Annotated in this window: 49 protein-coding genes; 36 read left to right on the top strand and 13 right to left on the bottom strand. The window is 71.2% G+C overall.

Features of this window, described 5'->3' with window-relative positions:
- Positions 1-3: 3 nt before the first annotated feature.
- On the bottom strand, positions 4-999 hold the full coding sequence (corA, locus tag ABVB68_RS23145) for a magnesium/cobalt transporter CorA (RefSeq protein WP_353603021.1): 996 nt from the start codon (positions 997-999) through the stop codon (positions 4-6).
- Between the two features lie 61 nt (positions 1,000-1,060).
- Here corA and ABVB68_RS23140 point away from each other — a divergent pair, with 61 nt between their 5' ends.
- The 4 genes from ABVB68_RS23140 to mshC all read left to right on the top strand — a co-directional run bounded on the left by ABVB68_RS23140 (position 1,061) and on the right by mshC (position 4,561).
- On the top strand, positions 1,061-1,747 hold the full coding sequence (locus tag ABVB68_RS23140; protein ID WP_353603020.1) for a histidine phosphatase family protein: 687 nt from the start codon (positions 1,061-1,063) through the stop codon (positions 1,745-1,747).
- 91 nt (positions 1,748-1,838) lie between these two features.
- Positions 1,839-2,429: a DUF3090 domain-containing protein gene (locus ABVB68_RS23135; protein ID WP_353603019.1), complete on the top strand. Its 591-nt coding sequence runs from the start codon at positions 1,839-1,841 to the stop codon at positions 2,427-2,429.
- Positions 2,393-3,220: an SCO1664 family protein gene (locus ABVB68_RS23130; protein WP_353603018.1), complete on the top strand. Its 828-nt coding sequence runs from the start codon at positions 2,393-2,395 to the stop codon at positions 3,218-3,220. The genes ABVB68_RS23135 and ABVB68_RS23130 overlap by 37 nt, the downstream gene beginning before the upstream one ends.
- Before the next feature lie 111 nt (positions 3,221-3,331).
- On the top strand, positions 3,332-4,561 hold the full coding sequence (gene mshC, locus ABVB68_RS23125; protein ID WP_353603017.1) for a cysteine--1-D-myo-inosityl 2-amino-2-deoxy-alpha-D-glucopyranoside ligase: 1,230 nt from the start codon (positions 3,332-3,334) through the stop codon (positions 4,559-4,561).
- A 74-nt stretch (positions 4,562-4,635) separates the two neighbouring features.
- Here mshC and ABVB68_RS23120 read toward each other — a convergent pair whose 3' ends face one another.
- The 5 genes from ABVB68_RS23120 to ABVB68_RS23100 form a co-directional block, all read right to left on the bottom strand.
- Positions 4,636-5,643, bottom strand: a complete 1,008-nt coding sequence (locus tag ABVB68_RS23120) for a PAC2 family protein (RefSeq protein WP_353603016.1) — start codon at positions 5,641-5,643, stop codon at positions 4,636-4,638.
- A gap of 340 nt (positions 5,644-5,983) precedes the next feature.
- Entirely contained in the window at positions 5,984-7,600 is a 1,617-nt protein-coding gene (locus tag ABVB68_RS23115; RefSeq protein WP_353603015.1) for a glycerol-3-phosphate dehydrogenase/oxidase, read from the bottom strand.
- A gap of 50 nt (positions 7,601-7,650) precedes the next feature.
- Complete coding sequence (glpK, locus tag ABVB68_RS23110) at positions 7,651-9,189, bottom strand: glycerol kinase GlpK (protein WP_353603014.1); 1,539 nt, start codon at positions 9,187-9,189, stop codon at positions 7,651-7,653.
- A gap of 70 nt (positions 9,190-9,259) precedes the next feature.
- The gene (locus ABVB68_RS23105; protein WP_353603013.1) at positions 9,260-10,054 is read right to left on the bottom strand and encodes an MIP/aquaporin family protein; all 795 of its coding nucleotides are present in this window, start codon (positions 10,052-10,054) and stop codon (positions 9,260-9,262) included.
- A 352-nt stretch (positions 10,055-10,406) separates the two neighbouring features.
- On the bottom strand, positions 10,407-11,171 hold the full coding sequence (locus ABVB68_RS23100; protein WP_353603012.1) for an IclR family transcriptional regulator: 765 nt from the start codon (positions 11,169-11,171) through the stop codon (positions 10,407-10,409).
- A gap of 329 nt (positions 11,172-11,500) precedes the next feature.
- On the opposite strand from ABVB68_RS23100, the gene metH reads away from it, so the two are divergent.
- The 3 genes from metH (at position 11,501) to ABVB68_RS23085 (ending at position 18,171) form a co-directional block, all read left to right on the top strand.
- A complete protein-coding gene (metH, locus tag ABVB68_RS23095) occupies positions 11,501-15,016 on the top strand; it encodes a methionine synthase (protein ID WP_353603011.1) in 3,516 nt (1,171 codons plus the stop codon).
- A gap of 414 nt (positions 15,017-15,430) precedes the next feature.
- A complete protein-coding gene (locus tag ABVB68_RS23090) occupies positions 15,431-16,132 on the top strand; it encodes an HAD family hydrolase (protein WP_353603010.1) in 702 nt (233 codons plus the stop codon).
- A 434-nt stretch (positions 16,133-16,566) separates the two neighbouring features.
- Positions 16,567-18,171, top strand: coding sequence for an ABC transporter substrate-binding protein (locus tag ABVB68_RS23085; protein ID WP_353603009.1), 1,605 nt, complete (start codon positions 16,567-16,569; stop codon positions 18,169-18,171).
- 179 nt (positions 18,172-18,350) lie between these two features.
- Here ABVB68_RS23085 and ABVB68_RS23080 read toward each other — a convergent pair whose 3' ends face one another.
- A complete protein-coding gene (locus tag ABVB68_RS23080) occupies positions 18,351-19,022 on the bottom strand; it encodes a response regulator (RefSeq protein WP_353603008.1) in 672 nt (223 codons plus the stop codon).
- A gap of 96 nt (positions 19,023-19,118) precedes the next feature.
- A complete protein-coding gene (locus tag ABVB68_RS23075) occupies positions 19,119-20,261 on the bottom strand; it encodes a RecB family exonuclease (protein ID WP_353603007.1) in 1,143 nt (380 codons plus the stop codon).
- 179 nt (positions 20,262-20,440) lie between these two features.
- Here ABVB68_RS23075 and ABVB68_RS23070 point away from each other — a divergent pair, with 179 nt between their 5' ends.
- From ABVB68_RS23070 to ABVB68_RS23060, 3 genes are all read left to right on the top strand, one after another.
- Positions 20,441-21,994 (top strand): site-2 protease family protein, encoded by a 1,554-nt coding sequence (locus tag ABVB68_RS23070; protein ID WP_353603006.1) that lies wholly within the window; start codon positions 20,441-20,443, stop codon positions 21,992-21,994.
- Positions 21,995-22,032: 38 nt separating this feature from the next.
- Entirely contained in the window at positions 22,033-22,935 is a 903-nt protein-coding gene (locus tag ABVB68_RS23065; protein WP_353603005.1) for a tRNA (adenine-N1)-methyltransferase, read from the top strand.
- A gap of 313 nt (positions 22,936-23,248) precedes the next feature.
- Positions 23,249-23,824: a hypothetical protein gene (locus tag ABVB68_RS23060; protein ID WP_353603004.1), complete on the top strand. Its 576-nt coding sequence runs from the start codon at positions 23,249-23,251 to the stop codon at positions 23,822-23,824.
- Between the two features lie 6 nt (positions 23,825-23,830).
- On the opposite strand, the gene ABVB68_RS23055 is transcribed toward ABVB68_RS23060, so the two are convergent.
- Entirely contained in the window at positions 23,831-24,133 is a 303-nt protein-coding gene (locus ABVB68_RS23055) for a ferredoxin (RefSeq protein WP_353603003.1), read from the bottom strand.
- 528 nt (positions 24,134-24,661) lie between these two features.
- On the opposite strand from ABVB68_RS23055, the gene arc reads away from it, so the two are divergent.
- The 6 genes from arc (at position 24,662) to prcA (ending at position 30,819) form a co-directional block, all read left to right on the top strand.
- Complete coding sequence (gene arc, locus ABVB68_RS23050; protein ID WP_353603002.1) at positions 24,662-26,428, top strand: proteasome ATPase; 1,767 nt, start codon at positions 24,662-24,664, stop codon at positions 26,426-26,428.
- Between the two features lie 233 nt (positions 26,429-26,661).
- The gene (gene dop / locus ABVB68_RS23045; RefSeq protein WP_353603001.1) at positions 26,662-28,173 is read left to right on the top strand and encodes a depupylase/deamidase Dop; all 1,512 of its coding nucleotides are present in this window, start codon (positions 26,662-26,664) and stop codon (positions 28,171-28,173) included.
- A gap of 185 nt (positions 28,174-28,358) precedes the next feature.
- Positions 28,359-28,577 (top strand): ubiquitin-like protein Pup, encoded by a 219-nt coding sequence (locus ABVB68_RS23040; protein ID WP_161336727.1) that lies wholly within the window; start codon positions 28,359-28,361, stop codon positions 28,575-28,577.
- A 75-nt stretch (positions 28,578-28,652) separates the two neighbouring features.
- Positions 28,653-29,210 (top strand): endonuclease VII domain-containing protein, encoded by a 558-nt coding sequence (locus tag ABVB68_RS23035; protein ID WP_353603000.1) that lies wholly within the window; start codon positions 28,653-28,655, stop codon positions 29,208-29,210.
- Entirely contained in the window at positions 29,162-30,007 is an 846-nt protein-coding gene (gene prcB / locus ABVB68_RS23030) for a proteasome subunit beta (protein WP_353602999.1), read from the top strand. The genes ABVB68_RS23035 and prcB overlap by 49 nt, the downstream gene beginning before the upstream one ends.
- Positions 30,008-30,066: 59 nt before the next feature.
- Positions 30,067-30,819, top strand: a complete 753-nt coding sequence (gene prcA, locus ABVB68_RS23025) for a proteasome subunit alpha (RefSeq protein WP_353602998.1) — start codon at positions 30,067-30,069, stop codon at positions 30,817-30,819.
- A gap of 215 nt (positions 30,820-31,034) precedes the next feature.
- On the opposite strand, the gene ABVB68_RS23020 is transcribed toward prcA, so the two are convergent.
- Positions 31,035-32,051 carry a LacI family DNA-binding transcriptional regulator gene (locus tag ABVB68_RS23020; RefSeq protein WP_353602997.1) on the bottom strand — a complete coding sequence of 339 codons (1,017 nt, stop codon included), beginning with the start codon at positions 32,049-32,051 and terminating at the stop codon, positions 31,035-31,037.
- A 315-nt stretch (positions 32,052-32,366) separates the two neighbouring features.
- Here ABVB68_RS23020 and ABVB68_RS23015 point away from each other — a divergent pair, with 315 nt between their 5' ends.
- From ABVB68_RS23015 to ABVB68_RS22940, 16 genes are all read left to right on the top strand, one after another.
- A complete protein-coding gene (locus tag ABVB68_RS23015) occupies positions 32,367-33,626 on the top strand; it encodes an MFS transporter (protein ID WP_353602996.1) in 1,260 nt (419 codons plus the stop codon).
- A 9-nt stretch (positions 33,627-33,635) separates the two neighbouring features.
- Positions 33,636-34,997 carry a Pup--protein ligase gene (pafA, locus tag ABVB68_RS23010; RefSeq protein WP_353602995.1) on the top strand — a complete coding sequence of 454 codons (1,362 nt, stop codon included), beginning with the start codon at positions 33,636-33,638 and terminating at the stop codon, positions 34,995-34,997.
- 142 nt (positions 34,998-35,139) lie between these two features.
- A complete protein-coding gene (locus ABVB68_RS23005; RefSeq protein WP_353602994.1) occupies positions 35,140-36,138 on the top strand; it encodes an FKBP-type peptidyl-prolyl cis-trans isomerase in 999 nt (332 codons plus the stop codon).
- 87 nt (positions 36,139-36,225) lie between these two features.
- Positions 36,226-36,606 (top strand): FKBP-type peptidyl-prolyl cis-trans isomerase, encoded by a 381-nt coding sequence (locus ABVB68_RS23000; protein WP_353602993.1) that lies wholly within the window; start codon positions 36,226-36,228, stop codon positions 36,604-36,606.
- Between the two features lie 160 nt (positions 36,607-36,766).
- Positions 36,767-37,720 carry a helix-turn-helix transcriptional regulator gene (locus ABVB68_RS22995; protein WP_353602992.1) on the top strand — a complete coding sequence of 318 codons (954 nt, stop codon included), beginning with the start codon at positions 36,767-36,769 and terminating at the stop codon, positions 37,718-37,720.
- 14 nt (positions 37,721-37,734) lie between these two features.
- Complete coding sequence (locus ABVB68_RS22990) at positions 37,735-38,772, top strand: helix-turn-helix transcriptional regulator (RefSeq protein WP_353602991.1); 1,038 nt, start codon at positions 37,735-37,737, stop codon at positions 38,770-38,772.
- 56 nt (positions 38,773-38,828) lie between these two features.
- Positions 38,829-39,122 (top strand): hypothetical protein, encoded by a 294-nt coding sequence (locus tag ABVB68_RS22985; RefSeq protein ID WP_353602990.1) that lies wholly within the window; start codon positions 38,829-38,831, stop codon positions 39,120-39,122.
- Between the two features lie 42 nt (positions 39,123-39,164).
- Positions 39,165-39,359, top strand: coding sequence for a hypothetical protein (locus tag ABVB68_RS22980; protein ID WP_353602989.1), 195 nt, complete (start codon positions 39,165-39,167; stop codon positions 39,357-39,359).
- A gap of 249 nt (positions 39,360-39,608) precedes the next feature.
- Positions 39,609-39,890 carry a Sec-independent protein translocase subunit TatA gene (tatA, locus tag ABVB68_RS22975; RefSeq protein ID WP_353602988.1) on the top strand — a complete coding sequence of 94 codons (282 nt, stop codon included), beginning with the start codon at positions 39,609-39,611 and terminating at the stop codon, positions 39,888-39,890.
- Positions 39,891-39,937: 47 nt separating this feature from the next.
- Positions 39,938-40,882, top strand: a complete 945-nt coding sequence (gene tatC, locus ABVB68_RS22970) for a twin-arginine translocase subunit TatC (protein WP_353602987.1) — start codon at positions 39,938-39,940, stop codon at positions 40,880-40,882.
- Positions 40,883-40,988: 106 nt separating this feature from the next.
- On the top strand, positions 40,989-43,841 hold the full coding sequence (locus ABVB68_RS22965; protein WP_353602986.1) for a DEAD/DEAH box helicase: 2,853 nt from the start codon (positions 40,989-40,991) through the stop codon (positions 43,839-43,841).
- Positions 43,842-44,827: 986 nt separating this feature from the next.
- The gene (locus ABVB68_RS22960) at positions 44,828-46,486 is read left to right on the top strand and encodes an ATP-binding protein (protein WP_353602985.1); all 1,659 of its coding nucleotides are present in this window, start codon (positions 44,828-44,830) and stop codon (positions 46,484-46,486) included.
- Complete coding sequence (locus tag ABVB68_RS22955; RefSeq protein ID WP_073899668.1) at positions 46,483-46,887, top strand: roadblock/LC7 domain-containing protein; 405 nt, start codon at positions 46,483-46,485, stop codon at positions 46,885-46,887. Before ABVB68_RS22960 ends, ABVB68_RS22955 begins: the two co-directional genes overlap by 4 nt.
- The gene (locus ABVB68_RS22950) at positions 46,884-47,300 is read left to right on the top strand and encodes a DUF742 domain-containing protein (RefSeq protein WP_353602984.1); all 417 of its coding nucleotides are present in this window, start codon (positions 46,884-46,886) and stop codon (positions 47,298-47,300) included. Before ABVB68_RS22955 ends, ABVB68_RS22950 begins: the two co-directional genes overlap by 4 nt.
- Positions 47,281-47,901, top strand: coding sequence for a GTP-binding protein (locus ABVB68_RS22945; RefSeq protein WP_353602983.1), 621 nt, complete (start codon positions 47,281-47,283; stop codon positions 47,899-47,901). The genes ABVB68_RS22950 and ABVB68_RS22945 overlap by 20 nt, the downstream gene beginning before the upstream one ends.
- 45 nt (positions 47,902-47,946) lie before the next feature.
- On the top strand, positions 47,947-49,425 hold the full coding sequence (locus tag ABVB68_RS22940) for a cytochrome P450 (protein WP_353602982.1): 1,479 nt from the start codon (positions 47,947-47,949) through the stop codon (positions 49,423-49,425).
- Here the strand turns inward: ABVB68_RS22940 and ABVB68_RS22935 are convergent.
- Positions 49,355-50,383 carry an RluA family pseudouridine synthase gene (locus tag ABVB68_RS22935; protein WP_353602981.1) on the bottom strand — a complete coding sequence of 343 codons (1,029 nt, stop codon included), beginning with the start codon at positions 50,381-50,383 and terminating at the stop codon, positions 49,355-49,357. The genes ABVB68_RS22940 and ABVB68_RS22935 overlap by 71 nt on opposite strands.
- A 65-nt stretch (positions 50,384-50,448) precedes the next feature.
- On the opposite strand from ABVB68_RS22935, the gene ABVB68_RS22930 reads away from it, so the two are divergent.
- Both ABVB68_RS22930 and ABVB68_RS22925 read left to right on the top strand, forming a co-directional pair.
- Positions 50,449-51,030, top strand: coding sequence for a GNAT family N-acetyltransferase (locus ABVB68_RS22930; RefSeq protein WP_353602980.1), 582 nt, complete (start codon positions 50,449-50,451; stop codon positions 51,028-51,030).
- Positions 51,031-51,241: 211 nt separating this feature from the next.
- The gene (locus ABVB68_RS22925) at positions 51,242-52,180 is read left to right on the top strand and encodes a 5'-nucleotidase (protein ID WP_353602979.1); all 939 of its coding nucleotides are present in this window, start codon (positions 51,242-51,244) and stop codon (positions 52,178-52,180) included.
- 203 nt (positions 52,181-52,383) lie between these two features.
- Here ABVB68_RS22925 and ABVB68_RS22920 read toward each other — a convergent pair whose 3' ends face one another.
- The gene (locus ABVB68_RS22920; protein ID WP_353602978.1) at positions 52,384-53,229 is read right to left on the bottom strand and encodes a siderophore-interacting protein; all 846 of its coding nucleotides are present in this window, start codon (positions 53,227-53,229) and stop codon (positions 52,384-52,386) included.
- A 105-nt stretch (positions 53,230-53,334) separates the two neighbouring features.
- Positions 53,335-54,261: a 5'-3' exonuclease gene (locus ABVB68_RS22915; RefSeq protein WP_353602977.1), complete on the bottom strand. Its 927-nt coding sequence runs from the start codon at positions 54,259-54,261 to the stop codon at positions 53,335-53,337.
- A gap of 449 nt (positions 54,262-54,710) precedes the next feature.
- Here ABVB68_RS22915 and ABVB68_RS22910 point away from each other — a divergent pair, with 449 nt between their 5' ends.
- Both ABVB68_RS22910 and ABVB68_RS22905 read left to right on the top strand, forming a co-directional pair.
- Complete coding sequence (locus ABVB68_RS22910; RefSeq protein WP_353602976.1) at positions 54,711-55,787, top strand: quaternary amine ABC transporter ATP-binding protein; 1,077 nt, start codon at positions 54,711-54,713, stop codon at positions 55,785-55,787.
- The gene (locus ABVB68_RS22905) at positions 55,780-57,594 is read left to right on the top strand and encodes an ABC transporter permease/substrate binding protein (RefSeq protein WP_353602975.1); all 1,815 of its coding nucleotides are present in this window, start codon (positions 55,780-55,782) and stop codon (positions 57,592-57,594) included. Before ABVB68_RS22910 ends, ABVB68_RS22905 begins: the two co-directional genes overlap by 8 nt.
- The last annotated feature ends 77 nt before the right edge of the window (positions 57,595-57,671 follow it).

Genomic DNA, 57,671 nt, shown 5'->3' with positions numbered 1-57,671 from the left:
GGCTCACAGCCAGCCGCGCCGCTTGAACTGGCGATGCAGCAGCACCTCCAGAACGGCCATCAGCGCGATCACCGCCGGATACGACCACACCCAGTGCAGCTCGGGCATGTGGTCGAAGTTCATGCCGTAGATCCCCGCGATCATCGTGGGAACGGCGGCCATCGCCGCCCACGCGGAGATCTTCCGCATGTCGTCGTTCTGCCGCACGCTCGTCTGCGCCAGGTGCGCCGACAGGATGTCCGACACCAGCCGGTCCAGACCGTCCACGGACTCGTTCACGCGCGTGAGGTGGTCGTTCACATCCCGGAAGAACGGCCGCGCCTTGTCGGGCACGAACGGCACGTCACCGCCCGTCTGGCCGACGCCGGCCAGCCGCGTCATCGGCACGGCCAGCGGCCCGGTGGCCCGGCGGAACGTCAGGACCTGCCGCTTGAAGGCGTAGATCCGGGACGCGGTGTTGCGCGAGCCGCCGGTCTCCGGCTGGAAGACCTCCGCCTCCAGCTCGTCCAGGTCGGTCTGCAGCTCCGTCGCCACCTCCAGATAGTGGTCCACGACGGCGTCGGAGACCGCGTACATCACCGCCGTCGGGCCCTTGTCCAGCAGCTCGGGCTCCTGCTCCAGCCGCTGCCGCACCGACGCCAGCTGCGCACCCTCCCCGTGCCGGACGGTCACCACGAACGAGTCACCGACGAAGATCATGATCTCGCCGGTGGACACCGTGTCGCTCTCCGGTTCGTACACGACCGGCTTGAGGACCAGGAACAGTGAGTCGTCGTACACCTCCAGCTTGGGCCGCTGATGCGCCTTGAGCGCGTCCTCGACGGCCAGCGGATGCAGCCCGAACTCCCGGGTGACCAGGTCGAACTCGCGCTCCGACGGCTCGTGCAGCCCGATCCAGACGAATCCGCCCGCCGCCCGGGCCTCGTCGAGCGCGTCGGACAGGTCCTCAGGGCCCTCACTGCGGTGCCCGTGCCGGTATATCGCGCAGTCCACGATCACGCTGCGTATTCTCCCTTCGCCCGCCCACCGCCGCACGGCGGTGAGCACCTACCCTTGCCGCATGCCCACGCTGATCCTCGTAAGGCACGGACGTTCCACCGCCAACACCTCGGGCGTGCTCGCCGGCTGGAGTCCGGACGTCGCCCTGGACGAACGCGGCGCCGCACAGGCCGCCGCGCTGCCGGACCGGCTCGCGGACCTGCCGATCTCCGAGGCGGTCGTCAGCCCGCTCCAGCGCTGCCAGGAGACCGTCCGGCCGCTGCTCGGCGCCCGCCCGGACCTGCGCGTGCACACCGACGAACGGATCGGGGAGTGCCACTACGGCGACTGGACCGGCCGCAAGCTCGCCGAGCTGAAGGACGAGCCGCTGATGGAGGTCGTCCAGGCCCACCCCTCGGCCGCCGCGTTCCCCGGCGGCGAGTCCCTGCGGGCCATGCAGACCCGCGCGGCCGAGGCCGTACGCGAGTGGAACGCGCGCGTGGAGCGCGATCACGGCTCCGACGCCGTCTACCTCATGTGTTCCCACGGTGACATCATCAAGTCCCTCGTCGCCGACGCCCTGGGACTCCATCTCGACCTCTTCCAGCGGATCTCCGTGGATCCGTGTTCCATCACCGCGATCCGCTACACCCGCCTCAGGCCGTACCTCGTTCGCCTCGGCGACACCGGGAACCTCGCTTCCCTCGCCCCGCACGAGGAACCCGCGGAGGGCGACGCACCGGTCGGGGGTGGTGCGGGCGCACCGTGATCGTCGGCCGCAGTAGGGTGAAGCGATCCACACGGTCGCCGATCCGCACGGCCCGCACCGCAGAAACTCTCGAATCCACTGGAGACAGGACGTGTCCCGTCAGGTGTTCCTCTACGACCAGCCGGACCGCTTCGTGGCCGGCACGGTCGGACTGCCCGGGCGCCGTACGTTCTTCCTCCAGGCCACCGCAGGCCCCCGGGTGACCAGCGTGGCCCTGGAGAAGACCCAGGTCGCCGCACTCGCCGAGCGCATGGACGAACTGCTCGACGAGGTCGTACGGCGTAGCGGCGGCAGCGCCGCCGTCCCCGCCGTGGCGCCGTCGGAGATCACCGACTCCGCCCCGCTCGAGGCCCCCGTCGAGGAGGAGTTCCGCGTCGGCACCATGGCCCTGGCCTGGGACGGCGAGGACCAGCGCATGATCGTCGAGGCGCAGGCCCTGGTCGAGCTGGACGCCGACACCGAGGAGGACCTCGCCGAGGCCGAGGAGCGGCTGCTCCAGGACGAGGAGAACGGTCCCCCGATGCTGCGGGTCCGGCTGACCGGCGCGCAGGCCAGGTCCTTCGCCAAGCGCGCTCTCGACGTCGTCAACGCCGGGCGGCCGCCGTGCCCGCTGTGCAGCCTCCCGCTCGATCCGGAAGGACACGTATGTCCGCGTCAGAACGGATACCGTCGGGGAGCGTGACCGCCGCCGACGCGGACCCCGCCGAACTGCTCGCGCGGGGCGAGCTGACCGTGCGCGGCCGCATCCGCGAGGCATCCAACGCGGCGCTGTTCTGCACGGTCGCCCTCGACGGCCGGGAAGCCTCCTGCGTGTACAAACCCGTGGCCGGGGAGCGCCCCCTGTGGGACTTCCCCGACGGCCACCTCGCCGGCCGCGAGGTGGCCGCCTACGAGGTCTCCGAGGCCACCGGCTGGGGGCTCGTCCCGCCCACCGTGCTGCGCGACGGACCGTACGGCGAGGGCATGTGCCAGCTCTGGATCGACGTGGACGCCGAGGCCGAGCTGCTCGCCCTCGTCGACGGCGAGGAACCGGAGCCGGGCTGGAAGGCGATCGGCCTCGCCGAGGTCGGCGAGGGCCGCACGGCGCTGCTCGTGCACGCCGACGACGAACGGCTGCGCCGGCTCGCCGTCCTCGACGCGGTGATCAACAACGCCGACCGCAAGGGCGGCCACCTGCTGCCCACCACCGATGGCAGGCTCTACGGCATCGACCACGGCGTCACCTTCAACGCCGAGAACAAGCTGCGCACCCTGCTGTGGGGCTGGGCCGGGGAACCGCTCACCGCGGAGGCCGCCGGGGTCCTCAAGGCGCTGCGGGACGCCCTGGGCGGACCGCTCGGCGAACGGCTGGCCGGGCTCATCACCGCGGCCGAGATCGACGCCACGCGCGCGCGGGTCGACGCGCTGCTCGACTCCGGCCGGCACCCCGAGCCGAGCGGCGAGTGGCCCGCCATCCCCTGGCCGCCGGTGTGAGCGCGCGCCGGGACACAAGCACACGGCGGCCGGATCCGCAAGAACACCCAACCGGCCATCCGGACCGATCCCGTTCGTATCCGCAGCTCGTGGCCGGTTAGGCTCATGTACATGCATGCCTGGCCCGCTTCCGAGGTCCCCGCCCTGCCTGGTCAGGGCCGCGACCTGAGGATCCACGACACCGCGACCGGCGGCCTCGTCACCCTCGACCCCGGTCCCGTCGCCCGTATCTACGTCTGCGGCATCACGCCGTACGACGCGACCCACATGGGTCACGCGGCGACCTACAACGCGTTCGACCTCGTTCAGCGCGTGTGGCTCGACACCAAGCGGCAGGTCCACTACGTCCAGAACGTCACCGACGTCGACGATCCGCTGCTGGAGCGCGCGGAGCGGGACGGCGTCGACTGGGTCGCCCTCGCCGAGAAGGAGACGGCCCTCTTCCGCGAGGACATGACCGCCCTGCGGATGCTCCCGCCCCAGCACTACATAGGCGCCGTCGAGGCGATACCCGGCATCGTCCCGCTCGTGGAGCGGCTGCGCGAACTCGGCGCCGCCTACGAACTGGAGGGCGACGTCTACTTCTCCGTCGAGTCCGACCCGAACTTCGGCAAGGTGTCGAACCTCGACGCGGCCGCCATGCGGCTGCTGTCCGCCGAACGCGGCGGCGACCCGGACCGCCCGGGCAAGAAGAACCCGCTGGACCCCATGCTCTGGATGGCCGCCCGCGAGGGCGAGCCCAGCTGGGACGGCCGCACCCTCGGCCGGGGCCGGCCCGGCTGGCACATCGAGTGCGTGGCCATCGCCCTCGACCACCTCGGCATGGGCTTCGACGTGCAGGGCGGCGGCTCCGACCTGGCCTTCCCGCACCACGAGATGGGTGCCTCGCACGCCCAGGTGCTCACCGGCGAGTTCCCCATGGCCAAGGCCTACGTGCACGCCGGCATGGTCGCCCTGGACGGCGAGAAGATGTCCAAGTCCAAGGGCAACCTGGTCTTCGTCTCGGCGCTGCGCCGCGACGGCGTGGACCCCGCCGCGATCCGCCTGGCCCTGCTGGCCCACCACTACCGCGCCGACTGGGAGTGGACCGACCAGGTCCTGCGGGACGCCGTCGACCGCCTCGGCCGCTGGCGCGCGGCCGTCTCCCGGCCCGACGGCCCGTCCGCCGACGCGGTCGTGGAGGAGATCCGCGAGGCCCTGGCGAACGACCTGGACGCACCCGCCGCCCTCGCCGCCGTCGACCGCTGGGCGGCCCGCCAGGAGCAGGACGGCGGCACCGACACCGGCGCCACCGGCCAGGTCACGCGAGCGGTGGACGCCCTGCTGGGCGTAGCGCTCTGAGCGCCCCCTGAGGGGCGCCGGCACCACCGTGAAGGGGCGTCTCCCGTGCGGGAGACGCCCCTTCCTCCGTACCGTCAGACCTCCGAGCCGTCCTCGCCGTCGCCCTCGGAACCGTCCGAGGCGTCCGGCTTGGGGGGCTTCGGCGGCCGGCTCCGCCCACCGGGCCCGCCGGGCGCGTCCCGCAGGTACGGGCCGCTGTCCCCGCCGTCCGCCGTCGCGTGCCCGCCGGGAGTCGGCGGGCCGACGTCCCGGCGCCGCAGATACCGCTCGAACTCACGGGCGATGGCCTCGCCCGACGCCTCCGGCAGCTCGGCGGTGTCCCGCGCCTCCTCCAGCGTCTGCACGTACTCGGCGACCTCGCTGTCCTCGGCGGCCAGCTGATCCACGCCCACCTGCCAGGCGCGCGCGTCCTCGGGCAGCTCGCCCTGCGGCACGCGCAGATCCAGCAGATCCTCCAGCCGGTTCAGCAGCGCCAGGGTGGCCTTGGGATTGGGCGGTTGGGAGACGTAGTGCGGGACGGCCGCCCACAGCGACACCGCGGGGACGCCGGCGTGCGCGCACGCCTCCTGGAGAACGCCGACGATGCCGGTCGGGCCCTCGTACTTGGTCTCCTCCAGATCCATGCGCTGGGCCAGATCCGGATCGGACGTCACCCCGCTGACCGGCACCGGACGCGTGTGCGGGGTGTCACCGAGCAGGGCGCCCAGGATGACCACCAGCTCCACGCCCAGCTCGTGCGCGAAGCCGAGCAGCTCGTTGCAGAACGAGCGCCAGCGCATGGACGGTTCGATACCGCGCACCAGCACCAGGTCACGCGGCTTGTCGCCGCCGACCCGGACCACCGAGAGCCGGGTGGTCGGCCACGTGATCTTGCGCACGCCGCCGTCGATGAACACCGTGGGGCGGTTCACCTGGAAGTCGTAGTAGTCCTCGGCGTCCAGCGCCGCGAACACCTCGCCCTTCCACTCGCGCTCCAGATGCGCGACCGCCGCGGAGGCGGCGTCACCGGCATCGTTCCAGCCCTCGAACGCGGCCACCATGACTGGGTCGATCAGCTCGGGAACCCCCTCCAGCTCGATCACCCAGTGCCTCCTTCCGACGTGCCCTCGCTTGACTCACCAACCTTACGGCGTCCGGCGGGGGCGCCCGCAGCCCCCTTGCGCGGGGCAGTGAACGGATCACTGCCCCGATCACCACCGCCGAACACCCCGCGTCCGACTCGGGCGCGCGGCCCGGACCCCGCCCGGCAGGCGGGAGGAGCGGCTCCCCGGCGCAGGGCCCCGGGCACGCGGAAGGGGCGGCTCCTCGGCGGGAGCCGCCCCTTCCGTGCGGATGTCGCGCGGTCGCGGACCACGGGAGCCCGCCGCCCCGGCGGTGCCGGCTCCGGACCCGGTCAGGGAGGGCGGGAGCCGGCCGCCGGGACTACTTCCTGTCGAGCAGGTCCTGGACCTTGGCGCGGACCTCGTCCGTGGCCAGCCCCCGGATGGTCAGCGTGGTGCGGCGGCGCAGCACGTCGTCCGACGTCTCGGCCCACTCGTGGTCGCGGGCCCAGACGACCTGCGCCCAGATCTCCGGGGCGTCGGGGTGGACGCGCTCGGCCAGCGCCGGGTCCTCGTTCGCCAGCCGGGCGATGTCGAAGGCCAGCGAGCCGTAGTGGGTGGCGAGGTGCCTGGCGGTGTCCGCGGACATGCGCGGGCCGGGCGCCGGGTTGTCCACCAGCAGCCGGTGGGCGACCGCGCGCGGGTTGGCCACACCCGGCAGCGGCAGCTTCTTCGGCAGCGAGGAGATCGGCTCGAAGTCGTCACCGAGCGGGTGACCCGGCAGCGCCTCCAGCTTCTGCATCACCGTACGGCCGATGTGCCGGAAGGTCGTCCACTTGCCGCCCGCGACCGACAGCATGCCGCCCTTGCCCTCGGTGACGACGGTCTCGCGCTTGGCCTTGGCGGTGTCGCCGGGGCCGCCCGGCAGCACCCGCAGACCGGCGAAGGCGTAGGTGATCAGCTCGCGCCGCAGCTGCTGGTCCCGGACCGAGAACGCGGCCTCGTCCAGGATCTGCGCTATGTCCTTGTCGTTGACGGACACGTCCGCCGGGTCGCCCTCGTACTCCTCGTCGGTGGTGCCCAGCAGCAGCATGTCCTCCCACGGCAGGGCGAAGGTGATGCGGTACTTGTCGATCGGGGTGGCCAGCGCCGCCTTCCACGGGGAGGTGCGCTTCAGCACCAGGTGCGCCCCCTTGGACAGCCGGATCGACGGCGCCGCGCCCGGGTCCTCCATCCGGCGCAGGTGGTCCACCCAGGGACCGGTCGCGTTCAGCACGAGACGGGCGTTGACGCCGAACTCGTCGCCGGACGTCCGGTCCTTCAGGTCGGCACCCGTCACCCGGCCCCCGGTGAAGCGCAGGCCGGTGACCTCGGCGTGGTTGAGCACGACCGCGCCCGACTCGACGGCCGCGCGGACCGTCATCAGCGCCATGCGCGCGTCGTTCATCTGGTCGTCGCCGTACACGGCCACGGCCTTGAGGTTCTCGGTGCGCAGCTCGGGAACGTCCTGCGCCGCCTTGGCGGGGGAGAGCAGGTGACCGACGCCGTCACCGAACGCGGAGAGCGCGGAGTAGGCGAAGACGCCCGCGCCGAGCTTCGCCGCGCCGTGCGGCCCGCCCTTGTACACGGGGAGGTAGAAGGTGAGCGGGTTCGCCAGGTGGGGGGCCACCTGACGGGAGACCGCACGACGCTCGAAGTGGTTCTCCGCCACCAGCTTCACCGCGCCGGTCTGCAGGTAGCGCAGACCGCCGTGGAGCAGCTTGGAGGAGGCGGAGGAGGTGGCGCCGGCGAAGTCGCCGGCGTCGACCAGCGCCACCCTGAGCCCGGCCTGCGCGGCGTGCCAGGCGGTGGAGATGCCCAGGATGCCGCCGCCGATCACAAGAAGGTCGTACGACGCCTTGGAGAGCTGCTCCCTGGTCTCGGCCCGGCTCGGGTTCGAGCCGGAGGCCGGGTGCGTCCCCAGGGCAGGCACGGACTGCAGGGTGGACTGACTGGTCATGTCGGGTACTTACTCCTCGTCAGAGCTGTCTGAGCCGGCTGTCGCGCCGCTCAGCTCTCGTCGTCGAGCCAGCCCATGGACCGCTCGACGGCCTTGAGCCAGTTCTTGTACTCACGGTCGCGGGTCTCCGCGTCCATGCGGGGGGTCCACTCGGCGGCCCGGCGCCAGTTGGCGCGCAGGTCGTCGGTGCTGTTCCAGAAGCCGACGGCGAGACCGGCGGCGTAGGCGGCGCCGAGGCAGGTGGTCTCGGCGACCATCGGGCGCACCACGGGTGCGTCGAGGACGTCGGCGAGCGTCTGCATCAGCAGGTTGTTGGCGGTCATGCCGCCGTCGACCTTCAGCGTCACCAGCTCGTCGCCGGAGTCCTTGACCATGGCGTCGGCGATCTCCCGGGTCTGCCAGGCCGTGGCCTCCAGGACGGCGCGCGCGAGGTGCGCCTTGGTCACGTACCGGGTGAGACCGGCGATCACACCGCGGGCGTCGGAACGCCAGTGCGGGGCGAACAGGCCGGAGAAGGCCGGCACGAAGTAGGCGCCGCCGTTGTCCTCGACCGAGAGGGCGAGCGTCTCGATCTCGGCGGCGGTGGAGATCAGGCCCATCTGGTCGCGCATCCACTGCACCAGCGAGCCGGTGACCGCGATCGAGCCCTCCAGCGCGTACACCGTCGGCTGGTCGCCGATCTTGTAGCCGACGGTGGTCAGCAGACCGGCGTAGGAGTTGATGATCTTGGAGCCGGTGTTCATCACCATGAAGGTGCCGGTGCCGTAGGTCGACTTGGTCTCGCCCTCGGAGAAGCAGGTCTGGCCGAACAGGGCCGCCTGCTGGTCGCCGAGCGCGGAGGCGACGGGGACGCCGCCGAGCAGTTCGCCGAGCTTGCCGCCGGTGACCTCGCCGTAGACCTCGGCGGAGGAGCGGATCTCGGGGAGGATCTGCAGCGGCACGCCGATGGACTCGGCGATCTTCGGGTCCCACGCCATGGTGTGCAGGTTCATCAGCATGGTGCGGGAGGCGTTGGTGACGTCGGTGACGTGCTTGCCGCCGTTGACGCCGCCGGTCAGGTTCCAGATGACCCAGCTGTCCATGGTGCCGAACAGGATGTCGCCGGCCGCGGCGCGCTCCTGCAGGCCGTCGACGTTCTCCAGCAGCCAGCGGGCCTTGGGCCCGGCGAAGTAGGAGGCGAGCGGCAGACCGGTCTCGCGGCGGAAGCGGTCCTGGCCGACGTTGCGGCCCAGCTCGCGGCAGAGGGCGTCGGTGCGGGTGTCCTGCCAGACGATGGCGTTGTGGACGGGCTCACCGGTGTTCTTGTCCCACAGCACGGTGGTCTCGCGCTGGTTGGTGATGCCGATGGCCTTGATGTCGTCGCGGGTGATGCCGGCCTTCTCGATGGCTCCGGCGACGACTTCCTGGACGTTGGTCCAGATCTCGTTGGCGTTGTGCTCGACCCAGCCCGGCTTCGGGAAGATCTGCTCGTGCTCCTTCTGGTCGACGGAGACGATCCGGCCGTCCCGGTCGAAGACGATGCAGCGCGAGGAGGTCGTGCCCTGGTCGATCGCCGCGATGAACGGGCCTGTGGTGTGGGCGTCGGTCACTTTGTGCTCCTGAAAGATCCGTGGTGAGAGGGCGGTACGTACGGCGCGTGCGCGAAAGCCGCGGTGCTTCTCAGGCGAATGCGACGTTGTAGATGCCTGCAGCGATGGCGCCGCCGACCAGCGGGCCGACCACCGGGATCCAGGCGTAGCTCCAGTCGGAACCGCCCTTGTTGGGCAGGGGCAGCAGGGCGTGCACGATGCGCGGGCCGAGGTCACGGGCCGGGTTGATCGCGTAGCCCGTCGGGCCGCCGAGCGAGAGGCCGATGGACACCACCACGAGCGAGGTGATCAGGCCGCCCAGGATGCCCAGGCCGTTGCCCGAGTCGTTGAGGCCCTGCGTGAGGACCGCGAGGATCAGCACCACGGTGCCGATGATCTCCGTGGCCAGGTTCTGCACCACGTTCCGGATCTCCGGACCGGTGGAGAAGATGCCGAGGACCGGTCCGGCGCCCTTCTCCTGGGCCTCGACGGCCTTGGCCGTGGTGGCCTGCGCGCCGGGGCCGCCGACGATCTCCTTGTCGGTCAGGTGCGCGTGGAACTGGCCGTAGTAGGCCACCCAGACCAGGGCCGCACCGATCATCGCGCCCAGCAGCTGGCCGGCGAAGTAGATCGGAACGTTGGTCCAGGAACCGTCCTTGATGGCCAGAGCGACCGTGACGGCGGGGTTGAGGTGGGCACCGGAGAGAGGTGCGGATATATAGACCGCCGTCATGACGGCGAAGCCCCACCCGAAGGCGATGGCGAGCCAGCCGGCGTTTCGGGCCTTGGAGGCCTTGAGCGTCACGGCGGCGCAGACGCCGCCGCCGAGCAGGATGAGTATGGCGGTACCGATGGTCTCGCCGATGAAGATGTCGGAGCTGGACACCCGCGACTCCTTTGTCCTTCGTCCAGGGGTAGCCGAACCCCGGGTCCCTCCGGGGGTCTGGCGCCCTCAGGGGGTGAGAGCGATGAGCTGGCCCTTGGCGTTGTCACACTCTAACGCGTATTGCCGGTAGGTGTTCGACAATGCCGACCGATGGACGGGAGTCTTGCTTCGGCGTTACGCGTGCGTCAAGAGTTCTGTTATCGAATGCAGGATCGTTATTGATCGCCGCCGACTATCGATCTTCACCGTTCTTCATCACCTGACGTACCTTCTCGCCCTGTATGTCCATTTCAGGGTAGGGCGAGGACCGGAACGCCGCCCGGCGTCCCGGTCCTGCCTCTCGGGCCTGTCCTCAGAAGCGGCCGGCGCCCAGATCCCTGGACACCGCCCGGGCGCAGTCGCGCACCGCGGCGATCAGCTCGGGGCGCAGCTCGCCCTCCCGGCACAGCCGTTCCACGGCCCCGGTGATGCCCACCGCGCCCACCGGCATCCGGCGCCGGTCGTGGATGGGCGCGGCGATCGACGCCACCCCCTGCCAGGTCTCCTCCACGTCGGCCGCGTAACCACGCGCGCGCGTGACGTCCAGGAGGTGCTCGAAGTCGACCCCGTCGCACACCGTGCGATCCGTGAAGGGCTTCCGTTCGGTCTCCAGCGCCTCGCTGTGCGCCACCGGGTCGTACGCCGAGAGCACCTTGCCGAGCGCGGTGGAGTGCAGCGGCTGCATGGCCCCGATCTCCAGCACCTGCCGGCTGTCGTCCGGCCGGAAGACGTGGTGCACGATCAGCACGCCCTGCTGGTGCAGGACACCCAGGTGCACGCTCTCCCCGCTGGAGCGGGCCAGGTCGTCGGTCCACACCAGGGCCCGCGCCCGCAGCTCGTGCACGTCCAGGTAGGTGGTGCCCAGGCGCAGCAGCTCGGCACCCAGCTGGTAGCGCCCTGAGGCGTCGTCCTGCTCCACGAACCCCTCCTGCTGGAGGGTGCGCAGGATGCCGTGGGCGGTGCCCTTGGCGAGACCCAGCGACGAGGCGATGTCCGACAGGCCGAGCCGTCGTTCGCCGCCCCCGAGCAGTCGCAGCATCGCGGCCGCCCGTTCGAGCGACTGGATGTTCCGTGCCATCGCCGTCCTGCCTCCGTCCCCTTCGACTGCCGGCGAACGCCGGCCCGCGCCGTCCCCGCGGTGCCGACCCCGTCGCACACCGCAGTACGTCGCATGCCGCCGTTCGGCAATGTCGAACACTACCGGTCCATGTCGACCACCCGCTAATGGTCGGTCGACTCCTGTTACATCACACGCGACCCAAGCGCGGCGCGAGGGCCACCCGAGTCCGCCTCGTGGACGCCGCTGCCCATCCAAGCCCACTCCCGGTTACGCTGGCGCCGTGCGGCATCACCGCCCGTCAGGGCAACCGCATAGCCGACAGCCGTCGCACTCCAGGGAGCCCCTTCATGGCCTCGTCGCCAACGTCCCCCTCCGCCGACAGCCGGACCCGTGTGTCCGCGCTCCGAGAGGCCCTCGCCACCCGCGTGGTGGTCGCCGACGGGGCCATGGGCACCATGCTCCAGGCCCAGGAGCCCACCCTCGACGACTTCCAGCAGCTCGAAGGCTGCAACGAGATCCTCAATCTCACCCGCCCCGACATCGTCCGCTCCGTCCACGAGGCGTACTACGCCGTGGGCGTCGACTGCGTCGAGACCAACACCTTCGGGGCCAACCACTCCGCGCTCGGCGAGTACGACATCCCCGAACGCGTCCACGAGCTGTCCGAGGCCGGCGCCCGGGTCGCCCGCGAGGTCGCCGACGAGTTCACCGCCAAGGACGGCCGCCCCCGCTGGGTCCTCGGCTCCATGGGCCCCGGCACCAAACTCCCCACCCTCGGCCACGCCCCCTACACCACCCTGCGCGACGCCTACCAGCGCAACGCCGAGGGCCTCATCACCGGCGGCGCCGACGCGCTGCTCGTGGAGACCACGCAGGACCTGCTGCAGACCAAGGCCGCCGTCCTCGGCGCACGGCGCGGCCTCGACGCCCTCGGCCTCGACGCGCCCGTCATCGTGTCGGTGACCGTGGAGACCACGGGCACCATGCTCCTCGGCTCCGAGATCGGCGCGGCCCTCACCGCCCTGGAACCCCTCGGCATCGACATGATCGGCCTGAACTGCGCCACCGGCCCGGCCGAGATGAGCGAGCACCTGCGCTACCTCGCCCGCAACGCCCGCATCCCGCTGTCCTGCATGCCCAACGCGGGCCTGCCCGTCCTCGGCAAGGACGGCGCCCACTACCCGCTGACCGCGCCCGAGCTGGCCGACGCCCAGGAGACCTTCGTCCGCGAGTACGGCCTCTCGCTCGTCGGCGGCTGCTGCGGCACCACCCCCGAACACCTGCGGCAGGTCGTCGAACGCGTCCGGGGTGCCGCCCCCACCGCCCGCGACCCGCGCCCCGAAGCGGGCGCCGCCTCCCTCTACCAGTCCGTCCCCTTCCGGCAGGACACCTCCTACCTGGCCATCGGCGAGCGCACCAACGCCAACGGCTCCAAGAAGTTCCGCGAGGCCATGCTGGAAGGCCGCTGGGACGACTGCGTGGAGATGGCGCGCGAGCAGATCCGCGAGGGCGCGCACCTGCTCGACCTGTGCGTCGACTACGTCGGCCGCGACGGCGTCGCCGACATGGAGGAACTCGCCGGCCGCTTCGCCACCGCCTCCACCCTGCCCATCGTGCTGGACTCCACCGAGGTCGACGTCATCCGGGCCGGCCTGGAGAAGCTGGGCGGCCGCGCGGTGATCAACTCGGTGAACTACGAGGACGGCGACGGCCCCGACTCCCGGTTCGCCAAGGTCACCAGGCTGGCCCAGGAACACGGCGCCGCCCTGATCGCGCTGACCATCGACGAGGAGGGCCAGGCCCGCACCCCCGAGAAGAAGGTCGAGATCGCCGAACGGCTGATCGACGACCTGACCGGGAACTGGGGCATCCGCGAGGAGGACATCCTCGTCGACACCCTGACCTTCACAATCTGCACCGGCCAGGAGGAGTCCCGCGGCGACGGCGTCGCCACCATCGAGGCGATCCGCGAGCTGAAGAGGCGCCACCCGGCCGTACAGACCACCCTGGGCCTGTCGAACATCTCGTTCGGCCTGAACCCGGCCGCCCGCATCCTGCTGAACTCCGTCTTCCTGGACGAGTGCGTCAAGGCGGGCCTCGACTCGGCCATCGTGCACGCCTCCAAGATCCTGCCGATCGCCCGGTTCAGCGAAGAAGAGGTCCGCACGGCCCTGGACCTCATCTACGACCGCCGTGCGGAGGGCTACGACCCGCTGCAGAAGCTGATGGCCCTGTTCGAGGGCGCGACGGCGAAGTCGCTGAAGGCCGGCAAGGCCGAGGAGCTGGCGGCGCTGCCGCTGGAGGAGCGGCTGAAGCGGCGGATCATCGACGGCGAGAAGAACGGCCTGGAGGCGGACCTGGACGCCGCCCTGCAGGACCGCCCCGCCCTCGACATCGTCAACGAGACCCTGCTCGACGGCATGAAGGTCGTCGGTGAGCTGTTCGGCTCCGGCCAGATGCAGCTGCCGTTCGTCCTGCAGTCAGCCGAGGTCATGAAGACCGCCGTCGCCCACCTCGAGCCGCACATGGAGAAGTCGGACGCCGAGGGCAAGGGCACGATCGTGCTGGCGACCGTCCGCGGCGACGTGCACGACATCGGCAAGAACCTCGTCGACATCATCCTCTCCAACAACGGCTACAACGTCGTCAACCTCGGCATCAAGCAGCCCGTCTCCGCGATCCTGGAGGCCGCCGAGGAGCACCGGGCCGACGTCATCGGCATGTCCGGACTCCTGGTGAAGTCCACGGTGATCATGAAGGAGAACCTGGAGGAGCTGAACCAGCGCGGCCTCGCCGTCCGCTTCCCGGTCATCCTCGGCGGCGCCGCCCTGACCCGCGCCTACGTCGAACAGGACCTGCACGAGATCTACGAGGGCGAGGTCCGCTACGCCCGCGACGCCTTCGAGGGCCTGCGCCTGATGGACGCCCTCATCGGCGTCAAGCGGGGCGTGCCGGGCGCCAAGCTGCCCGAACTCAAGCAGCGACGGGTCCGCGCCACCGCCGCCGTCGAGGTCGAGGAGCGCCCGCAGGAGGGCCACGTCCGCTCCGACGTCGCCGTCGACAACCCCGTCCCCACCCCGCCCTTCCTCGGCACCCGCGTCATCAAGGGCATCCAGCTCAAGGAGTACGCGAGCTGGCTGGACGAGGGCGCACTGTTCAAGGGCCAGTGGGGACTCAAGCAGGCCCGCACCGGCGAGGGGCCGACGTACGAGGAACTGGCCGAGACCGAGGGCCGCCCCCGGCTGCGCGGACTGCTCGACCGGCTCCAGACCGAGAACCTGCTCGAAGCGGCCGTCGTCTACGGCTACTTCCCCTGCGTGTCCAAGGACGACGACCTGATCATCCTGGACGACCGGGGCAACGAGCGCACCCGCTTCACCTTCCCGCGCCAGCGCCGCGGCCGCCGCCTGTGCCTGGCCGACTTCTTCCGCCCGGAGGAGTCGGGGGAGCAGGACGTGGTCGGCTTCCAGGTCGTCACCGTCGGCTCGCGCATCGGCGAGGAGACCGCCAAGCTCTTCGAGGCCAACGCCTACCGCGACTACCTCGAACTGCACGGCCTGTCCGTCCAGTTGGCCGAAGCGCTCGCCGAGTACTGGCACGCCCGGGTCCGCGCCGAACTCGGCTTCGCCGGCGAGGACCCGGCCGGCATCGAGGACATGTTCGCCCTGAAGTACCGGGGCGCCCGCTTCTCCCTCGGCTACGGCGCCTGCCCCGACCTGGAGGACCGCGCGAAGATCGCCGACCTGCTCCAGCCCGAGCGGATCGGCGTCCGGCTGTCCGAGGAGTTCCAGCTGCACCCCGAGCAGTCCACGGACGCCATCGTGATCCACCACCCGGAGGCGAAGTACTTCAACGCCCGCTGAGCCCTCCGGGGGCGTCGCGGGCCCGACCGGGGGCGCCCTGACCGGGCCGCCCTGATCCTGACGGGGCGCCCACACGCCGGGACGGGGCGTACGCGTGTGCGGAGCGCAGACGGCCCCGGCTCCGCGGCACGGGTGCGCCGGGGCACGTCGCGCGGTCCGCGACGCGCCCGGGACCCATGGCGCCCTCGGCCGACCCGCAGCGACGGGGGCGGCCGCCTGAGGCCCCTGGCCTGCGACGGAAGGCGTCCGCCGCGCCGGGACCCCGGCCGGCGGCTGACGCTCACCGCGATGTGACCGCGGCCATGGGTGACAAACGAGGCGCTTCGGGCGCCGGAGACGTACACTGGTCGGTCCACTGCAGGCCGGTTCCCCGCCCGGGAACCGGCCTGATCGTCCCTCAAGGAGGTGCGCCGGATGACCAGCACGGTCCCCGCGCTCGGAACCCGAACGGCCGAAGGCTCCGCCCTGCAGGCGGTGCTCCTCGACATGGACGGCACCCTCGTCGACACCGAGGGCTTCTGGTGGGATGTCGAGGTCGAGGTCTTCGCCGCCCTCGGTCACGCCCTGGACGAGTCCTGGCGGCACGTCGTGGTGGGCGGCCCCATGACCCGCAGCGCCGGCTTCCTCATCGAGGCCACCGGCGCCGACATCACGCTCGCCGAACTCTCCGTGCTGCTCAACGACGGTTTCGAGGACCGCATCGGCCGCACCCTGCCGCTGATGCCGGGCGCCGCCCGGCTGCTCGCCGAACTCCACGAACACGCCATCCCCACCGCCCTGGTCTCCGCCTCCCACCGGCGCATCATCGACCGCGTGCTCACCGTGCTGGGCCCTCACCACTTCGACCTGTCCGTCGCCGGAGACGAGGTCTCCCGCACGAAGCCCTTCCCGGACCCCTATCTGCTCGCCGCCGCCAAGCTGGGTGCGGATCCGGCCAGATGCGCCGTCGTCGAGGACACCGCCACCGGCGTCGCCGCCGCCGAGGCCGCGGGCTGCCGGGTGGTCGCCGTCCCCTCCATCGCCCCCATCACGCCGGCCGAGGGACGCACCGTCGTCACCTCCCTGGAAGAGGTCGACCTGGCATTTCTCCGCGGGCTGATGACGGAAATGCGCTAGCCGTTCACCCAGCGTGCCAAACCCATTGGCAGGGTTGGACAAATTTCCGGGAGAGTACACCCCCGTGGAATTCCGAGGCGGTCGCCCGGCCGAAATTCCACTGACTCCCCGCACAGTTGGATGTGTGACGTTCCCCACTCCGACGGGCCTCGACAACGTTGCCCGGCTGTGCTGATCCACCCCGTTCGGCCTCGTTCGCCGGGCCCTTGTGTCCCGATTGATGGGAACCTGCACTAATCCTGCCGCTGCCGGTTTTCCGGTGCGTCCACACCCGGTTCCCCTGCGTGATGGGGGCTCAACTCACGCGCCTGTGAACCCTCGTGCGCGCGCGGACTAATCTCATCGCGAGAACATCGCCGCAACCCCCCGCGATCCGCCGCACCACCCCTGCATGGCGGTTACACGGACCCGAACAGCTCTGGAGAAACTCCCGCATGAACCGTAAGACTTTGGTGCTGCCGGCGGTGGCCGGCCTGCTCACCCCGGTTCTCGCCGCGTGCGGCGGATCCGACAGCGGGAGCAAGAGCGGCGACGCCATCGTCGTCGGCACCACGGACCGGTTCACCGCCACCTCGGACGCCCCCGCGCCCCTCGACCCGGCCTACGCCTACGACGTCGGCACCTGGAACATCCTGCGCCAGAGCGTGCAGACGCTGATGGCCCAGCCCAAGGGCGAGGGCGACCCCGTCCCGGACGCCGCCGAGAGTTGCGCCTTCACCGACAGCGGCAGCGAGCGCTACGCCTGCAAGCTGCGTGAGGATCTGAAGTTCTCCGACGGCGACCCGGTGACCGCCGCGGACGTCAAGTACTCCATCGAGCGTGCGCTGCGCATCAACGCCGACAGCGGTGTCTCCGCCCTGCTGAACACGATCGACACGATCGAGACCCAGGGCGACCGCGAGGTCATCTTCCACCTCAAGACGGCCGACGCCACCTTCCCGTACAAGCTGTCCACTCCGGTCGCGGGCATCGTCAGCCCGAAGAACTACCCGAAGAACAAGCTGCGCGACGGCTTCGAGGTGGACGGCTCCGGCCCGTACACCTTCAAGGCCGACGTCAAGGACGACGCGATCGTCAGCGCCACCTTCACCAAGAACCCCTCGTACAAGGGCAGCGTGACGGTGAACAACAGCGCGGTCGAACTGCGCGCCTTCCAGGACGCGGACGCCATGGGCGCCGCGGTCGACAAGGGCGACATCGACGTCATGACCCGCACCATGGCGCCCGCGCAGATCCAGAAGCTGGACGCCGGCTCCGACAAGCAGGTCGACCTGGTCGACATGCCGGGCCTCGAGATCCGCTACCTGGCCTTCAACACCGACGCGCCCACCGTGAAGGACAAGGCCGTACGCCAGGCCATGGCCCAGCTCATCAACCGCGGCGAGCTGGTCTCCAAGGTCTACGGCACCCAGGCCGAACCGCTGTACTCGCTGGTCCCGGCGACCGTCACCGGCCACTCCAACTCGTTCTTCAACAAGTACGGCAACCCCAGCGCCGCCAAGGCCAAGGGCCTGCTCGACAAGGCCGGCATCACCACCCCGGTCAAGCTGACCCTGCACTACACCACCGACCACTACGGCTCGGCCACCAAGCAGGAGTTCGAAATCCTGCAGAAGCAGCTCAACGGCAGCGGCCTGTTCGACGTCTCCCTCCAGGGCCACCCCTGGGCCACCTTCCGCCCCGCGGAGCAGAAGGGCCAGTACGACGTCTACGGCATGGGCTGGTTCCCCGACTTCCCGGACGCCGACAACTTCCTCGCGCCCTTCCTGGACAAGGACAACTTCCTCGGCTCGCCGTACAACAACAGCACGATCCAGCACTCCCTGATCCCGCAGTCCCGCCGCTCCGCCGACCGCCTCGGCGCCGCCAACAGCCTGACGGAGATCCAGGACCTCGTCGCCGACGACGTCCCCGTCCTGCCGCTGTGGCAGGGCAAGCAGTACGTCGCCGCACGGGACGACATCACGGGCGTCGCCTACGCCCTCAACTCCTCCTCGACGCTGCAGCTGTGGGAGCTCGGCCGCGGAGTGAGCGGCTGACACCGGCACGACGAAGGGCGCCCCTCCCCATCCGGGAGGGGCGCCCTTCGGCGTACCGGCACCTGTCACAAGGCCCACCGCGCGCCGCCGTCCGGCGCGGGGCCCCCCAGCGAACCCGACCCCGAGCAGGGCCTGCCGCACGTCAGGTCCGGGGCAGAGGGTGCCCGGCGCCGTGAGACCTACTGCGCGCCCGGGCGCACCAGGCCGCTCTCGTACGCGTACACCGCGGCCTGCACACGGTCCCTGAGACCCAGTTTGGTGAGCACGTGACCCACGTGGGTCTTCACCGTCGTCTCGCTGACGAACAGGTCCGCCGCGATCTCCGCGTTGGACAGCCCGCGCGCCACCAGCTTCAGCACCTCCACCTCACGGTCGGTGAGGGTGTGCAGGGTGTCCGGCACCGGCTCCTCGCCCGAGGGCAGATGCGTGGCGTACTTGTCCAGCAGGCGGCGGGTGATGCTCGGCGCGAGCAGGGCCTCGCCGGCCGCCACGACCCGGATCGCCTGCACCAGCTCGTCGGCGGGCGCGTCCTTCAGCAGGAAGCCGCTGGCCCCCGCCCGCAGCGCCTCCACCACGTACTCGTCCAGGTCGAACGTGGTCAGCACGAGCACCTTGGCCGGACCGTCCCGCCCGGGACCGGTGATCTGCCGGGTGGCCTCGACCCCGTCCATCCGCGGCATCCGGATGTCCATGAGCACGACGTCCGGCTGCAGGGCCCGCACCTGGTCCAGGGCCTGCAGACCGTCACCGGCCTCGCCGACGACCGCGATGTCCTGCTCGGCCTCCAGAATCATGCGGAACCCGGTACGCAGCAGCGGCTGGTCGTCGACCAGTAGGACGCGGATGGCCACGTGACACTCCTTCGCTAGTCCGGCCCCATTCTGCACTGCGCCCCTTTCCCGGTTTGCCCCCGGGGCACGGGCACTGCGCCGGCCTGCGGGGGCGGCTCACCCGGCGGCGGAACCGGGCGCCCGGAGGGGCAGCGGGTAGGGCGGGGGAGTGCCGCCGAACTCCGGGCAGTGCGCCTGGTGGTCGCACCAGCCGCACAGCTTGGTCGGCCGGGGCCGCCAGACCCCCGTCTCCGTGGCCTGCCTGATGGCCTCCCACAGCGCGTGCAGCTTCCGCTCCACCCGCTCCAGATCGGCGAGGACGGGGTCGTACGTCAGCACGTCCCCGCTGCCGAGGTAGACCAGCTGGAGCCGGCGCGGGATCACCCGCTTCAGCCGCCACACGACCAGGGCGTAGAACTTCATCTGGAACAGGGCGCCCTCGGCGTACTCCGGCCGGGGGGCCTTCCCCGTCTTGTAGTCGACGATCCGCACCTCGCCGGTCGGCGCCACGTCCACCCGGTCGATGATCCCGCGCAGCCGCAGCCCCGACTCCAGCTCGGCCTCCACGAACAGCTCCCGCTCGGCCGGCTCCAGCCGCGTGGGGTCCTCCAGCGTGAACCAGCGCTCCACGAGCCGCTCGGCCTCCTCCAGCCAGCGCGCCAGGCGTTCGCCCTCCGGATCGCCCGCGAACAGCTCGGTCAGCTCCGGCCGGCTCTCGCGCAGCCGGTCCCACTGCCCCGGCACGAGCGCCTTGGCCCGCGGCGCGGTCCGCTCCTCGGCGGGCGCGTCGAACAGCCGCTCCAGCACGGCGTGCACCAGCGTCCCCCGGGTCGCGGCCTCGCTCGGCTTCTCCGGCAGCCGGTCGATCACCCGGAAGCGGTACAGCAACGGACACTGCATGAAGTCACTGGCCCGGGAGGGCGACAACGAGCTGGGCGCGACGGCCACCCGACCCGCGCCGGCCGTTTCCCCGCGGGTCGTGGCGTCCGTGGCGTCCGGGGCCGAGCCGGCCGTTTCCCCGCCGGCCGTGTCGTCCGCGCTCGCCGCGGCATCCGGGGTCGCCTCACCGGCGGTGGCCGCAGCTGCCCCCGGCTCCGGGACCGCGGGCGTCGAGGGGCCCGGTGGGGTCGCCCCGGCGGGCCGCTCCGGTGCGACCGGCGTGGGCTGTGACGGGACCGCCGGGTCCGTCCGCGGGCCCGCGCCCGCGAGCGCGTCCGCGTCGCCCGGCAGGGCCCCCGCCTCCTCGATGCTGCTGTCCATGACCACAGACCTTACGGCCCACCACCGACAGTGACCCGGTCGCCGCCCGCATCGGCCGCGCGACCGCGGGGCAAACACAGGGGGTGCCGGGGCGAAACGTGCCGCCACGGCCGCATACCATCGACCAGAGACCCTTCCGCCCGGGCAGGTGCGGAAGACGCTTCGAACGAGGGGACACCGTGGACGTGAGCGGCGGAAGCGGGCAGCCACGGTCGGGCGACGACGAGCCGGCCGGGCAGCCCGCGGGTCCTACGGCCCCGGCGACCGGCCCCACCGACCACCGCGGGCCCGACCCCGCACGCCACGAGGAACCGGCACCCCCGCAGGAGCCGCCCCCCGCGGACCGGGATCCGGACGGCGACGACGACACCCCGCCGGTCACCCACCGCCCGCAGCCCGGCCGCACCGATCCGGCCGACCTCAGCGACACTCCCACCGGCACCGGCACCGGCACCGGCACCGGCACCGGCACCGGCACCGCCCCCCACCCCGGCCACCACGACCAGGCCGGCCACCCCGACCACCGCTCCCTCGCCCACTCCGGCATCGCCAAGGGCGAGCCGCCCCGGCCGCGGCCCAAAGAACCCGGCGGCGGCATCCTCATGGGCCGCCCCTTCGGCGTCCCCGTCTACGTGGCCCCCAGCTGGTTCCTCGTCGCCGCCCTGATCACCTGGGTCTTCGGCGGCCAGCTCGACCGCGTGCTGCCCGAGCTCGGCGCCGCCCGCTACCTGGTCTCCCTCTTCTTCGCGGTCGCCTTCTACGCCTCCGTCCTGGTCCACGAGCTGGCCCACACGGTCGCCGCCATCCGCTTCAAGCTCCCGGTCCGCCGCATCCAGCTCCAGTTCTTCGGCGGCGTCTCCGAGATCGAGAAGGAGGCCGAGACCCCGGGCCGCGAATTCGTCCTGGCCTTCGTCGGACCGCTGCTCTCCCTCGTCCTGGCCGGCCTGTTCTACCTCGCCATGAAGCCCGTCGAGGCCGGCACCGTCCCCGGCGTGCTGCTGGCCGGACTGATGGTCTCCAACCTCATCGTCGCCGTCTTCAACCTCCTGCCCGGCCTGCCCCTGGACGGCGGCCGCATGCTCCGCGCCGTCGTCTGGAAGCTCACCGGCAGGCCGATGAGCGGCACCGTCGCCGCCGCCTGGGTCGGCCGCGCCCTCGCCGTCAGCGTCCTGATCGGGCTGCCCCTGCTCAACCAGTCCGGCGCCCTCGGCGGCGGCGAGGACACCGGCGGCATGGACACCGTCACCGACGCCCTGCTCGCCGCCATCCTCGCCGCGATCATCTGGACCGGCGCCGGCAACAGCCTGCGCATGGCCCGGCTGCGCGAACACCTCCCCGAACTGCGCGCTCGCAACCTGACCCGGCGGGCCGTACCGGTCGAGACCGACACCCCCCTCTCCGAGGCCCTGCGCCGCGCCAACGCCGCCGGCGCCCGCGCCCTCGTCGTCGTCGACGCCGACGGCCACCCCCTCTCCCTGGTCCGTGAGGCCGCCATCGTCGGCGTACCCGAACACCGCCGGCCCTGGGTGGCCGTCAGCGGCCTCGCCCAGGACCTGACCGACGGCATGCGCGTCTCCGCCGAGCTCGCCGGCGAGGCACTGCTGGACACCCTGCGCGCCACCCCCGCCACCGAGTACCTGGTCGTCGAGGAGACCGGCGAGATCTACGGCGTCCTGTCCGCCGCGGACGTCGAACGCGCCTTCGTGAAGGCCATGGCCAGGCCCACCGCTTAGTGGTCGGCGGCCCCGGCAAAGGCCGGTAGTCTGTTCACATGTCCGAACCGACCGGTGCCGCCCGCAGGCGCGGGCCCTTCAAGGTCGGGGACCAGGTACAGCTGACCGACCCCAAGGGCCGCCACTACACGTTCACGCTCGAAGCCGGGAAGAACTTCCACACCCACAAGGGCTCCTTCCCGCACGACGAACTGATCGGCGCTCCCGAGGGCAGCGTTGTCCGCACCACCGGCAACGTCGCCTACCTCGCGCTGCGCCCCCTGCTCCCCGACTACGTCCTGTCCATGCCCCGCGGGGCGGCCGTCGTCTACCCCAAGGACGCGGGGCAGATCCTGGCCTTCGCCGACATCTTCCCCGGCGCCCGCGTCGTGGAGGCGGGCGTCGGCTCCGGCTCGCTCAGCAGCTTCCTGCTGCGGGCCATCGGCGACCAGGGCATGCTGCACTCCTACGAGCGCCGCGAGGACTTCGCGGAGATCGCGCAGCAGAACGTGGAGCGCTACTTCGGCGGCCCGCACCCCGCCTGGCGGCTCACCGTCGGCGACCTCCAGGACAACCTGTCGGACACCGACGTCGACCGCGTCATCCTGGACATGCTCGCCCCCTGGGAGTGCCTGGAGGCCGTCTCCAAGGCGCTCGTCCCCGGCGGCATCCTCTGCTGCTACGTGGCCACCACCACCCAGCTCGCCCGGACCGTGGAATCCATCCGGGAGATCGGCTGCTTCAACGAGCCGACCGCCTGGGAGACCATGATCCGCAACTGGCACATCGAGGGCCTGGCCGTCCGCCCCGACCACCGGATGATCGGCCACACCGGCTTCCTGCTCACCGCCCGCCGCCTCGCGGACGGCGTCGAGCCGCCCATGCGCCGCCGCCGCCCCGCCAAGGGCGCCTACGGCGAGGACTACGCCGGACCCAACGCCGACGGCGGCACCGCCCGCTGACCGGCCCCCACACGTGACAACGTGACAGCGCCGTGGCCGAGTTCCCGCCGACCCGTGGGAACTCGGCCGCGGCGCTTCGTCCTTGACACGGCACCAGCCCCCGCACGGCCGCCCCGCACACCCGGTGACCCCACGGCGGCCGCCCCGCCCCCTCACACCGCCCGCGCGGGCGTGCCGCCTGCGGAAAACCCCCACGCCGCCGTCGGGGCGTGCCGCCTGGGAAAACCCGGACCCCGCCGTTCCCCCCGCACTGTGAGGTGTGGCACCATGCTGGCCATTCCCACCGGTACAGCCCTCACAGGAGACACTCCTAGTGCAGCACTCCGCCGTTCCGGAGCTCGCCCACAGCCAGACCCGGCCCATCCACTGGGTCGCCACGGCCACCGCCGTCGCCGGCGTCGTGGCCCTCTCCTCCGTCGTGCAGCCCGGATCGGCCACGGCCGCCCAGTCCGCACCCGGAATCCGGACCGAGTCCGCCGCCGTCGCGCCGCCCGGCACGACCGGTGTCCACTTCCCGCTGGACTGCGGACCCGTCAAGGCGGTGGTCGTGAAGAAGGCCACCGGCGACCTGGACGGCGACGGCAGACCGGAAACCGTCGCCGTGGTGCACTGCGACGCCCCCATGGGCACCCCACCGGACGGCGTCTACGTCCTCACCCGCGCCAGGGCCGGCGGCAGCCCGCGCCTGGTCGCCACCCTCGTCGACCCCAAGGACCGGAACACCGTCACCGACTTCGCCATACACGCGCGCGCGGTCGACGCCACGCTGCTCGGCTACTCCTCGACCGACGTGCCCAGTTGCTGCCCCGACGTGAAAACGCCGGCCACCTGGCAGTGGGACGGCGCAGCCTTCGTCCGCTCGGGCCGGGCCGGGGCCCACAGCGTCTGACCGGGCCTACTCCGCCCCCGGCCCGTACACCTCTGCCCTGTCCGAGACCCGCCGCACATGGATGCACTCGCCGGGACACTCCCTCGCCGAGTCCACCACATCCGTGAGCAGCGGCAGCGGCACCGGCGCCGCCGCCCCCGGGTCCTGCAGCAGTACGTCGTCCGCGCTCTTCACGTACGCCAGCCCGTCGATGTCCAGCTCGAACACCTCCGGGGCGTACTGGGCACAGATCCCGTCGCCGGTACACAGGTCCTGGTCGATCCAGACCTCCAGCGCCTCGCCGCCCGGGGCCTCCTGCTGCACGGTCATCTCTCCTGCCGTCGGGTTCGCCGTGCGGTCCCGGCGCCGCTGGGGCCAGCCAGGTCCGCACCAGCGGCTGTTGAACACAACCGACCCTACCCCCGCGCCGGCGCGCCGATTCGGCCACCTTCGCCCGGCTCCGGGTTTCGCCCCGGCCGCCCCGGGTACGAGGGGGCGACCAGGAGAGGGGGGCACTGCGGCCCCGGAGGCGCCCACTTCAGGCCGGATCCGACGTGACACCGCACGCCCGGAACATCGCTCTGCGTGATGACCGCAAGAGTGCGGCCTGGGCTGCCCCAAACCGGCCCACCGGCTCGGAACGGACAACTCCGGCCAGGACTGAAGGGTCTTGACCACCTCGTGCACGGAACAAGCTGCTTCCCCATCACGTTGAGTGGGTATCCCCTCGGTGCGAGAAAGAGTGCACCGGGTGACCGACGACACACCTTGACAGTCTTTGTGATCTAGGGGTTTCAATCGACACCCACCCAGGTAGGGTCTGGAAGCGTCCAGCTCCCCTTGGAGGAGGTGAGGACCGTGGCAGCCCACGACGACGACATGAACCGCGGCATCCGCCCGGGACGAGGGTCCGACGACCCGGCCGGGCAGATCGCCTACCTTGAGCAGGAGATCGCCGTCCTGCGACGTAAGCTCGCCGACTCTCCGCGACACACGAGGATTCTCGAAGAGCGGATCGTCGAGCTGCAGACGAACCTGGCCGGCGTGTCCGCCCAGAACGAAAGACTGGCCAACACACTCCGCGAGGCCCGCGACCAGATCGTGGCCCTCAAGGAAGAAGTCGACCGGCTCGCCCAGCCGCCGGCCGGCTTCGGAGTCTTCCTGCAGGCCGTCGAGGACGGCACCGCCGACATCTTCACCGGCGGCCGCAAGCTCCGGGTGAACGTCAGCCCCAGCGTCGACCTCGACGAGCTGCGGCGCGGCCAGGAAGTCATGCTCAACGAAGCGCTCAACGTGGTCGAGGCCATGGAGTACGAGCGCGTCGGCGACATCGTCACCCTCAAGGAGATCCTCGAGGACGGCGAGCGCGCCCTGGTACTGGGGCACACCGACGAGGAACGAGTGGTCCGGCTCGCCGAACCACTCCTGGACGTCACCATCCGCCCCGGCGACGCCCTCCTGCTCGAACCCCGCTCCGGCTACGTCTACGAGGTCGTCCCCAAGAGCGAGGTCGAAGAACTCGTCCTCGAAGAGGTCCCCGACATCGGCTACGAGCAGATCGGCGGCCTCGGCAACCAGATCGAGGCCATCCGCGACGCGGTCGAGCTGCCCTACCTCTACCCGGACCTGTTCCGGGAGCACGAGCTGCGCCCGCCCAAGGGCGTCCTGCTCTACGGCCCCCCCGGCTGCGGCAAGACACTCATCGCCAAGGCCGTCGCGAACTCGCTGGCCAAAAAGGTCGCCGAGGTCACCGGCCAGGCCGCCGGCAAGAGCTTCTTCCTCAACATCAAGGGCCCCGAGCTGCTCAACAAGTACGTCGGCGAGACCGAGCGGCAGATCCGCCTCGTCTTCCAGCGTGCTCGCGAGAAGGCCAGCGAGGGCACCCCCGTGATCGTCTTCTTCGACGAGATGGAGTCCCTCTTCCGCACCCGAGGCTCCGGTGTCAGTTCGGACGTGGAGAACACCATCGTCCCGCAGCTGCTCGCCGAGATCGACGGCGTGGAAGGCCTGCAGAACGTGGTCGTCATCGGCGCCTCCAACCGCGAGGACATGATCGACCCCGCCATCCTGCGTCCCGGCCGACTCGACGTGAAGATCAAGATCGAGCGTCCCGACGCCGAGGCCGCCAAGGACATCTTCGGCAAGTACCTCACCGAGCGCCTCCCGCTGCACACCGACGACCTCGACGAGCACGGCGGCGACAAGACCACCACCGTCCAGAGCATGATCCAGACGGCGGTCGAGCAGATGTACGCCGAATCCGAGGAGAACCGCTTCCTGGAGGTCACCTACGCCAACGGCGACAAGGAAGTCCTCTACTTCAAGGACTTCAATTCCGGCGCCATGATCGAGAACATCGTCGGACGTGCCAAAAAGATGGCGATCAAGGACTTCCTCGAGAAGACCCAGAAGGGCCTCCGCGTCTCCCACCTCCTCCAGGCCTGCGTGGACGAGTTCAAGGAGAACGAGGACCTGCCCAACACCACCAACCCCGACGACTGGGCCCGCATCTCCGGAAAGAAGGGCGAACGGATCGTGTACATCCGCACCCTCATCACCGGAAAGCAGGGCGCGGACACCGGACGCTCCATCGACACGGTGGCGAACACCGGTCAGTACCTGTAAAGGCAGGGCGGCTGCGGGTGCCCTCACCGGGTACCCGCAGCCCTTGCGTTTTTCAGGCCACGACCGGAGCAGCCAATGACGCAAATGATCTCCCCACCAGCGCAAAGGCGTTCTAGGCTCGTTCCTACCGCCGAGTCGCGCAGTGCGGGGACGGGCACCGCGCACGCACCGGAGCGCCAGCGGTACTTGAGCGGCGCCCACGACCGAGGGTGCCGCCGGGCAAGGAGGGCCGCATGACCGTACGGCGAGTAATGGGCATCGAGACGGAGTACGGGATCTCCGTCCCCGGTCACCCCAACGCCAATGCCATGCTCACCTCGTCCCAGATCGTCAACGCCTACGCGGCGGCGATGCACCGGGCCCGCCGGGCCCGCTGGGACTTCGAGGAGGAGAACCCGCTGCGGGACGCGCGAGGCTTCGACCTCGCCCGGGAGGCCGCCGACTCCAGCCAGCTCACCGACGAGGACATCGGCCTCGCCAACGTCATCCTCACCAACGGCGCACGGCTCTACGTCGACCACGCCCACCCCGAGTACAGCGCTCCGGAGGTCACCAACCCCCGCGACGCCGTTCTCTGGGACAAGGCCGGCGAACGGATCATGGCCGAGGCCGCCGAACGGGCCGCACAGCTGCCCGGCGCCCAGCCCATCCACCTGTACAAGAACAACACCGACAACAAGGGCGCCTCGTACGGCACGCACGAGAACTACCTGATGAAGCGGGAGACCCCCTTCTCGGACATCGTGCGCCACCTCACGCCCTTCTTCGTCTCCCGCCAGGTCTTCGCCGGCGCCGGCCGCGTCGGCATCGGCCAGGACGGCCACGAACACGGCTTCCAGCTCAGCCAGCGCGCCGACTACTTCGAGGTCGAGGTCGGCCTGGAGACCACACTCAAGCGGCCCATCATCAACACCCGCGACGAACCGCATGCCGACGCCGAGAAGTACCGCCGCCTCCACGTGATCATCGGCGACGCGAACCTCTCGGAGATCTCCACCTACCTCAAGCTGGGCACGACCGCCCTGGTCCTGTCCATGATCGAGGACGGCTTCATCGCCGTCGACCTCGCCGTCGACCAGCCCGTGCGCACCCTCCACCAGGTCTCCCACGACCCCGGCCTCAAGCGCCTGGTCACCCTGCGCAGCGGCCGCACACTCACCGCGGTCCAACTGCAGATGGAGTACTACGAACTGGCCCGCAAGTACGTCGAGGAGCGATACGGCGCCGACGCCGACGACCAGACCAAGGACGTCCTCGGCCGCTGGGAGGACACCCTCACCCGGCTCGAGCGCGACCCCATGAGCCTCGCCGGCGAACTGGACTGGGTCGCCAAGCGCGAGCTGATGGAGGGCTACCGCCGCCGCGACGACCTCGACTGGGACGCCGCCCGGCTGCACCTCGTCGACCTCCAGTACGCCGACGTACGGGCCGACAAGGGCCTCTACAACCGCCTGGCGGCCCGCGGACGCATCAAACGCCTGCTGGACGAGACCGAGGTCGAGCGGGCGCGCACGAAGCCCCCGGAGGACACCCGGGCGTACTTCCGCGGCCGCTGCCTGGAGCAGTACGCGGACGACGTGGCCGCGGCGAGCTGGGACTCGGTCATCTTCGACCTTCCCGGCCGGGATTCGCTGCAGCGGGTTCCAACCCTGGAACCGCTACGCGGAACGCGAAATCACGTCAAGGAGCTGCTGGACCGCTGCCGCACCGCGGAAGACCTGGTCAGGGTCCTGTCCGGCAACTGAAGGCGATCAGCGGGCTTACCAGCGGGTACTCGAACCGCCCCGGGCGGACAGGGTGGAAATCCCGCCGCCCGGGAATCATCGAGGTGGTCCCCGCAGGTTCTCCGAAACTGCGGGGCCGATGTCGGACCCGGCTTGTAGGGTCTGATCATCACCGATCGGCAGGCGAACTGAGCGGGGTGAGGGTTATGGCGACCAAGGACACCGGCGGCGGCCAGCAGAAGGCGACGCACTCGACCGAACAGGCCGAGGAGCAGACGCAGGACGCGCAGGCCTCCGAGGACCTCAAGGAACGGCACGAGAAGCTGAGCGACGACGTCGACTCGGTTCTCGACGAAATTGACGATGTCCTCGAGGAGAATGCGGAGGATTTCGTGAGGTCCTTCGTTCAGAAGGGTGGAGAGTGATTTCATCTTTGATCCAAAGGTGAAATCAGGGGGGTTTGGGGTGAACAAAGAGCCCGGGCTGAGACGCCGTTCGCGGTGCAAGCAGCACCCGCCGGGGGCGGCGTTCGCCGGCGACGAGTCCGTGCCCGATGGCCTCCAGCCGCATTGCCGGGAGCGCTCCGCGGAGCACTCCCGGCAGCGCCGGCAGGCCAAGGGGAGGGAAGTGGGGGAGAAGGTTCCGTCCCCCCGGGACACAAGCGCTGCCCGCGGTGTGGCGATGTCGAGCCGCACCCGCGGTGGGAGTGGAACGCATCCTCCTCGGACGGCTGGGCGAGCTACCGCCGCGCATGCCGTGCGGAGCGCAGCGGAGTGAGCCACTTCGAGCGCGAGTACGGCATCACCGGGACCCGGCGGGATGAGCTGGCCGCCTCTCCGGGAGGTGTCCGCTGGATATGTCTGGCGGCCCCGGCCGCACATGTGGATCACTGCCATGAGACGGGTAGGGTCCGTGGCGTACTGTGCTTCAGCTGCAACGCTGCACTGGGGCAGTTCAAGGATCAGCCCGAGGCCATAAGGCGGGCTGCTGCATACGTGGAAGGAAACGCGTGGAAGCCAACACTCGTAGCACCGGGCGTCTACCAGCTGCCTTCCTGACGCCGGGATCCTCCTCCTTCATGGACTTCCTCTCGGAGCACCAGCCCGAGCTGCTGCCGGGCAAGCGGCAGCTGCCGCCCACCCAGGGTGTGCTCGAGGCGCCGCACGGGACGACGATCGTCGCCGTCACCTTCCCCGGTGGCGTGGTGCTCGCTGGTGACCGCCGGGCCACCATGGGCAACGTCATCGCCCAGCGGGACATCGAGAAGGTGTTCCCGGCGGACGAGTACTCGGCCGTGGGTATCGCCGGCACCGCCGGTCTCGCCGTGGAGATGGTCAAGCTCTTCCAGCTGGAGCTGGAGCACTTCGAGAAGGTCGAGGGTGCCCAGCTGTCGCTGGAGGGCAAGGCGAACCGCCTGTCGACGATGATCCGGTCCAACCTGGGCATGGCCATGCAGGGTCTGGCCGTCGTCCCGCTCTTCGCCGGGTACGACGTGGACCGGGAGAGGGGCCGGATCTTCTCCTACGACGTCACGGGTGGCCGTTCCGAGGAGCACAACTTCGCTTCGACGGGGTCGGGCTCGGTCTTCGCGCGCGGTGCCATGAAGAAGCTGTTCCGTGACGACCTGTCCGAGGAGCAGGCGACCACACTGGTCGTGCAGGCCCTCTACGACGCGGCTGACGACGACTCGGCGACCGGTGGTCCCGATGTCGCCCGCCGGATCTACCCGATCATCACCGTGATCACCGAGGACGGTTTCCGCCGGCTCACCGACGAGGAGGCGTCCGAGCTGTCCCGTGCGGTGCTCCAGCAGCGCCTCGAGGAGCCCGACGGCCCGAAGGCCGCCCTGCTCTGAGCGTGCGGTTTCTTGTACAAGGTGATCCAGTGACCATGACAGAAAGGGACGGATAACCGGTGTCGACGCCGTTCTATGTCTCACCTCAGCAGGCCATGGCCGACCGGGCGGAGTACGCCCGCAAGGGCATCGCCCGGGGCCGCAGCCTGGTCGTGCTGCAGTATGCCGACGGCATCGTGTTCGTCGGTGAGAACCCGTCCCGCGCGCTGCACAAGTTCAGCGAGATCTACGACCGGATCGGTTTCGCGGCCGCCGGCAAGTACAACGAGTACGAGAACCTGCGCATCGGCGGTGTGCGCTATGCCGACCTGCGCGGTTACACCTACGACCGTGATGACGTCACCGCGCGGGGCCTGGCGAACGTCTACGCCCAGACCCTCGGCACGATCTTCTCCTCGGCGGCCGAGAAGCCGTACGAGGTGGAGCTGGTGGTGGCCGAGGTGGGGGAGACCCCGGACGGTGACCAGATCTACCGGCTGCCGCACGACGGGTCGATCGTGGACGAGCACGGTTCGGTCGCGGTGGGCGGTAACGCCGAGCAGATCAGCGGTTTCCTCGACCAGCAGCACCGGGACGGCATGAGCCTGGCGGAGGCGCTGAAGCTGGCCGTGCAGGCGTTGTCCCGGGACACGAACGGCAGTGAGCGGGAGATCCCCGCCGAGCGCCTGGAGGTCGCGGTACTGGACCGTACGCGGCCGCAGAAGCGCAAGTTCAAGCGCATCGTCGGCCGTCAGCTGTCCCGCCTGCTGGCGGCGGACGGTGCGGCCACCGAGGCGGAGAGCTCCGAGGAGGAGAGCTCCGAGGAGGAGTAGCCCGCCGTTTCGTTCCCTTCCGTGTGCCCCGGCCTGCGTTCTGGCCGGGGCACACGGCGTTCGGATACACGGCGTTCGAGCACGCGGCGTTCGGGCCGCGGGGCGTGCGGCGCGTTCGGCGTCCGGTGGCGTGTGGCGCGCGCGTTCGGTGCCCGGCGGGGTGGGGGCTTCTCGTGTGCGGTGTCCGGCGGGGTGGACGCGGGGTGGGAGGCCCGTCACACGGCGCGTGGTGGTGCCGTGGAGCCCCGCACGACCAGCTGGACGGGGATGTCGGCGTCCTCGGGCCGGCGGCCCTCCAGGACGGCCAGGAGGGCCTGCATGCCGCGTTCGCCGAAGAGTTCGGCGTCGAGTCGCACGGTGGTCAGTTCCGGGTCGAGGGCGGTGGCGAGGGCGAGGTCGTCCAGGCCGGTGACGGAGACGTCGTCGGGGACGCGCAGGCCGAGGCGGCGCAGGGCCTTGTAGGCGCCGGCGGCGAGCTTGTCGTCGTCGCAGATCACGGCGGTCGGGCGGGGGCCGGGGGCGGTGAGCGCGGCCTCGGTGGCGGCCAGCGCGCCGTCGATCGAGATGGGGGCGGGGGCGGTGGTGATCCGGGTGCCCGGTACGGCGGCCATGCGGGCGGCGAGTTCGCGTGCGCGTACTTCGAAGGTCCAGGAAGGCACGTCCGCGGCGAGGTGGAGGACGTGGCGATGGCCGAGGTGGAGGAGGTGGTCGGCGACCTGGCGGACGCCGTCGGCGATGTCCAGGTTGACGGTGGCGGCGCCGAGGCTGCCGTCGGGGTCGCTGTCGAGCATCACGAGGGGCAGCTGGTCGCCGCGGATGGCGGTGAGGGCGTCGGCGGCCATGGAGGAGGCGATGACGCCGTCCAGGGCGGCCTGGGCGGAGGCGAAGGGGTCGCGGGCGGGGCCGACGCCTTCGGGGGAGGGGTAGAGCACGACGCCGAAGCCGTGTGCGGCGGCCACCCGGGCGGCGCCGGTGTAGACGCCGGCGAAGAACTCCGTGGTCAGGGCGGGGACGACGAGGAGGACGGTGCGGGTGCGGCCGAGGCGGAGGTTGCGGGCGGCCAGGTTGGGGCGGTAGCCGAGGTCCCGGGCGGCCTCCCGGACGCGTTCGGCGGTGGCGGCGGAGACCCGGCCGCGCCATTTGTCGCCCAGGACGAGGGAGACGGCGGCCTGGGAGACTCCGGCCGCCTGGGCGACGTCACGGCTGGTCGGGCGCGTGCTGCTGGGTGCCACCGTGGGCGTGCTCCTCTTGCGCTGGTCGTTCGCCTGCGGGCTGCGGGCTGCGGGCTGCGGGGCCGGTGTCGCGGTCCCGCTCGGCCCTGGCGGGGCCCGCGTGCCCTTGCGTTCCGTGGCCCGCGTGCCCTTGCGTTCCGGTACCGGTTGCGGGGTCCGCGAGCCCTCTGTTCCGATGCCGGTCCGGGCGGGCCCTTGGCTCACTGCCGGTCGTCTGGACGTGTGAACAGCGCACATGGTACGTATGGAAGCAGACGTTATACGTAAAACTTCGGGTGGACGAGACGCCCGGGGCGGGTCGCGGGAGGGCGGCAGATGGCCACGGGATACCTGGAGATCCTGCGGGCGCGGCACGCGCTGCGGCTGCTCACCGGCACGCTGGTGGGCCGGCTGCCCAACGCGACCGCGGCGATCGCGCTGGTGCTGTTCGTGCGTGCCGAGGGCGGTACCTACAGCCTCGCGGGCGCGCTGGCGGCCGTCTACGGAGTCGCCAACGCCGTCGGCCAGCCGGTGCTGGGCCGGCTGGTGGACCTGCACGGCCAGCCGCGTGTGCAGCTGCCGGCGGCGGTTCTCGCGGCGCTGGCGATGTCCGTCTTCGCGCTGTCCGGCACCGATCCGCTGCCGCTCGCCTACGCGGCCGTCGCGGCGGCGGGCCTGTTCACCCCGCCGCTGGAGGGTGGTCTGCGGGCGCTGTGGCCGTCGGTGCTGCGCCGTGAGGAGCAGGTGCACACCGCGTACGCCATGGACGCGGTCGCGCAGGAGGTCATGTTCACGGTCGGGCCGCTGCTGGTGACGCTGTGCGCGTCCCTGTGGGACGAGCGTGCCGCGCTGCTCGTGCTGAATCTGCTGGGGGTGCTGGGCGCGCTGTCGGTGGTCCTCTCGCCGCCGTCGCGCGCGTGGCGCTCGGCTCCGCGCGAGGCGCACTGGCTGGGCGCCCTGCGGTCGCGGGGCCTGCTGGCGTTGCTCGCGGCCTTCCTGTTCGTCGGGATCGCGCTCGGTTCCATCACGGTCGCGTCGGTGTCGTACGCGGACGGGCACGGCGGCGACGCGGTGTACGGCTGGCTGATGGCGGGGCTGGGGCTCGGGGCGCTGGCCGGCGGCGCCGTGTACGGGGGGCGGCGGTGGGCCGGTGTGCCCGAGCGGCGACTGCGTGTGCTGGTGGCACTCCTGGCGGTGTGTTACCTGCCGCTGATGCTGATGCCGGGCGCGGTCACCATGGTGTTGCTGAGCGTGGTCTCCGGGGTGTTCCTGGCGCCGTGCATCGCCTGTGCGTTCATCATCGTGGACCGGCACGCGCCGGCGGGGACGGTCACCGAGGCTTTCTCGTGGCTCGTCACGACGTTCACCGTGGGTGCCTCGGTGGGAACGGGCCTGGCGGGGCCGGTGGTCCAGGCCGGCGGCACGCTGTGGGGCTTCGCGCTGCCGGGTGCGGCGGGGGCGGTGTCCCTGCTGGTCCTGCTGGGTACGGGAGGGGTCCTCGCAGCTCCCGCGCGGGGCGCGGTCGTTGCGGCTTCATCGGAAAATGATCCAAATCGTGCTGCCGAACCCCGTTTCAGCTCAGGGGATCGGGCGTAATGTTCACTCATGGACCGCCGCATTTTCGGGCTGGAGAACGAGTACGGCGTCACGTGCACGTTCAGGGGACAGCGCCGCCTGTCTCCTGACGAGGTGGCGCGGTACCTCTTCCGCCGTGTCGTGTCATGGGGCCGCAGCAGCAATGTCTTTCTGCGAAACGGCGCCCGGCTCTATCTCGACGTGGGCTCACATCCGGAATACGCGACACCCGAATGTGACAACGTGACCGAGCTGGTCACCCACGACAAGGCCGGCGAGCGCATTCTCGAGGGACTCCTGGTGGACGCGGAACGACGCCTGCACGAGGAGGGAATCGCGGGCGACGTCTACCTCTTCAAGAACAACACCGATTCGGCGGGCAACTCCTACGGGTGCCACGAGAACTATCTGGTGGCACGGCACGGGGAGTTCTCCCGGCTCGCGGACATCCTCATCCCCTTCCTGGTGACCAGGCAGCTGCTGTGCGGTGCGGGCAAGGTGCTGCAGACGCCGCGCGGGGCGGTGTACTGCGTCAGCCAGCGAGCGGAGCACATCTGGGAGGGCGTCTCGTCGGCGACGACGCGCTCGAGGCCCATCATCAACACCCGCGACGAGCCGCACGCGGACGCCGAGCGGTACCGAAGGCTGCACGTCATCGTCGGCGACTCGAACATGTCGGAGACGACGATGCTGCTCAAGGTCGGCGCGACCGACCTGGTGCTGCGCATGATCGAGGCGGGCACGGTGATGCGTGACCTGACGCTGGAGAACCCGATCCGGGCGATCCGTGAGGTCAGCCACGACATCACCGGTCGGCGCAAGGTGCGCCTGGCCAGCGGCCGTGAGGCCTCGGCGCTGGAGGTGCAGCGCGAGTACTTCGACAAGGCCGTGGACTTCTGCGACCGCCGGGGCATCCGTACGGGCACGGTCGCCCAGGTCCTGGAGCTGTGGGGCCGTACGCTCGAGGCGATCGAGAACGAGGAGCTGGACCGGATCGGCACCGAGATCGACTGGGTCATGAAGTACAAGCTCATCGAGCGGTACCGGGCCAAGCACAACATGACGATGTCGCATCCCCGGGTCGCTCAGATAGACCTCGCCTACCACGACATCCACCGTCGCCGTGGCCTGTACTACCTGCTGGAGAAGAAGGGGCAAGCCGCCCGGATCTGCAACGACTTGAAGATCTTCGAGGGCAAGTCGGTTCCCCCGCAGACCACTCGCGCCCGGCTGCGCGGCGACTTCATCCGGCGGGCACAGGAGCAGCGCAGGGACTTCACGGTCGACTGGGTGCACCTGAAGCTGAACGACCAGGCGCAGCGCACCGTGTTGTGCAAGGACCCGTTCCGTTCGGTGGACGACCGCGTGGAGAAGCTGATCGCCGGAATGTAGCGAAAAGCACCGAGTCAAGCGTCCGGGCACCGAAATGCCGGAACGCCACACGGGCGCCGTACGTTTTCCGTACGGCGCCCGACTCACGCCGTAGAGTTGCGCGCACGCCATCCACAAGATCGACCGATTACGAGGCTCTTCCGTGCGCCGACGCTCACTCCTCCTCGCCGCTCTTCCCGCAGGTCTGGTCACTGTCGCCGGATGCGGGGACGACAAGTCCGCTTCCGGCAAGGCCGGCGCTTCGCCGTCGCCGTCGAGCGCGCCGCCGCCGAAGATCGTGGAGGGGCCGCTGCCCGCGGTCACGGCGGGGACGAAGTTCGGTGAGAAGCCGACCATCGCCAAGGGGCCGGGGGAGCCGTCGAAGAACCTCGCGGTGAAGACGCTGATCGCGGGCAAGGGCCGCCCGGTCGCGGAGAACGACTTCATCGAGGCGAACTACCTGGGCCAGATCTGGAGCACGGGCAAGGTCTTCGACAACTCCTACGACCGTGGGCAGCCGCTGCTCATGCAGCTCGCCCAGGGCACCATCATCGACGGCTGGCGGTATGCCCTGGTGGGCAAGAAGGTCGGCAGCCGGATCGAGATCGCGGTGCCGCCCGCCTACGGGTACGGCAAGTCGGGTCAGCCGCAGGCGGGTATCAAGGGCACCGACACGCTGGTGTTCGTGATCGACCTGATCGAGGCGTTCAACTCCAGGAGTTCCGCCCACGGCAAGCCGGTCGCGCAGAGCGACCCCGCGCTGCCGAAGGTGGGCACCAACACCGACGGCAAGGCGCCCAAGGTCACGGTGCCGAAGACGGCCCCGCCGGCGAAGCTCGTGTCGGCCTATGTGCTGGAGGGCGACGGCGCGCCGGTGAAGGCCGACCAGACGGTGCTGTGCCAGTTCCAGGGCCTGGTCTGGGACAGCGGCAAGACCTTCCAGCAGACCTACGGCTCGGGCCGGCTCAGCCAGTTCTCGGTCCAGCAGATGGAGCAGACGGTCAAGGGTCTGGCGCAGGGTCTGACCGGCAAGAAGGTCGGCAGCCGGGTCCTGATCGTGGTGCCGCCCGAGCTGGGGTACGGCGACAACCCGCCGAGCGGCGGGGTCATCAAGAAGGGCGCCACGCTGGTGTTCACGGTGGACATCCTGGCGGCCATGTAGCGCGCGGGGCGCCCGTGGCGGGCGGGAGAGCTGCCGGGATGAAAGACTGTGCTGGTTTCGTGTCGTACACAAGCAGGAGCTTTTGACGTGAGCATCGAGAAGCCCGAGATCGACTTCCCGGGCGGCGAGCCCCCGGCTGACCTCGAGATCAAGGACCTCTGGGAGGGCGACGGCGAGAAGGCCGAGGCCGGCGACTTCGTCAAGGTCCACTACGTGGGCGTCGCCTTCTCCACCGGCGAGGAGTTCGACGCCTCCTGGAACCGCGGCACCCCGCTGGACTTCCAGCTCGGCGTCGGCCAGGTCATCCAGGGCTGGGACAACGGCGTGCAGGGCATGAAGGTCGGCGGCCGCCGCCAGCTGACCATCCCCGCACACCTCGCCTACGGCGACCGTGGCGCCGGTGGCCGTATCGCCCCGGGCGAGACGCTGATCTTCGTCTGTGACCTGGTGGGCGTGACCAAGCGCTGACCGGATCCGGCGGAAGAGGGCCCGTGCCGTGTGCACGGGCCCTTCTTCCTTGTCCCCCGCTGACCGGGCGGGACCGCCTTCCTCGCTCCGGCTTTGTCCGGCCACCCAGGAGCGGTACGGTCATCGGTCGGAAGCACCATAGGAAAGGCGAAGGGCGTCGATGGCCATTGCCAAGGCCGAGCGGCTGATGAACCTCGCGCTGTGTCTGCTCGGGACGCGGCGGCCGCTCAGCAAGCGCGAGCTGCGCGAGTCCGTCGAGGCCTACCTCGAAGCCGGGAGTGACGACTCCTTCAACCGGATGTTCGAGCGGGACAAGGACGATCTGCGCGAGCTGGGTCTGGTGATCGAGACCGTCGAGAATCTGGACGGTGAGGTCGGCTACCTGGCGCGCCGCGACAGCAACCGGCTGCCGGCCATCACCCTGGACGCCGAGGAGGCCGCCGCCCTGGGCCTCGCGGCCAAGGTGTGGCAGCAGGCCCGGCTGGCCGGCGCGGCCAGTGGTGCCCTGCAGAAACTGCGGGCCGCGGGACTTCCCGAGGACGTCGACCCGTACGGGGCGCACAGTGCTCTGGAGCCGCGCATTCCGGTGCACGAGGCGGCCTTCGAGCCGCTGATGCTGGCCTGCCGGGACCGCCGCCCGGTCCTCTTCGAGTACCGCAAGGCGTCCGCGGCCCGTCCCGAGCCCCGGCACGTCGAGCCGTGGGCGCTGGAGTGCTGGCGCGGTCACTGGTACCTGGCCGGGTTCGACCGCGACCGGGGTGCCGAGCGCGTGTTCCGGCTGTCCCGGATCACCGGCAGGGTCCGTTCCCGTGGCACGGGCTTCACCGCCTCCGTGCCGGACGTCGTCACCGTGCGGGAGACCGTGGCGAGCTGGGCCGGTGAGATCGCCGACCGCTCGGCGCTGATCCGGCTGCGCTCCGGTGCCGGTTACCCCCTTCGGGCGAAGGCCACCAAGGTCCGGGAACTCGGTGACGGCTGGGACGAGTTGGAGATTCCGTACGGGCACGGTCTGGACGCCTGGCTGGTGGAGTTCGGGCCGGACGTGGTGGTGCTGGAGCCGGCCGAGCTGCGCGCGGACGTGGTGGACCGGCTGCGTGCCGTGGCCAAGGGCTGAGGGGGAGCAGGACTGTGGCAGGCAAACCGGCCAGGCCCGTGAACGCCATCGACCAGACGCGGCGGATGCTGTCCTTGGTGACCTACCTCCGGGAGCGTCCCGGCGCCCGCATCGCGGACGTGGCGCGCGCCTTCGGCATCACCCAGGACGAGCTGGTCGGCGATCTCGACGTGCTGCCCATGTGCGGCACCAGCTTCCGCGGCGGCGATCTGCTGGACATCGACACCGACGGCGAGCGCATCTGGTGGCACAACCCGGCCGCGCTCGGCGAGGACGCGGCCGAACCGCTCCGGCTGGCCGCGGACGAGGCGACCGCGCTGCTGGTGGCGGCCCGTGCGGTGGCGACCCTGCCGGGCCTGCGGGAGAGCGACCGGCAGGCCCTGCTGCGGGCCACCGCCAAGGTGGAGACGGCGGCCGGTGAGGCGGCCGTCTCCAGTGCCCGCCTGTCGGTGACCTTCGAGTCCGAGGGCGGGGTCTTCGCCGACGTCGACCGGGCGATCTCCGAGCGCCGCCGGCTGTGGATCCGGTACTACTCCCCGGCCCGTGACGAGGTCACCGAGCGGGAGATCGACCCCATTCGCCTGGTCAGCGTGGGTCACACCTACGTCGAGGCCTGGTGCCGCCGCTCCGAGGCACGGCGCACGTTCCGGCTCGACCGGGTCGCGGAGATCAGGATCCTCGACGAGCCGTCCGCGCCGCCCGAGATGGAGCTGCGCGACCTGTCCGAGGCCCTGGTGCAGCCGGCCGCCGAGGATCCGGAGGTCGTCGTGGAGGTCGGGCCGGGCGGCCGCTGGGTCGCCGAGTACTACCCGCACGACAGCGCCGATGAGCTTCCCGACGGGGGGCTGCGTATCACTCTGCGTACGCCGGATCCGGCCTCGCTGCGCCGGCTGGCGCTGCGGCTGGGCCGCGACGGCAGGATCGTCTCCCCGTCCGAGCTGGCCGACAGTGCCCGCCGGGCGGCCCGCGAGGCCCTGGCGGCGTACGACGCGCCGGTGGCGGCGCGGCCGGCCGGCGAGGAGCCGGGCGAGGGGCGCGCAGGGCGGCGGTGAGGCGCGGCGGCCGCAGCGCGGCGAGGGGAACGACCAGAATGCGAGGGGCGAGGGCTGTGAGCGAGTCTTTGGTGTCCGGTGCGGGCGAGATGACGGTGGCGGCCGCCTTCGCGGGGATGCGGAGAGTGGCCCCCGTGGTGTTCCGGGCCGGGTGCCCGGACTGCCGGGGCCGCTTCGAACTGGGCGCGAGCGCCCTGCGCCTGGCCATCGGCGCCAGCAGCCGTACGACGTTCTACTCCTTCACCTGTCCCGAGTGCGGCGCCGCGGTCCGCAAGCCGGCCGGTGAGCGCATCGTCGAGCTGCTCACCGGTGGCGGGGTGCGGACGCTGCGGCTGCACTCCACGGCGTAGTCGGCTGCGCCGCGCCCCGTGGGACGGTCTAGGCTCGGCGTCATGTTCTGGCCGATGTTCGCGGTTGCCGTGGGTTTCCTGGGTCTCGCCGTGCTGGGGGTGCTCGCCGTCCGGGTCTTCCTGGAGGCGCGCCGCCTCGGGCTGCAGGTCGCGGACTCCGGACGCCGTATCACCAGGGCGGCCGAGGATCTGGAGCGGGCGGCCGTGAGCGCGGCCCGCTCCGCGGACGCCCTCTGAGCGCGGCCCCGGGCGGGCCCGCGCGTACCGTCCAGCGTGCGCTGTCCGTCACTTCGCCCTGTCACCTTCCCCACCCGGCCAGGTACGCTGCTGGTCGCGGCCCGAGAACGAGGCGCGGTCCGCGGAGCAGGAGTACGCCCGGGGATTGTTCCGCGTTCATCCCCAGGCGTTACGATCGCAGCCAGCATGAGATTCGGACGAGTGTCCGGCCTGTCGGACATGCCCGCCTCGATGAGAAGGTGAAGATTTATGTTCCGCAACGGACTTGAGCCGTGGCACCTGCTGATCCTCGTTGTGGTGATCCTCCTCGTGTTCGGTTCCAAGAAGCTGCCGGACATGGCGCGCTCGCTGGGCAAGTCCGCTCGCATTCTCAAGAGCGAGGCGAAGGCGATGAAGGACGACGGCAAGCAGCCCGCCGACGCCCACCCCGCCGAGGAGCCCGCCGCCGCTCAGCGCACGATCCAGGCCGCTCCCGGCGACGTCGCCAGTTCCCGCCCGGTCAACGAGCCGACGGACACGACCCAGCGCTGACGCGAGGACCGGGGCGTCCGGTCCTCTGTACGAGATGAGGATGTGGGTTGCTCAAGTCTGCCCGCAAAAAGGAGAGGGATTCCGAGGGGCGGATGCCGCTCGCGGATCACTTGCGTGAGCTGCGCAACCGGCTCGCGAAGGGTGTTCTGGCGATCCTTGTCGTCACGATCGTCGCGGCCTTCTTCTACCGGGACATCATCGACGTCATCACCCGGCCGATGCTCGACGAGATCGGCTGCCACCAGTCCTTCGGGGAGCTGGCCGACGTCAAGAACGTCCGCTGTGCGCACATCACCATCAGCGGCCTGCTGGCGCCGTTCACGCTGGCCCTGAAGGTCGCGCTGATGGCCGGCGTCGTGCTGGCGTCGCCGGTCTGGCTCTACCAGCTGTGGGCCTTCGTCGCGCCGGGCCTGCACCGCAGCGAGAAGAAGTACGCCTACGGCTTCGTCGGCTTCGGTTTCCCGCTCTTCCTCGGCGGCGGCTACCTCGCGTTCCACGTCCTGCCCACCACGGCGAAGGTCATGATCGGCCTCACGCCCCAGGGTGCCGAGAACCTGTTGCCGCTGGACGACCTGCTGGATCTCATCACCCGCATGATCGTCGTCTTCGGCCTCGCCTTCGAGATGCCGCTGCTGCTGGTCATGCTCAATCTCACCGGGGTGCTGTCCGGACGGCGCATGCTCGGCTGGTGGCGGGCCATGGTCGTCGGTATCACCGTCTTCGCCGCGGTGGCCACGCCGAGCCCCGACCCGATGACGATGCTGGCGCTGGCGGCGCCGATCTGGGCGCTGTACTTCCTCGCCGTGGCCATCGCGCTGATCAACGACCGGCGCCGGGCCCGCCGCGAGGCGCAGGGCCCCGGCGACGACGAGGCGTCCGAGCTGGACCTCACGCCCGAGGACATCGGCGAGATCGAGCCCGTGCCGGCCGCCCGTGCACTGCCCGAGCAGACGAGCACGGACCGGGTCAACGGCTACGACGACGTGACCTGATCCGGCGCCGAGCCGCTGTGCGATGCCCCCGTCCCGCCGGGACGGGGGCATGCGTGTTCTCTTGATCCGACCACGTGGTTCTCTTGATCCGCCCACGTTCCGGATAATGATCGTCCTGTTGTCGGTGCGGCCCGGTACGCTCGAAAGCACGATGACAGAGGACCTCTCACCGGCCGAGCGGTACGCGGCAGCCCGCAGGCGGGCAGCCGAGCAGGCCACCGCGCTCGCGTCCTTCCGCGAGATGTACGACTTCGGCCTCGACCCCTTCCAGATCGAGGCCTGCAAGGCACTCGAGGCCGGCAAGGGCGTGCTCGTGGCCGCCCCGACCGGCTCGGGCAAGACGATCGTGGGCGAGTTCGCCGTCCACCTCGCCCTCGCGCAGGGCAAGAAGTGTTTCTACACGACCCCCATCAAGGCGCTGTCGAACCAGAAGTACGCCGACCTGTGCCGCCGCTACGGCGCGGACAAGGTCGGCCTGCTCACCGGCGACAACAGTGTGAACTCCGACGCCCCGGTGGTCGTGATGACCACCGAGGTCCTGCGGAACATGCTGTACGCGGGCTCGCAGACCCTCCTCGGCCTCGGCTACGTGGTCATGGACGAGGTGCACTACCTCTCCGACCGCTTCCGCGGCGCGGTGTGGGAGGAAGTGATCATCCACCTGCCCGAGTCGGTGACGCTGGTGTCACTGTCCGCGACCGTGTCCAACGCCGAGGAGTTCGGTGACTGGCTGGACACCGTCCGCGGCGACACCGAGGTGATCGTCTCCGAGCACCGGCCGGTGCCGCTGTTCCAGCACGTGCTCGCCGGGCGCCGGATGTACGACCTGTTCGAGGAGGGCGAGGGCCACAAGAAGGCCGTCAACCCCGACCTCGCCCGGCTGGCCCGCATGGAGGCCACCCGGCCGTCGTACCAGGACCGGCGGCGCGGCCGGGCGATGCGGGAGGCCGACCGGGAGCGCGAGCGCAGGCAGCGGTCGCGGGTGTGGACGCCGGGCCGGCCGGAGGTCATCGAGCGGCTCGACGCCGAGGGCCTGCTGCCCGCCATCACCTTCATCTTCAGCCGGGCCGCCTGCGAGGCCGCCGTCCAGCAGTGTCTGGCCGCGGGACTGAGGCTCAACGACGAGGAGGCGCGGGAGGAGGTCCGCGCCCTGGTCGAGGAGCGCACCGCCTCCATCCCGACGGAGGATCTGCACGTCCTCGGCTACTACGAGTGGCTGGAGGGCCTGGAGCGGGGCATCGCCGCCCACCACGCGGGCATGCTGCCGACCTTCAAGGAGGTCGTCGAGGAGCTGTTCGTGCGCGGCCTGGTCAAGGCCGTGTTCGCGACCGAGACCCTCGCGCTCGGCATCAACATGCCCGCCCGCTCGGTGGTGCTGGAGAAGCTCGTCAAGTGGAACGGCGAGCAGCACGCCGACATCACGCCGGGCGAGTACACGCAGCTGACGGGCCGGGCCGGCCGCCGGGGAATCGACGTCGAGGGCCACGCCGTCGTGCTGTGGCAGCGCGGTATGAGCCCCGAGCACCTGGCCGGTCTCGCGGGCACCCGCACCTATCCGCTGCGCTCCAGCTTCAAGCCTTCGTACAACATGGCGGTCAACCTGGTCGAGCAGTTCGGCCGGCACCGCTCGCGCGAGCTGCTGGAGACCTCGTTCGCACAGTTCCAGGCGGACAAGTCGGTCGTCGGGATCTCGCGCCAGGTGCAGCGCAACGAGGAGGGCCTGGAGGGCTACAAGGCCTCCATGACCTGCCACCTCGGCGACTTCGAGGAGTACGCGCGGCTGCGCCGCGAACTGAAGGACCGCGAGACCGAGCTGGCCCGGCAGGGCGCGACCGAGCGGCGTGCCGAGGCCGCCGTCGCGTTGGAGAAGCTGAAGCCGGGTGACGTCATCCACGTGCCGACGGGCAAGTACGCGGGGCTCGCGCTGGTCCTCGACCCCGGTATCCCGGCCGGCCGGTCCAACGGCCACCGCGGCTTCGACCACCAGGACGGTCCGCGCCCGCTGGTGCTGACCGCCGAGCGGCAGGTCAAGCGGCTGGCGTCGATGGACTTCCCGGTGCCGGTGGAGCCGCTGGACCGGATGCGGATCCCGAAGAACTTCAACGCGCGTTCGCCGCAGTCCCGCCGCGACCTCGCCTCGGCGCTGCGCACCAAGGCCGGGCACATCCCGCCGGAGCGAGCGCGCAAGAAGCGGTCGCAGGCCGCCGACGACCGCGAGATCGCCCGGCTGCGCACCGCGATCCGGGCACACCCGTGCCACGGCTGCGACGACCGTGAGGACCACGCCCGTTGGGCCGAGCGCTACCACCGGCTGCTGCGCGACACCTCGCAGCTGGAGCGCCGGATCGAGGGCCGTACGAACACCATCGCGCGGACCTTCGACCGGATCGTGGCGCTGCTGACCGAGATGGACTACCTGCGCGGTGACGAGGTCACCGAGCACGGCAAGCGGCTCGCCCGGCTCTACGGCGAACTCGACCTGCTGGCCAGCGAATGCCTGCGCGAGGGCGTCTGGGAAGGCCTCGCCCCCGCCGAACTGGCCGCCTGCGTCTCGGCTTTGGTGTACGAGTCCCGGGTCGGCGACGATGCCATGGCGCCCAAGCTGCCCTCGGGCAAGGCGAAGGCCGCACTCGGTGAGATGGTCCGGATCTGGGGCCGGCTCGACGCGCTGGAAGAGGACTTCCGGATCAACCAGACCGAGGGGGTCGGCCAGCGGGAGCCGGATCTCGGGTTCGCCTGGTCCGCGTACATGTGGGCGTCCGGGAAGGGCCTCGACGAGGTGCTGCGCGAGGCGGAGATGCCCGCGGGCGACTTCGTGCGCTGGTCCAAGCAGGTGATCGACGTCCTGGGGCAGATCTCGGCGGCCGCCCCGATCGAGGGGTCGACCGTGGCCAAGACGGCCCGCAAGGCCGTGGACCAGCTGCTGCGGGGCGTCGTCGCCTACTCGTCCGTGGGCTGAACCGCCGTCCGGCGGGGCGCGGGTGCGTGCCGGTTCCCGTCACGTGGCAGCCCCCGCCCCGGGACACGTGGCCGGCCCGGCGAGCGCCCGCGCCGTATCGCGGGCGCGGTGGCGCGGGGGTGTCTTCGGATCGCCGAGCACCCGGGGCGTCCTCGCGCGCTCGCCCAGTGCCCGGGGCGTACCCGCGTGCACGCCCAGTGTCCGGGGCGTACTCGCGCGCTCGCCCAGTGCCCGGGACGTACGCGCGTGCTCTCCCAGCGCCCGTCTCGTACCCGCGCGCTCCCCGAGCACCCGCCTCGTACCCGCGGGAGCGGTACCGCTGGAGCCTTACCGCCCGCGTCGACCCGCCGCCGAGGGAATCCACCGGATGGGGGACGTGCGCGGTCGCGCCGCTGACGTCCCTGTGCCGACCCTGGCGTGAAGTCCGGGGTTGAAAGCTCGGGGTGAGGGCCCGCGTCGGCCCGTCCGGGCGGCTCGTGCCTCGCACACCGGCGCGCCCGCAACCGCCGCCCCCGTCGGGAGGGTCACGCAACCGCCGCCCCCGTCAGGAGGGTCACGCAACCACCGCCTCTCGTCCGGGAGTTCGGCAACCACCGCCCGCCGTTCGGGAGTTCGCCAACCACCGGCCCGCGTGCCGGAGTTGACGTGCGTCCCGGCCGAGACGGTGCCGCGCGTCACCCGGGTCCGAGCCGTTTTTCACCCTTCACGGTGAACGGCCTTCGCACATCAGTACGCCGTCACCGAACGTGTGCGCATGGCAGCCCAGTGTGCAAATGGGGCCGAGCGTAACGCAGTCGCGGGGCGGATTCAGGTGCTTGCCGAATATGACACGGCGATGATCCGGTCGGACTAAGCTCGCCCGCGGCGCACCGAGTTGAGATGAATTCGTGCGTCTGTTCCCAAACATACGGAAGATCCCGTCGTTTCATGAACCTTCCCCCCGCAAGCCCCCCCGACACCCAGCCGATTCGTCTCAGAAGGCATCCATGGTGAGTGTTCAGAAGCCTCCCGGCGGCCGTGAACGTCCCTATGCGCGCGTCGTGTTGCCGCCGGCCATGGTGATGGCCGCCGCCGGCGGAGCCGCCGTGGCCCTGGTACCGGCGGCGGCCCGGCTCGCCGTCGGCCTGTGCGGGGTGCTGGCCGTGCTGCTGGTCCTCGCCACCGGCGCGGAAGCCGCCCGCCGCGGCCGCAGGCTCAGCGAGGCGCAGGCCGACCACGCCCGTCACACCGCGTACCTGGAACAGCGGCTCGCCGCCCAGGACGAGCTGATCACCCGCTTCGCCGTCGACATCCTGCCCACCGGTCTGCTCCGGCTGCGCGCCGGAGAACCGCTGCGGGACGTGCTGCGCAACGTCTACGACGTGGACCCGGAACTGCGCGGGCTGCACGAGTCGTACCGCGAGATGTTCCGTGTCGCGCTGCGCGGCGCCGACCACGAGATCTCGATGCGCGACGCGACCGAGCGCTCCTTCGTGAGCATCGCCCGCCGCGTGCAGGCCATCGTCCACCAGCAGGCCAAGGAACTGCGGGAGATGGAGGAGGACCACGGCCGCAACCCCGAGGTCTTCGACGACCTGCTCCGGCTCGACCACGGCACCTCGCTGATCGGCCGGCTCGCCGACACCATCTCCGTCCTCGGCGGCGGCCGCCCCGGCCGCCAGTGGCCCCTGCCGGTCTCCCTCTACAGCGTGCTGCGGGGCGCCATGTCCCGCATCCTGGAGTACCGCCGCATCGAGCTGAGCTCGATCGTCAACATCAACATCAAGGGCACCGCCGTCGAGCCGGTCATCCACGCCGCCGCCGAACTCCTCGACAACGCCACCCGCTACTCGCCGCCCTCGAACAAGGTGCACGTCACCGCCTCCGAGGTGCAGGCCGGCATCGCCATCGAGATCGAGGACGCCGGCGTCAGCCTGAGCGAGGAGTCCCGCGCCCGCATCGAGCAGATGATCGAGGACGCGAAGAACGGAGACGACGCGCAGAACCTCGGCGAGAACCCGCGTCTCGGCCTGGCCGTCGTCGGCCGGCTCTGCAAGCACTTCGACATGGAGGTCTCGCTGCGCGCCTCTGCCTACGGCGGGGTCCGCGCGATCCTCATCGTCCCGCGCGTCATGACCACCACCGAGCCCGGCGTCGGCGCCGCGCACGGCATCGGTGCCACCGGCGTGCCGCAGCCCGAACTCGGCGCCGTCGAGGGCCCGAAGCGGCCGCCCAAGAAGCGCCGCCCCACCAGTCCCAAGATCCCCGCCGGCATCTCCATGGAGGACGACGTCCCCGAGGTCACCGAGTGGACCGCGGGCGGCCTGCCGCAGCGCCGCAGCCGGGTGAAGACGCCGCTGAGCCAGCGTTATGCGGAACAGGCCGCCATCGAGCGCGCCGAGCGTGAGGGCAGGCCGACGATCTGGTCCCAGACCAGGTCCGAGCCGGAACCCGAGCCCGAGGTCGACCCCGAGCGCAAGAAGCTCCTGGAGCGGCCGCCGGGCATGTGGATGGAAGCCTTCTGGGACGGCCTGAGGGAGGGCATGCCCGAGGGCGCCACCGCGTCCGAACTGACCGACTTCACGCTGAATCCGACCAAGTACCTCCATCTGCTCAACGATTCGGACGGCCCCGCCGAGGGCGACGACGAGGGGAACCTCAAGTGATCCAGCAGCGAGCGAACCTGGACTGGATGCTCAAGCAGCTGAACGACGGCGTGCCGGGCATCGAGATGATCGTGGTGCTGTCCGCCGACGGGCTGCGCATCGCCCGCTACGGCGGCGACCCCGACGCCGCGGACCGGGTGGCCGCCGCCTGCGCGGGCGTGCAGAGTCTGGCCGGTGCCATCATCCAGGAGATCCCCGGCGCCGGTGACATGAAGGTCGTCGTCATCGAGATCGAGGGCGGCTACTTCTACCTCATGAACGCCGGCGCCAACGCCTACCTCGCCGTGCTCGCCGACGTGACCTGCGAGCCCGGCCGGATGAGCGGCATGATGCGCGACCTCGTCGTCCGGATCGGCGCCCACCTCACCAGTCCGCCCCGGAGGAACGGGCAGACCGTATGACTCCTCCACGACGCAACCGGCGCCAGGCCCGGCAGGAGCCGGCCCCGCCCGCGCCGCCCCCGAAAGCGGAGAACGCCGAGGCGCCGCCCAGGAACCCCGAACGCCTCTACACCATCGCCGGGTCCGCCGACGGCGGCCGGGCCGAACTCGACCTCGTGACATTGATCGTGGCGCGTTCCACGCCGCCGCCGGCCGCCTCACCCGAGCAGGCGGCGGTGCTCCGGCTCTCCGCCGCCCCGCTCTCCGTGGCCGAACTGTCGGCCTATCTGCAACTGCCGTTCAGTGCGACGACCGTACTGATCACCGAGCTGATCGCGGCCGAACTGGTGCAGGCGCGCGCCTCGATCGTCCGCCAGGCGCTTCCCGACCGTTCACTCCTCGAAGCGGTGATGCATGGACTTCAACGGCTCTGACACCCTCCCCGGCCCACGCGCCGAGGACCACCTGCCGCTCACGGCCCAGGCGGCGGTGAAGATCGTGATCGTGGGCGGCTTCGGCGTCGGCAAGACCACCATGGTCGGCTCCGTCAGCGAGATCCGCCCGCTGACCACCGAGGAGACCATGACCCAGGCCGGCATCGGCGTGGACGACAACTACGGGTCCGACTCCAAGACGGCCACCACCGTGGCCATGGACTTCGGCCGCATCAGCATCACCGACCAGCTGGTGCTCTACCTGTTCGGCACCCCCGGGCAGGAGCGATTCTGGTTCCTGTGGAACGGCCTGTTCGAGGGCGCACTCGGCGCGGTCGTCCTGGTCGACACCCGGCGCCTGGAAGTCAGCTTCGACGTCATGGGCCGGCTGGAGGAACGCGGCGTGCCGTTCGTCGTCGCCGTCAACACCTTTCCCGACGCCCCCCGTTACCCGGTCGAGGAACTGCGCATCGCCCTGGACCTCGCCCCGGACATCCCGATCATGGACTGCGACGTGCGCCGCCGGGCCTCCAGCAAGGACGTGCTGATGACCCTCATGCGCTTCCTGCACTCCCTCGCCCTGTCCGGCGCCCTCACCTGACCCCACCCGACGACCCCCACGCCATCCGTCTCCGGAGCGATCACCGTGACGCCTGAACCCTCGTCCCTCACCGGCACAGACCCCACCTCCGGACCGCCGCCGGACTGCCCGGCGCACGGCCTGGGCCCCGGGGGACTGCACCGGCTCTACGGCTCCGCCGCCGAGGACCTCGGCAGCCTCTACGAGCGGCTGCGCGACCAGTACGGTTCCGTGGCCCCCGTCCTGCTGCACGACGACGTCCCCATGTGGGTGGTGCTCGGGCACGCCGAGAACCTGCAGCTGGTGCGCAGCCCCTCGCAGTACACCCGCGACAGCCGCATCTGGTCCCCGCTGCTGGACGGCACCGTCAAGCCCGACCACCCGCTCATGCCGCACATCGCCTGGCAGCCCATCTGCTCCCATGCCGAGGGCGACGAGCACCAGCGGCTGCGGGCCGCCGTCACCGCGGCCATGTCGACCATCGACCACCGCAGCGTCCGCCGGCACATCGGCCGCTACACCCAGGGCCTGGTCAACAGCTTCTGCGAGCGGGGCGGGGCGGACCTGGTCTCCCAGTTCGCCGAGCACCTGCCGATGGCCGTCATGTGCGAGATCCTCGGCATGCCCGAGGAGTACGACGACCGGATGGTGCAGGCCGCCCGGGACGCCCTGAAGGGCACCGAGACCGCCATCCAGAGCCACACCTACGTCATGGACGCGCTCAGCCGGCTCACCACCCGGCGCCGCCACCGGCCCGAGGACGACTTCACCAGTCACCTCATCACCCACCCGGCCGGGCTCTCCGACGACGAGGTACGCGAACATCTGCGCCTCGTCCTCTTCGCGGCCTACGAGGCCACCGCCAACCTGCTCGCCAACGCGCTGCGCATGGTCCTCACCGAGCCCGGTTTCCGGGCCCAGCTCAACGGCGGCCAGATGACGGTGCCGGAGGCGATCGAGCAGTCCCTGTGGGACGAGCCGCCGTTCAGCACCGTCTTCGGCTACTACGCCAAGCAGGACACCGAGCTGGGCGGCCGGCACATCCGCAAGGGCGACGGGCTGCTGTTCGCCCCGGCGCCGGGCAACCTCGACCCGCGCATCCGCCCGGACCTGTCGGCCGGCATGCAGGGCAACCGCTCCCACCTGGCCTTCGGCGGCGGCCCGCACGAGTGCCCCGGCCAGGACATCGGCCGCGCCATCGCCGACGTCGGTGTCGACGCCCTGCTGACCCGGCTGCCCGACATCCGGCTCGACTGCCCGGAGGAGCAGCTGCACTGGCGGGCGTCCATCGCCTCCCGGCACCTGGTCGCCCTGCCCGTGCGGTTCGAACCCAAGCCGCAGCAGGACGTCGACCTGCCGCCGAGGTCCATGCCGCTGCCTCAGCAGCGCGCCAACTGGCAGGTGACCACGGCGCCCGCCGAGCCGCCCGCACCGGCGGCCGCGCCGCAGCCTGCGCCGGTCCCCGAACCCGCCCTCACGCCTCCGGAGCCGGCCACGCCCCGGGGCGCCTGGCGTCGCCTGCTGCGCTGGTGGCGCGGCGAGTGACCGGAGACTGGTCCCCGCAGGCCCAGGTGCCGTACGACGACCAGGCCCGCAGCACGCGCCCGCTGACGAGCGTGTGCTCCGCCCCGGTGACCGGATCGGTGAACTCCAGCCTCCGCGCGAGCAGTTGCAGCGGACGCGTGAAGTCACCGGCCGGCACCGGGCCGGTCACCTCCGGATACAGCGGATCGCCGAGGATGGGCACGCCGAGCGCGCTCAGGTGGACCCGCAGCTGATGGGTCTGCCCGGTCGCCGGGACGAGCCGGTAACGGCCCAGTCCGTCCCGGTGTCCGGCGAGTTCCACGTAGGTCTCGGCGTTCGGCTCGCCCTCGGTCTCCCGAGCGGCCTGCACCCCGCGCTCCTTCACGATCCTGCTGCGCACGGTCCGGGGGAGGTCGAGCGAGGGGTCGTACGGCGCGATCGCCTCGTACTCCTTGCGCACCAGCCGGTCGCTGAACAGCGTCTGGTACGCGCCGCGTTCCGCGGGCCGCACCGTGAACAGCACCAGTCCCGCGGTCAGCCGGTCCAGCCGGTGCGCCGCCGTCAGCGTCGGGATGCCCAGTTCGCGCCGCAGCCGGGCCAGCGCGGTCTCGGCGACATGCGTGCCGCGCGGGGTCGTGGCCAGGAAGTGCGGTTTGTCGGCCACCACGATGTGCTCGTCCCGGTACACCACCTCGATCGGGAAGGGCACCGGCACCTCGGCGGGCAGTTCCCGGTGGAACCACACGTAGGTCCCCGGCGCGTACGGCGCGTCCGGCGCCACCGGCCGGCCGTCGGCCCCGACGATCAGCCCCGCGTCGAACATGCCCTCGATCGTGCCGGGACCGGCCCCCGTGAGCCGCTGCACCAGGTACTCCCGCACGGTGGCCCCCGCCCCGCCCACGGGCAGCCGGATCCGCACGGGGTCCACACCGTCGCGCTGGGGGAGCGGGGCGGGCGGGGGCGGGATACGGCGTCTCACCGGATCCAGGGTACGAGGGCGGAAACGGACGTGGTGCCGGCCCCGCACGCGGCAGTATGCCGATCATGCCGTTTCTCATCAGCCCCGTGCTGACCCCCGGAGCCCTCGCCCGCACGCCGCAGCCCGTCCTCCCCACCGGTGACGGCCTGCTCCTGCGCCCCTGGCGGGCCGAGGACGCGTCCGCCGTCCACGCCGCCTTCCAGGACCCGGCGCTGAACCAGTGGCACCTCAGGACCTGCGACTCCGAGGAGGAGGCCGCCGGCTGGATCGCGCGGTGGCAGACGGGGTGGGAGGGTGAGCGCGAGGCCCAGTGGGCCGTGGCGGACGAGGCCGGCGGTGAACTGGTGGGCCGGGTCGCACTGCGGCAGATGCTGCTCGGTGACGGGGTCGCCGAGGTCGCCTACTGGACGGTGGCGCGGGCGCGCGGCCGGGGCGTCGCGGTGCGGGCCACGATCACGCTGAGCCGCTGGGCGCTCGAGGAGATCGGCTTCCACCGCCTCGAACTCTTCCACGCCACCGCCAACGAGGCCTCCTGCCGGGTCGCCGTCAAGGCCGGCTTCGCGACGGAGGGCACCAAGCGCAGCGCCCTGCTCCACCCGGACGGCTGGCACGACATGCACTTCCACGCACGCGTGAACGGCGACTGAGCGGTCCGGCCGCGGGCGGCGCCGCGGTGATCGAGCCGCACGGCCGCGGGAGCGCCCCGGTGGTCGAGTGCCGCCGGCGTGAGTGCGCCGCGGTGATCGAGTGCCGCCGGCGTGAGGGCACCCCGGTGATCGATTCGGCTGCGCCGGGGGCGGTGGCCGGCAGCCGTGACATGATGGCGGGCCGATTCCCGCCGTACCGAGGTGCCACCGTATGCCGGCCTTCGAGCTAGCCGACCGACTCGTCATCGGTGTCGCCTCCAGCGCCCTGTTCGATCTGCGGGAGTCGGACGCGGTCTTCCGGGAACAGGGCGAAGAGGCATACCGGGCCTACCAGGAAGAGCACCTGGACGACACGCTCCGTCCGGGGACCGCCTTCGCCTTCCTGCGGCGGCTGCTGTCCCTGAACGACCTGAGCGAGCCCGACGACCCCCTCGTCGAGGTCATCATGCTCTCCCGCAACGACCCCGACACGGGCCTCAGGGTGATGCGGTCGATCCAGACCCACGGACTGCCCATCAGCCGGGCCATCTTCCGTCAGGGGCGTTCGCCGTACCCGTTCATGACGGCGCTGAACATGTCCCTGTTCCTGTCCGCCGACGAGCGTGACGTGCGGGAGGCAGTCGCCGCCGGGCTGCCGGCCGGGCACGTGCTCGGTTCGGCGTACGCGGACGACCCGGCCGACCCGGATCTGCGGATCGCCTTCGACTTCGACGGAGTGCTCGCCGGTGACGCCGCGGAACGGGTGTACCAGTCCGGCGGGCTGGCGGAGTTCCGCGCGCACGAGGCACGGAACGCGGCGACCCCGCACGACCCCGGACCGCTGCGCGACTTCCTCGCCGGCGTGAACCGGATACAACGGCGCGAGGAGGAGCGGCGCGTGAGCCACCCGGGCTACGACAGGCGCGTCCACGTGTCCATCGTGACCGCGCGCAACGCACCCGCGCACGAGCGTGCCGTGCGGAGCCTGAAGGAGTGGGGTGTCCGGGTCGACGACGCCTTCTTCCTCGGCGGCATAGACAAGGGCGCGGTCATGAAGGTGCTGAACCCGCACATCTTCTTCGACGACCAGGTGGCCCATCTGGAGAGCACGTCCAGGACCACGCCCAGCGTGCACATCCCGTTCGGCAAGATCAACGAGACGGCGCCCTGACGGCGGTGACCGCGCGGGAAGCCGGCCATGCCCCGGGAGCGTCCCGGTGCGGAGAGGCGGCGGTGGCTTCTCGCGCCGGGGGTGATGGTGGCTTCCGGCCGGGGCGGCTGCGTTCCGGCGGGGGTGATGGTGGCTTCCGGCCGGGGGCGGCCCCGTTGCGCGGGAGGCGGCCGCTCCAACCGGGTGCCGCCGCACCGGCGTGGTCAGGCGGCCTGTGCGCCGCTCTCCTGCTCGGCCTCGATGCGGGCGTTCCAGTCCCGCTTGGAGGCCTGCCAGCCGTCCTCGTTGTGACCGAGGCGCCAGTAGCCGGAGATGGACAGGTCCTCGCGCGGGGTCTGCAGTTCGACGCGGAGCAGGCGGCGCAGTTCCTTCACGAAGCTCGCCTCGCCGTGCACGAAGGCGTGCAACCGCCCCTCGGGGAAGTCCAGCGCGCGGACGGCCTCCAGCAGGGCCTCGCCGACCGGCCGGTCACCGCGGTGCAGCCACGAGACCTGCACCTCGGAGTCGATCTTCTGCTCCTCCTCGGGGCCCGACACCTCGACGAAGGCGTGCGCGCGGGCACCGGCCGGCAGCGCCTCCAGGGCGCGGGCGATCGCGGGCAGCGCGCTCTCGTCACCGGCGAGCAGATGCCAGTCGGCCTCCGGATCGGGCGCGTAGGCACCACCGGGACCCACGAAGTGGACCTCCTCGCCGGGCCGGGCGCGGAGGGCCCACGGTCCGGCCAGGCCCTCGTCGCCGTGGATGACGAAGTCCAGGGTCAGCTCGCGGCGTTGCGGGTTCCAGGCGCGCACGGTGTACGTCCGGGTCACCGGCCACTGCTCGCGCGGGAACTCGGCCCGGATCCGCTCCAGGTCGAAGGGGACCGGGTAGGTCACGCCCTGAGGGCCGAACAGCAGCTTCACATAGTGGTCGGTGCAGGTGTCCGCCGTGAATCCGGCCAGGCCCTCGCCACCGAGCACCACGCGCTGCATGTGCGGGGTGAGCCGTTCGGTCCGCACCACCTGGGCGGTGTGGGCCTTGCGCGGCTTTCGTCCGGGGCGCTCTGCCATCACGGCCTCCTGCGAATTGGTTAGGTTTACCTAAGTTAGCATCCTGTTCCGCATCGGCACCTCTCTCCCGGTCACTTGACGAGTGCCCCTACCGCAAAATTCCCGTCAAGGCCGCCCGGCCAGCGTGCCCAGCAGCCGCTGCAGCGAGCCGCCCAGTCCCCACCGCCTCGCCAGCTCCTCCAGCGCCGCCGGATCGCGCGGCGCGTGCGGCACGGCGGTGTCGACGTCGGGCAGCGGTACGTCGCCGGCGACCCGCACCACCTTCGGCGCGACCGCGAGGTACGGCCCGGCCTCGGTGAGCCGCTTGCGCTGCGACGGCGTGAGCGGGGCCCGCGGGTCGTCGACCGCTGCCATGATCCCGGCCAGGTCACCGAACTCGGCGAGCAGTTTGGCGGCCGTCTTCTCGCCGATCCCGGCCACGCCCGGCAGGCCGTCGCTGGGGTCGCCGCGCAGCAGCGCCAGGTCCGCGTACCCGCGCCCGTCGACCCCATACTTCCCGCGCAGTACGGCCTCGTCGGTCAGCTGCAGGGTGCCGACGCCCTTGAGCGGGTACAGCACACGGATCCCGCGGGCGTCGTCCACCAGCTGGTAGAGGTCGCGGTCGCCGGTGACGATATCCACCGGGCCGTCCGCGCGCGCGGTGAACGTGCCGATCACGTCGTCCGCCTCGTACCCGGCGACCCCGACGCGCGCGATCCCGAGCGCGTCCAGCACCTCCTCGATCACCGGCACCTGCGGGGAGAGCGTGTCCGGCACCTGCTCCTCGTCGGGGGCGCCCGTGTGCTCCTCGGCGACCCGGTGCGCCTTGTAGGTGGGGATGAGGTCCACCCGCCACTGCGGCCGCCAGTCGGCGTCCATGCAGGCCACCAGCTCGTCCGGCCGGTGGTCCTTGACCAGCCGGTCGATGAAGTCCAGCAGCCCGCGCACGGCGTTCACGGGCGTGCCGTCCGGTGCCTTCACGGAGTCCGGCACGCCGAAATAGGCGCGGAAGTACAGCGAGGCGGTGTCGAGGAGCATCAGTCGTCCGGTCACGCCCGCATCATGCCGCACGGCACCGACAGTGACCTTTCGCGCGCGGGCACGGCGATCATTCGTGCCGGAGGACGGTGTCCCTCTGCGTCGGAGCTTCGGGACCGGTCGTGCCGGAGCACGGCGTCCCTTTCGCCTCGTAGTTCCAGGACCGTTCGTGCCCGAGCACGGTGTCCCTTTCGCCTCGTAGTTCCGGGACCGTTCGTGCCCGAGCACGGTGTCCCTTTCGCGTCGTAGTTCCGGGACCGTTCCGGGACCGTTCGTGCCGGAGCACGGTGTTTCTCGCCGCTGGAACGCGTTGCGCGCTGCGCATCGCCGTGAGCCCGGGCACGTGTGGGTTTGCCTCGGCCCGACCTGGGGAGGCGCCGCCCCGGAACGAGGCCGGTCGCCTTCTGTCACCTTGCCGGCCGGCCCCTCGTCTCCTGTCCCTGTCCCTGAGACGTGAGGTACGCGTGCAAGCGAGGCTTGAGGCGGAGCACCTGTTCAAGGTGTTCGGCAGACGACCGGACCAAGCAGTGGAACGACTGCGGCGAGGCGCCGACCGGGAGGAACTGCGCGCCGACGGGACCACCGCCGCCGTCATCGACGCCTCCTTCCGCGTCGAGGCGGGCGAGATCTTCGTCGTCATGGGGCTGTCCGGCTCCGGCAAGTCCACCCTCCTGCGCACGCTCAACGGGCTGCTGGAGCCCACCGCGGGCACCGTGCGCTTCGACGGCGAGGACCTGACCGCGCTCTCCGCCCGCGGTCTGCGCGAGCTGCGCTCCAGGAAGATCAGCATGGTCTTCCAGCACTTCGCGCTCTTCCCGCACCGCAGCGTCCGCGAGAACGCCGCCTACGGCCTGGAAGTGCAGGGCGTGCCCCGCGCCGAGCGCGCACGCCGCGCCGACGAGGCGCTCGCCCTGTGCGGCCTGGCCGGGTGGGAGAAGTCCTGGCCCGACGAGCTGTCCGGCGGCATGCAGCAGCGCGTCGGCCTGGCCCGCGCCCTGGCCACCGACGCCGATCTGCTGCTGATGGACGAGTCCTTCAGCGCCCTGGACCCGCTGATCCGGCGCGACATGCAGGACCAGCTCCTGGAACTGCAGAAGACCCTGAGGAAGACCATCGTCTTCATCACCCACGATCTCAACGAGGCGATGCGGCTCGGCGACCGGATCGCCGTCATGCGCGACGGACGGATCGTCCAGATAGGCACCGCCGAGGACATCCTGCTGCGCCCCGCGGACGACTACGTCGCCTCCTTCATCCGGGACGTCGACCGTTCCCGCGTGCTGACCGCCGCCTCCGTCATGGACACCGAACTGCGCGGTGACGAGGCGGACTGCGGCTGCGAGACCGCGACGCCCGCGACGCCGTTCACCGAGCTGTGCGCGATCAGCGCCCGGGTGTCCCACCCGGTCGCCGTCCTCGACGCCGGCCGCACCCTCGTCGGGGTGGTGCCCCGGCAGCGCCTGGTCGGCTTCCTCGGCGACGAGGCGGGCGAACCCACGGCGTGCCGCGACGGCCGGAAGAAGGTGCTCTCCGGTGCCTAGGCTGCCCCTCGGCGACTGGGTCGACTCCGGTGTGAACTGGCTGGTCGACCACCTCTCCTGGCTCTTCGACGCCATCAAGGCGGTCATGGAGGGCATGTACGACGGCATCGACGCCGTGCTCGCCGCCCCCCAGCCGCTGCTGATGGCCGGCATCCTCGCCGTCGTCGCCTGGTGGCTGCGCGGCCTGCTCGCGGGCATCCTCGCCTTCGCCGGATTCGCCCTCGTCGACTCGCTGGAGCTGTGGGACCGGGCGATGTCCACCCTCGCCCTGGTGCTCGTGGCGACCGTGATCGCCCTGGTGATCTCCCTGCCGCTGGGCGTCTGGGCGGCCCGGTCCAAGGCGGTCAGCGCGGCCGTACGGCCCGTGCTGGACCTGCTGCAGACGATGCCGTCGATGGTCCTGCTGATCCCGGCCATGCTCTTCTTCGGCCTCGGCACGGCCGCCGGTGTCGTCGCCACCCTGATCTTCGCGCTCGCCCCCGGCGTCCGCATGACCGAGCTGGGCATCCGCCAGGTCGACGCCGAACTGGTGGAGGCCGCGGAGGCGTTCGGCACCACCCCGCGTGACGTGCTGTGGCGGGTCCAGCTGCCGCTCGCCCTGCCCACCATCATGGCCGGCGTCAACCAGGTGATCATGCTGGGCCTGTCCATGGTCGTGATCGCCGGCATGGTCGGCACCGGCGGCCTCGGCGGCGCCGTCAACGAGGCCATCGGCCAGCTCGACATCGGTTACGGCTTCGAGGCGGGCGTCGGCATCGTCGTCCTCGCGATCTACCTGGACCGCGTCACCGGCGCGCTCGGCACCCAGCTGTCCCCGCTGGGCCGCAGGGCCGCCGCGAAGGCCCCCGCGCGCGCGTGGGCCCATCGTCCACGCCCGGCCGTCGCCGTGGTGGGCGTGGTCGTCCTCGCCCTCGCCGCGGGCGGCCTCGGCATCTTCGGCTCCTCCGGCAGCAGCTCCGAGGCCTCCGGCACGAACGTCGGCAAGGGCAAGGAGGTCAGGATCGGCTACATCCCCTGGGACGAGGGCATCGCCTCCACCTTCCTGTGGAAGGAGCTGCTGGAGGAGCGCGGCTTCAAGGTGACCACCAGCCAGTACGCCGCCGGCCCCCTCTACACCGGCCTCGCCGCCGGCCAGCTGGACTTCGAGACCGACTCCTGGCTGCCCACCACGCACGCCGAGTACTGGAAGAAGTACGGCAAGCAGCTCGACGACCTCGGCTCGTGGTTCGGTCCCACCTCGCTGGAGCTGTCCGTGCCGTCCTACGTGAAGGACGTGAACTCCCTGGCGGACCTGAAGGACCACGCCTCGGAGTTCGGCGGGAAGATCATCGGCATCGAGCCCAGCGCGGGCGAGATGGGCCTGCTCAAGAGCAAGGTGCTCAAGGCGTACGGCCTCCAGGGCGACTACGACGTGGTCGACGGCTCCACCCCGGCCATGCTGGCCGAGCTCAAGCGCGCCTACGCCAGGAAGCAGCCGGTCGTCGTCACCCTGTGGTCGCCGCACTGGGCGTACAACGACTACAAGCTGAAGAAGCTCCGGGACCCCGAGGGCGCCTGGGGCAAGGGCGACGGGGTGCACACCCTCGCCCGCAAGGGCTTCGCCGCCGACAACCCCGAGGTCGGCCGCTGGCTGAAGGACTTCTCGATGACCGAGAAGCAGCTCACCGGCCTGGAGGCGGAGATCCAGAAGGCCGGCAAGGGCAAGGAGCAGGACGCCGTGCGCGGCTGGCTGCGCCGCAACCCCGGGCTGGTCGACAAGTGGGCCCCGGTCGCGGGGCAGCGGGCGCAGAGCCGGGCGGCCGGGTGACCTGACGGGCCCGACCGCCGCCCGAGGGGGCGCCGGCGCCCTGACACGCTCGGGGGGCGCCGCCCCCGGGGGGGGTG

Origin of the sequence: Streptomyces sp. NPDC096012 (assembly GCF_040426375.1) — a bacterium.
Classification (GTDB): domain Bacteria; phylum Actinomycetota; class Actinomycetes; order Streptomycetales; family Streptomycetaceae; genus Streptomyces.
Note: the sequence above shows the minus strand (reverse complement) of the source record. Positions and strands in the feature narration are given on the sequence as shown.

Bases quoted from the DNA above. Each gene is read 5' to 3' on its own strand.
- ABVB68_RS23140 (WP_353603020.1), top strand. From the start codon at position 1,061: ATGCCCACGCTGATCCTCGTAAGGCACGGACGTTCCACCGCCAACACC.
- ABVB68_RS23130 (WP_353603018.1), top strand. From the start codon at position 2,393: ATGTCCGCGTCAGAACGGATACCGTCGGGGAGCGTGACCGCCGCCGAC.
- mshC (WP_353603017.1), top strand. From the start codon at position 3,332: ATGCATGCCTGGCCCGCTTCCGAGGTCCCCGCCCTGCCTGGTCAGGGC.
- ABVB68_RS23115 (WP_353603015.1), bottom strand. From the start codon at position 7,600: ATGACCAGTCAGTCCACCCTGCAGTCCGTGCCTGCCCTGGGGACGCAC.
- ABVB68_RS23100 (WP_353603012.1), bottom strand. From the start codon at position 11,171: ATGGCACGGAACATCCAGTCGCTCGAACGGGCGGCCGCGATGCTGCGA.
- metH (WP_353603011.1), top strand. From the start codon at position 11,501: ATGGCCTCGTCGCCAACGTCCCCCTCCGCCGACAGCCGGACCCGTGTG.
- ABVB68_RS23090 (WP_353603010.1), top strand. From the start codon at position 15,431: ATGACCAGCACGGTCCCCGCGCTCGGAACCCGAACGGCCGAAGGCTCC.
- ABVB68_RS23085 (WP_353603009.1), top strand. From the start codon at position 16,567: ATGAACCGTAAGACTTTGGTGCTGCCGGCGGTGGCCGGCCTGCTCACC.
- ABVB68_RS23075 (WP_353603007.1), bottom strand. From the start codon at position 20,261: ATGGACAGCAGCATCGAGGAGGCGGGGGCCCTGCCGGGCGACGCGGAC.
- ABVB68_RS23065 (WP_353603005.1), top strand. From the start codon at position 22,033: ATGTCCGAACCGACCGGTGCCGCCCGCAGGCGCGGGCCCTTCAAGGTC.
- ABVB68_RS23055 (WP_353603003.1), bottom strand. From the start codon at position 24,133: ATGACCGTGCAGCAGGAGGCCCCGGGCGGCGAGGCGCTGGAGGTCTGG.
- dop (WP_353603001.1), top strand. From the start codon at position 26,662: ATGACCGTACGGCGAGTAATGGGCATCGAGACGGAGTACGGGATCTCC.
- ABVB68_RS23040 (WP_161336727.1), top strand. From the start codon at position 28,359: ATGGCGACCAAGGACACCGGCGGCGGCCAGCAGAAGGCGACGCACTCG.
- ABVB68_RS23015 (WP_353602996.1), top strand. From the start codon at position 32,367: ATGGCCACGGGATACCTGGAGATCCTGCGGGCGCGGCACGCGCTGCGG.
- pafA (WP_353602995.1), top strand. From the start codon at position 33,636: ATGGACCGCCGCATTTTCGGGCTGGAGAACGAGTACGGCGTCACGTGC.
- ABVB68_RS22995 (WP_353602992.1), top strand. From the start codon at position 36,767: ATGGCCATTGCCAAGGCCGAGCGGCTGATGAACCTCGCGCTGTGTCTG.
- ABVB68_RS22980 (WP_353602989.1), top strand. From the start codon at position 39,165: ATGTTCTGGCCGATGTTCGCGGTTGCCGTGGGTTTCCTGGGTCTCGCC.
- tatA (WP_353602988.1), top strand. From the start codon at position 39,609: ATGTTCCGCAACGGACTTGAGCCGTGGCACCTGCTGATCCTCGTTGTG.
- ABVB68_RS22965 (WP_353602986.1), top strand. From the start codon at position 40,989: ATGATCGTCCTGTTGTCGGTGCGGCCCGGTACGCTCGAAAGCACGATG.
- ABVB68_RS22960 (WP_353602985.1), top strand. From the start codon at position 44,828: ATGGTGAGTGTTCAGAAGCCTCCCGGCGGCCGTGAACGTCCCTATGCG.
- ABVB68_RS22950 (WP_353602984.1), top strand. From the start codon at position 46,884: ATGACTCCTCCACGACGCAACCGGCGCCAGGCCCGGCAGGAGCCGGCC.
- ABVB68_RS22945 (WP_353602983.1), top strand. From the start codon at position 47,281: ATGGACTTCAACGGCTCTGACACCCTCCCCGGCCCACGCGCCGAGGAC.
- ABVB68_RS22930 (WP_353602980.1), top strand. From the start codon at position 50,449: ATGCCGTTTCTCATCAGCCCCGTGCTGACCCCCGGAGCCCTCGCCCGC.
- ABVB68_RS22925 (WP_353602979.1), top strand. From the start codon at position 51,242: ATGCCGGCCTTCGAGCTAGCCGACCGACTCGTCATCGGTGTCGCCTCC.
- ABVB68_RS22920 (WP_353602978.1), bottom strand. From the start codon at position 53,229: ATGGCAGAGCGCCCCGGACGAAAGCCGCGCAAGGCCCACACCGCCCAG.